The organism is uncultured Microbulbifer sp. (assembly GCF_947504145.1).
Taxonomy (GTDB): Bacteria; Pseudomonadota; Gammaproteobacteria; order Pseudomonadales; family Cellvibrionaceae; genus Microbulbifer.
The window spans coordinates 57227-114897 of record NZ_CANNGQ010000004.1 but is presented as its reverse complement, the minus strand read 5'-3'; the positions used below and the strand labels follow the sequence as shown (position 1 = coordinate 114897).

The following is a 57671-nucleotide window of genomic DNA, read 5'->3' as shown; positions in this document are numbered from 1 at the left end:
ACTCGCCGTCTTTTTCCCGGATGATTTCCGGGCCTTCGCCGTGGCGGCTGTAAGACGGTGACACCATTAACCCCGCATAATCGAAATGCAGTTTCAGCGCGGGTAATTTGTAGTGGTCGAAGTCGCAACCCACCAGGGAAATATGCGGCGTGAATTCGCTGGTGTGAGTAAGTTTGGGTTCTACAGGCAGAGGTAACTGGGAGGCGGGAATCTGCTGACGCAGTTGCACGGACATCAGACCAACATCGTTATCGGGCACCGGCGGCATTTCCAGCAGATGGGTCAACTGGTCGGTGGGCAGTGGCGTGTCGATATCTCCGATAGCGATATTTTCGGTATCCAAATAGCAGGGCGGGCTTACCGGAATCAATTGCCAGCGGCTGGCACTGTCCATGTCATCAAGGACCGCCGTTAGTTGCTGGTTGCCGTTGTCGTCAGGCTCCCATCGCCATTGCAATTCGCGCGCAGGTGCACGTTGAATCAGCGTGTCATCAAAATAGAAGCGGTTACTTTCAAGAAGGTAAGTCAGTGCGCGCCGCCCCCGTTCGCCCATCAGTCCGAGGCGGCCAGAAGCATTGACCTGCGGGAGCAGTTCCAGAATGGTGACGTCTTCGTCCAGCAGGTGGCTGGGACGGTTCCAGCTCAGGTATTTGGTGTCCTGGTGAAAATTCCGGATCTGGCTCCAGTTACCATCTTTCTTCAGGTATCCCTTTTTGGTGGATAACTTCAGGCGACTTTGCGCGTCTTCTTCCAGCACATACAGCAGATAGTGATTACCGTATTCCAGTGGACCAGAACCTTCGCGGGGGGCATGTGGTAAACCCTGTAGCCATTCGAGCCACCGAGGATTGCCGGGCGTTGGCTGCTGTGCGCTCGATGGCGTGTCGGCGGTAGGTGCCGGTTCGCCTATTTCCCGATCCAGGATTTTTAGTGCCACTGCCACCGCGTGTTTGCAATTCAGCGATACCGGGCAGGAGCAGAGGCCCACCAGGCGCGACCGCTCAACGTCCAGTTCCACCCGATACACATAGCGCCCAGAGCCCTTGACCCGGCCGCGATACACCTCGGCATCGTCATCCCAATAAGCTTCCTCTACCCGGCCGCGCAGGAAGTAATCCTCACCCCGGGCAAAACTGCGCTCGTTGGCCATTTGCTGGATATTTTTGAGGGCAAAAGGAATCAAGTGAAAGCTCCGGCGTAGGCAGTATTCTGGCGGGTCACTGTGGTCAAACCGTTCACTTTAACACGTTAAAGGCGCTTGCGAGCGCGCGCACGGCTACTTATGCTCGTGCAGTCCTCCGCCCTCAAACCCTTATGGAGAATGTATGTCGTTCACCTCATTGTCACTTCAATCACGCTCTCATTGGATGCTGCCACTGGCCCTGCTTTTGGTGTTCGGTTTGGCAGGCTGTGGGCCGAAAAAGAATGGGGCGCCCGCAGCGCTTGATTCCCAGGTGGAAACCCTGGAATTGCGTCCGCCAGGCTGTAATTCACCGGATGCGTGTGCGTCGGTCATGATTCGACGTGAAGTGTTTGCGGATCGCCCCGCGCTCAACGATGCGATTTATGCGCAAATGCTCCAGCAGTTGCAGGGCAATGACGATGCATCGTCGGCGCCACTGAACGCCCTCGACAAGGTCGCGCAGAAATTTCTCGACGATGCTGCCGCGGTCACAGTGACCTCCGCTGCTCAGTGGCAGCTGAACGGTGATGCCAAACAATTGGCGCGCTACGGCAATCTGCTGACCATTGTAGTCAATAGTTATCTCTATACCGGCGGTGCCCACGGCATGCCGGTCAGTCGCTGGTTGAACTGGGATCTCGCCGATGATCAGCAGGTAACTTTGGCCGATGTCATCGAGCCAGGGCAGGAAAAAGCCTTCTGGGCACTCGCAGCAGACGCGCATCGTCAGTGGTTGGCAACCCAGCAGGTTGATAGCGACTTTGGCAAAAACTGGCCCTTCACCAAAAGCGAAGATTTCCGTTTGACGGACACGGGTTTGGTGCTGCTGTACGGCGTGTATACTCTCGGCCCCTATTCAATGGGGGAGGTCGAGTTCACATTGCCGCGGGAAAAACTGACGGGTGTGGTTCGCGCTACCTATCTCAATACCACAGAGAGTTCTTGTGATGGAAGCTAGTCTGCAGGGCGAAGCCCCCCTAACGCTCAGCGAGCGTAAACAGCGCAGTAACGTCTGGCGCCTGGCTATTGCCCAAGCACTGGCGGGGGCCAACTCCGTAGTGGTGTATGCCACCGGCGCTATTGTGGGCAATGCACTGGCGCCGTCGCCGGTACTGGCGACATTGCCCCTGTCGATTTTTGTTGTCGGCATGGCGTTGTGTATTCTGCCGATGGGTACCATTGCCGGTCGCCACGGCCGCAGGGCAGCATTCATGACTGGTACCGGGGCGGGTGTGTTGTCAGGCCTGCTGGCCATGTGCGCGACTTATGTCAGCGGAGTGAATGGCTTCTGGCTGTTGTGTCTGTCGACGTTTTTTGGCGGCGCCTACGCCGCTGTGGTGCTGAGTTTTCGCTTTGCTGCCGCCGATGGCGTGGCCCCTGCGCGCAAAGCCCAGGCGCTTTCCATGGTCATGGCTGGTGGCGTTGCCGCCGGTGTGGTGGGCCCGCAGCTGGTGACCTGGACCATGGACCTGTGGCCAAAGTACCTGTTTATCGTCACTTTTTTTGCGCAGGCCGCGGTGGCGGTGGTCGCCGCGTTTATTTTAATGGGCGTGCACCTGCCCAAGCCGACGCTGGCCCAAGTCCGTGGTGGTCGGCCGATCGGCGCAATCGCTCGGCAACCGCGCTTTATCGTGGCGGCAACTTGCGGCGCCATTTCCTACACGCTGATGAACTTCCTGATGACCGCAGCACCACTTGCCATGCATATGCATGGGCATTCCACCGAGTCGTCCAACCTCGGCCTGCAGTGGCATGTTATCGCCATGTTCGGTCCCAGCTTTTTTACCGGCAAATTCATCCAGCGCTTTGGTGCCGAGCGGGTGATGATGGTGGGGCTGTTGTTGATCGGTATTTCCGCGGCGGTTGGTCTTGGTGGTATGGACGTAGGGCATTTCTGGTGGACGCTGATACTGCTGGGAGTGGGTTGGAACTTCGGCTTTCTCGGCGCCTCAGCGCTGGTGCTGGAGTGCCATACGGAAGTAGAAAAAACGCGAGTACAGTCGGTGAATGACTTTATTGTTTTTGGGCTGATGGCCCTGGGCTCGTTTGCCTCCGGTGGCATCCTCAGTGCCTACGGCTGGAATACCGTATTGTGGGCCTCCTTTCCGCCGCTGGCGATTACCGTGATTGCCCTGGCCGTACTGCAGTTTCGGGCCAAACCATAAAACTCCGTTTATAAAATTCACTAAACAGAAGCCAAACCTTCACTTCTTTGCTTTTGAATAGATTGCGATAGCTGCCAAAGATCGGCTGTTCCGCAAAAATTCCATAAGCAACTGTAAACAAAGTGGGGGTAGTAATGTTTGTTAATAAACCTGTGTGGCAGCCACTGATTGTGGCGCTCGTATTCTGCTGCGCATTGGCCGGCTGTGAATCCGAAAACGGAAATACCAATAATCTCGATGTTCCAGACGAGGTTTCTGAACAGCCGGATAATGAACAGGAGCCAGACGAAGAGGAAGAGCCGGTAGAAGAAGGCGAGGAGGCGACAGAGGAGGCGGCAACCGTGGATTCTGTTTTCCGAATTGGTCTGCTACCGGACACCCAGGGTGGCACCGACAGCGAGGGCCAGGCCCACGTTTCCCTGCATCCCATGCGCGAAGTGCTGAAGCATCAGCAAGCAGCCGGGGTGAACATGGTGATCGCCCTCGGTGACCTCACCGATCACGGTTCCGCAGTGGAATTTGCTGAATGGCGCTCGGTGGCCGATGGATACGCAGAGCAGGGCATCGAGTTTCTGCCAGTTATGGGCAACCACGAAACCAGTTATGCCTACACCGTGGAGTGGATCGATAATATGCGTGATTTCATTCCCAAGGATGCCGTGCATATGCCCGGATACGAGTGGGTGAATTATTACGTGGTGCGTGAAAATGTGCTGGTGATCGGTCTCGCTTATTACAACCTGCCAGTCGCCTTCGAATGGATCAAGCAGGTGGTCTATGAGCAGCGGGAAAATGTGGATCATATCGTGGTTGCCAGCCACGACGGCCTGATCGGCGCCAAGTACGGACAGACCCGAGAGCAGATTGTAGAGGGCACCAAAGACGACCATTGGGTTTACCAGGTACAGCCACAAATTCGTGAATTCTTCGCCGATCACGATGTCATTTATGTGCAGGGCCACGAGCATCAGTATCAGCGCTCGCTGATCTCCGCAAAAACTGCCTTAACCACGTTGCCCTCCAGCTCCACCCCCGCCGGCGGTAACTACCGTATGGATGTGTATACCCAGATCATGGCGGGCAACGCGTCCTACAAGGGCTATGAGTTTCGTTACGGTGAGCGGGATCTGGTGCAGATGATCGTGGCGCAGAAAAATGCCACTTACTCCAGTGGCTCCGAAGCGTACGACGTAAACTCCTCAGTGCTAACGTTTCAGGGGCCACGAGTGGATTACGTTTCCTACTTTGCGCCACATACCGCAAAAAGTAACGACACGTCCTACGCGTTTGTCGCAGAGTGGAAATTGGCTGACCGCTTCTCCCGAACCACCAACCGCTGTGAAACCGTCATCTACCCGGATGCGATTCCCGAGGGCACCCGCTCGGCGCTGGTGTTGCAGCCGGAATACCGCAGCAACGAATGTCTGGCACCTCAGGGCGGCTACGCCCGGTTGATCGGCGGCCGCAATAAAACCTTCAACCGCACCGATACCCGTACCCGGGATATGGGCGTCACCCCCGGCTTCTCCCGCGCGGAAACTCTGAACGACCTGATGCGTCTCGCCTATCAGTGGTTGTACCAGTACCACGAAAGCTGGACGCCCAACCTCAACAGTCCGTTGCGCGCGGCGCCCGACTACGAGAGCGACGAGCTGATCATTCCCGAAACCACCATCGACCTGAAAGAACACGTTACCCTGAGCTGGTTGGCAGCCACGGAAGAAACGGTGTCCGATATTCTGGTGGTGAGTGGTACCCAGAATCAGACGGGCATTTATCAAGACGATTACGGCGTGCTGAAAGATATTGAAGTGGACTCCGGTCTCGCCATGAGCACACCGGACGGCGGCGCCAAGCCTCCGGTGGTATTGCCGGAAACGGCTACCCGGTCATGGGATATCAGCACGGCGGTGGCCGACCGCTACGCGCTGGCCTTTACCGGCCCGGATGGCGCCGATGAAAGCCTGATCCTGGCCGTTCAGTCGGGCGGTCAGTGGCAGCCTCTGGCCGAGGAGGGCTGTGTACTGGAAGTATCCTGGCAGGACAGCTTTCTGAGCAGCGCACCGGAGCGCGCCGCCGGTTGTGATGGGCAACCGCTGGTGGGCTTTGATTCGGCTGAGCCCAATCAGTGGTGGGCGGTAATGCAGCGGGATGCAGAGTTGGCACTGGTGGCGCGCGCCAGCGTGAACTGAGTCGAACCTGTGAATTGACTGAATCTTGAATCCGGGACTACTCAAATCCCGCGCCAGTTTACTGGCGCGGGATTTTTTTATGGCGTTTCCCCTGGCCGGCTCGCCAGCCAGCATGCCCGGATAGTGAGTCTCATCCATCAGCGGATCTTCCACCGCTTCAACCCTGCCCATATGGGCACAACACGTCCCCGTCCGCCGGTGTTTAACAGAGTTAGTCTCGGGGCTGGAGATGTATGGGGAAAACGTTCTAATCAGCCGATAAATGGGCAGCTATCACTATCAGCCATCATACCAATGAGCATTGCCTGTAAGACCAATTGTGGTAGACTCGGGGGTAAGTATTCGGGCCTTTTGGGCTATAAAAATACCACGTTGATGATGACTCTTATGAAAACCGAATTTGTTGGAAATGGCCGCCGAATCTATCAGCAGGTGGTTGAGAAAATGCTGACCCTTCTGGACAGCGGCGAGTATCCGCCGGGCGTACGCCTTCCCTCTGAGCGCGAGCTGTCGGAGATGTTCGATGTCAGCCGCCCCAGTATCCGCGAAGCCATTATTGCCCTCGAGGTCATGGGGCGCGTTTCTGTGCGTACTGGCTCCGGCGTATATGTGATTGAGCCGGTCAGCGTATTTACCGACAGCAAGGAATTCAGCCCCTTTGAGCTCACCGAAGCCCGCGTGCTGGTGGAAGGTGAGGCCGCTGCGCTGGCTGCCACCATGATCACCGAGGAGCAGCTGGAAGATTTGCGCGGCGCCTACCGGGACATGGTGCGCGAAAACGAAGAGGGCAACCTCACCTCTGAGCGCGCTGACCGCAAGTTCCATGAAGTGATTTCCCGTGCGACCCATAACCGGGTGATGATCAGTACCATCAACAAGCTGTGGGATATCCAGGAGCACTCGCCGGATATCCAGTCGGTACATAAATCGGTGTGTAAGAAGGATGGGCAGAAGCGCCTTGCCGAGCACAAAGCGATTCTACAGGCCCTGGAAAATAGCGATGCCTGTGCCGCACGCAAGGCTATGCGCCTGCACTTCAGCCGCTCCCTGAACGCGCTACATGATGCCTCCGAGGCAAAAGCGGTAGAGGTGGTACGGCGGGAAGTATCCGAGCGTCGCAAACGCTTCTCTATCGACCGCCTGGGCGAGACTGCCGGCTTCTGATCCACCGACTGTTTTCATAAGGCCATATGACCTCGCGGTTGTATGGCCTTTTTTATTACCTGCGTTTCACGGGGAATAACTTACAGGCACAAAAAAGCCCGCACGAGGCGGGCGAATAAATTCCGACAGGCGGCACCTAGTCGGATGGAGAAGAGACAACCAATCAAACAAACCGAAGAACCTGTAACCCATTCCGAGGGTCTGAGCTACAGGCTCCTCTATGCCCAAACATCGGGCCTAGGGATAGCGCTTAGAACTTGGCTTTCAGGCCAAGGAATACGCGCGGTCCGTAGCTGTTTACTTCACCCAGGTTATCGCGGGTGAAGAAGTACTGCTCTTTCGGCGCATCAAACAGGTTGATGGCTTCCAGGCTCAGTTTCACGGCATCGGTGAGCTGGTAGGAGGCTTTCATCTCCCACACGCCCACGTCACCAACGTAGCGCAGACGGGTTCCGTTACCGGTGTACGGCTGGAAGTACTCGCTGCGGTACTTGTAGATCAGGCTCGTGTCGAGATCACCGATCTGGTAGTACAGCTGACCGGAGAATACGTTCTCAGAGAAGCCTGGCAGGCTGCCCGGGGCGATGATGCCCGCTTTCTGGGAAGTAATGTTTCCAGCGTCGTCCAGTACAACAGAGTCACCGTACAGGCTGTCTTCGAACTCGAAGTCAGTGTCGGCGTAGTTGTAGCTCGCTTTCACACCCAGACCGCTGAAGTAACCCGGCAGGTAGGAGAAGCGGTGGGTACCGGTGATCTCGATGCCGTTCAGGGTGCTGGTGTCATCGGTAGTGCGAGAAATGTCGAAAGACGCCGGAATCTGTTGGCCATCCACTTCAAGCATTTCTGTCACGTGCGCAGTTTCAAAGCCACCCTGGAAGCGTTTGTGGTAAACGCCGAACGCCAGCATGGTGTCGTCGTTCGGATACCATTCCAGAGCGGTATCGAAGCTCCAGGACATCAGCGGTTCCATGTTCGGGTTACCGTCGCCATTCACGTCCTGCAGCAGGTCGGCCACGTCCATGATTTCGTCGGAACCGTTGGTCTCGAAAGTGCGCGAGTAGCCAAGGTTGGACGGATCCGGACGGGACATGCCGCGGTATACCGCACCACGCAGCATCAGGTCTTCACGAATGTCTGCAATCACGTTCAGGCTTGGCAGAACGGAGGTGTAGTCGCCACCCGCGCTTACGCGCTCGAGTTCCGCACCTTCAACATCGTCAATAGACAGAGTGCCATCATCGTTTGTGGTGATGCTGTAAGCACTGCGGTAGCCCACAGACTCGACTTCAGTCTGTACTACGCGAACACCAACGTTACCGCGAATCGGCAGATCAGACACGGAGGTGTCAAAATCGGCCATTACGTAGGCCGCAGTAGTGGTTTCCGTTACATCGGTAGTGCCGCCGCTCCTCTGCTCCAGTTCCGGGTAGGCAAAATCTTCACCCAGGTGGGAGAGCAGCATGTCTGCGACACAGTGGGTATCGAAGGTTGCCCAGGAGTTGGTGCCACCGGTGACATTGCCGTCTGCATCAACATTGGTGATCAGGTCACCACTGCGCTCGGATTCGAGGAATCCACTTTCAGGGAAGGCGATCGCACAGGCTTCGTTGATCTCGGCAATTTTTTCCTGGTCACTACCCAGGCTGATGCTGAACTCATCGCGCGCCGTGCCCAGATCCACATACTGCAGCTCGGAGAAGCGCAATCCACCTTTAACACCGGTGATGAAGCCGCTGTCCAGCGTCAGGTCGAAGTCGGTACGGAAGGCTTCGTTGCTGTTGCGACGATCTACATCGTTGTCCACACGGATACGGTAGGAATCGGAGAACAGGCTGTGGTCAGTTACGTCAAAATCAGTGACGGTGTACTGACGAATTCCGGAATCGAAGTCCCAGGAAACCAATGGGCGATAGCGGCCATCAACATCATTGCCGTAAATATCTACGTCATCGGATTGGGTGCGCAGCAGGATCTGTGTCTCTGTACGAGTAGTCTCAGAGAAAGAGTAATCTGCCGAAACGGTCAGGTTGTCGGTGAACTGATAGGCAACGTTCAGGCCGTAGCCCAGATAGTCTTCCGCGCGCTCGTAGGTTTCGCTGTTGGATTCGATGGCTGTTTCACCAGCCCAGCTTGTGACGGCACCGGTGTCTGTTACGACCAGATTTTCTGCAGTCACACCCGGAGTCGCACGCTTCATGTTGGCGAAGTTCAGGTCGTGACGCAGCTCGGACTGAACGCGCTCGGACTGCTGCAGGTCAAAGTTGATGTCGGTCTTGTCATTGGGCTGGAACTGCAGCGCAACGAATACAGCATCGCGATTGTCAACGGTGTCGTTCTGGCGGTAGCCGTTAGAGCTACCTACGAATGCGTAAGGAGTACCGTCGCTGATCGCTTTGCCGGTTTCCGGGTCTACGTTGGTGTTGTAACCCTGGTTGCTGGAGCCATCCATCTGGTCTTCACAGTCACCAGCCTCACCACGGTAGAAACCTTCATTGGTGTTGCTCGGGTCGTTCAGGCACGCCCACAGAGAAGTACCACTTGGGCTGGAGGAGCGCATCTCGGATTCTGGCTGAGAAATTTCACTTTTCTCGAGACCGAGAGAAACACCGAACGCCATGCCATTGTCGAACTCAAACTGGTCAACATAGCTCGCGCTACCGCGGAAGCCCATGTCGCCAGACATTGAGTCTTCAACGTTGAACTGGTTCGGGTTGATATTTGCTTTTGCATCGATCTGGATACGCTGCTGCCCGTACTCCAGCGGCTTCAGAGTTTCCAGCGCGATCAGACCAGCTACACCACCTTCAACGAGGCTGGCATCCTGAGTCTTGTAAATCGCAACTTTGTTCATCAGTTCAGATGGGAACTGAGAGAAGTTTACCGAGCGGTCACCACTGCCATTGGAGGCGGTACGGCCATTGATGGTAGTTGCGCTCAGGTAGGGGCCCATACCACGGATAGAGATCTCGGTGGCACCGCCATTCTCACGGTGGGAAGAAGCACCGGTTACGTTTTCCAGTGCTTCACCGATGGACAGCGCAGGCAGGTCACCAATCTCGTTGGCGGACATGCCGTCTACGATGGTAGTGGAGTTACGCTTGATATCGATTGTGGTCTGGATGGTGGCGCGGGTGCCGGTTACGACAACCTCTTCCAGCGCCTGTTCGGCTTCAACAGGGGCCGCTTCTTGTGCATGGGCCATACCCATATAGGAAGCTGCAGCTACTGCGGAAACCAGGAGTGATTTTTTGAAGCTTTTTCCGGAAAAGCTTTCGTTTTTAGAGTTAGTAGTGTTTATCTCGATCGCCATTACATCTGCGCCTTTATTATTATCACGCATTGTTACCCCCAAGGAAGTCTGCGTTTGTGGATGTTAACAAGGGACGCCGTATGGCGCCTTATCTCTCTTATGGAAAAGCGGACTTTTTTTAATCGCCTGTAAACCAATTTTGGCTACTTTGAACGTTTGTTCGCTCTCTCGCCTGCACAAATTCTCACCCGCTCACAAGTCAGTCAACCAATTTTCAGAAATATTTCACATTTTGGACTGACCCCTGATCACTTATCGTGCAATATAACCAAATGTTTTCCGAAATGCACGGTTTCGGAGCATTTTCCGCTAAAAAACTGGTTAGCCAAATTGGTTGACAATAATTTTTGACCAATTTACGCTGGGCAACATAATAAATCCTTGGCAATCGGCAGTAATCGCGCACTATTTTGGGGCGCAAGGAATGAGGCGCCAGGGCAACAAACCCAAAAAACTATTCAGGTGATCATGAGAGCTTCAGGAATCCATCGTTTACTGGCTGCCACCCTGCTGACCTGCGGGCAAGCTTCCCTTTTCTGTGTTCAGGCCTCCGCTGAGGAGTATCTGGTGAAAAACCAGAAGGAATACAGCAAGGTGGCGAAAGACCTTGAGGCTGGCGACAGCGTTGTGCTGGCCAATGGGGTATGGCGTGATTTTGAGATCCTGTTCACCGGTGAGGGTAAAAAAGGAAACCCGATCACGCTGACAGCGCAAGATAAAGGAAAAGTGATCCTGAGCGGCCAGTCCAACCTGCGTATGGCCGGCGAGCATCTCGTGGTCTCCGGGCTGGTGTTCAAAGACGGCTATACGCCGAGCAGCGAAGTGATCGCCTTCCGCCGCAACAAAGAGCACCTGGCAAATAACTCCCGCGTGACCGAAGTGGTCATCGAAGATTTCAGCAAGCCGGAGCGCATGGACTCAGACTACTGGGTTGGCATCTACGGCAAAAACAATCGCTTTGACCACAGCCATCTTGCCGGTAAGCGCAACAAGGGCGTGACCATGGCGGTGCGCCTGAATAGCGAAGCGAGCCAGGAAAATCATCACCGTATCGACCACAACTATTTTGGTCCGCGCCCGGTGTTGGGCTCAAATGGCGGTGAAACCCTGCGTATCGGTACCAGCCACTACTCCCTGACTGACTCCTTCACTGTGGTCGAGAGTAATGTATTCGACCGTCGCGACGGCGAAGTGGAAATCATCTCGGTCAAATCCGGAAAAAACATTCTGCGCAACAATACCTTCATCGAATCCCGCGGCACGCTGACTCTGCGTCACGGCAACGGCAACCTGATAGAAGGCAACGTATTCCTGGGTAATGGCGTGCCGCACACCGGCGGTATCCGCGTGATCAACGCCGACCAGACTGTGCGCAACAATTATCTCGAGGGTCTCACAGGCTATCGATTTGGGAGTGGGTTCACCGTGATGAACGGTGTTCCCAACTCTCCCATCAATCGCTATCACCAGGTAGCGAACGCAAAGGTGGAGAACAACAGTTTTATCAACGTTGAACATATCCACCTGGCAGCGGGCAGTGATCAGGAGCGCAGTGCAGTGCCGGTTGACTCCTCGGTCACCGATAATATTTTCTACACCGAAAGCGGTAAATCCCCGTTCTCAGTGTTTGACGACATTTCCGGCATCACTTTTGCCAACAATATTTCTAACGGCTTTGTGGATCAGAAGATTCACGAAGGTATCGACAAAGGCGTTGGCAAGCTCAAGCGTGCGAAAAACGGCTTGCTCTATCCAGTGGACAAAGCGGCAGCAGCAAAAGGTGCTAGCAAAGACCTGGTTGTCACCACCAAGGAAATGACGGGTCCTTCCTGGTATCCCAAGTCCGAACCGGTTACGCCGTTCGATAGTGGTAAAAAAATCACCGTGCGCCCGGGCGAAGATGCCCTGTTTGATGCCATCGCCAGCGCCTCAGACGGCGATACCCTGGTGCTGGAACGTGGCAACTACACCGCCGGCAAGCGCCTGGACATCAATAAAACACTCACTATCAAGGCGAAGAAGCCGGGCAAGGTCACCCTGGCCAGCTCCCGACCGGTGATGTTTGAAATTCAGGACGGCGGCAGCCTGTCCCTGGACGGCCTGGTGATTTCCGGCGCTAACAGCCCGGATAACGCCGGCAATATCCTGATCCGCACCGCGGTGTGGGGCATGCTCGAAAACTACCGTTTCTCCATGACCAACAGCCGTGTGGAAGACCTGGATATCAACCACTCCTTCCACTTCTTTGATTCCGGCCTGCGAGCGTTTGCTGACAATATCACCCTGGTAAACAACCACTTTGAAAACATTACCGGCGACTTGCTCAAACTGAACAAAGAGACTGACGACTTGGGTGTTTACAACGCAGAGTATGTCACCGTAACCGGCAACACCTTCAAGAATGTGCAGGGCGCACTGGTGGATCTGTACCGCGGTGGCACTGACGAAAGCACTTTTGGTCCGCACCTGGATTTCAGTGAAAACACGGTCGCGAATTCCGGTAAAGGAAAACGCAACAAAGCCCAGGCGCTGATCAAGTTGCACGGTGTGCAAGTGACCAGCATTCACGACAACCGCATCGAAGACAGTGCGGGCATTGATGTCGAGCACACCGTGGGCGAACCGGTTACCCGCATTGCCAACAATCAGCTCTTCAAATCACCACTTCCCGAAGTGAAGGAACTGGTCGCGGAAGGTCCGCACACTGCGGTTCTGGCCAACAACGAAGTCAAAGACTGATTAATAAGAACAGATAAAGAAGAACTATCATGTTTGGCAATCCAGTATTCACTAAGCGCAAAGCGCTGGTCGCCGGTGTCGCACTGGCGGCCGGTGTTGCCGCCGCAGTCCTCACGGTAAATCCGCAAGCTGCCTTTGCTGCCGACCACCCCAATCTGGTGATCAGCGCCGCCGATATCGATGCGATGCAGGGCGCGGTAGAAAAACCGGGCCGCTTCCGCAGCGCGTTTGAGGCGAGTAAATCTGCTGTCGACCGTACGCTACAAACGCCCATAGCGGTACCGGTACCCGCCGATGCCGGCGGTGGCTACACCCACGAGCAGCACAAGAAAAACTACCAGTTGATGTACAACGCTGGTGTGTTGTACCAGATTACTGAGGATCCCAAATACGCCGAGCGCGTGCGTGACATGCTGCTGGCCTATGCCGATATGTACCCGGAGCTACCGCTGCACCCGAAGCGTCGCCCCGGTGCGGAAAACCCCGGAAAGTTGTTCTGGCAAAGCCTGAATGAAGCGGTGTGGCTGGTGTACACCATCCAGGCATACGACCTCATTCGCCCGTCACTGAGTGACGCAGAAGCGGAAAAAATCGAGCAGGGCGCACTGCGGCCGGTGGCCAAGTTCCTTTCTGTGGATTCTCCGAAAACCTTTAACAAGGTACACAACCACGGCACCTGGCTCACCGCTGGCGTGGGTATGGCCGGCTATGTGCTGGACGAACCGGAGTGGGTGGAGCAGGCACTGCTGGATTTGGATAAGTCCGGCAAGGGCGGTTTCCTCCGTCAGCTGAGCACGCTGTTTTCTCCGGATGGCTATTACAACGAAGGCCCTTACTATCAGCGCTACGCGCTGATGCCGTTTGTCACCTTCGCAAAAGCGATCGAGAACAACGAGCCAGAGCGCGGTATTTTTGATTACCGCGACGGCATCGTGATGAAAGCGATCGATACCACCATCCAGCTTAGCTACAACAACCTGTTCTTCCCGATCAACGATGCCATCAAGAGCAAGGGTATCGATACCGCGGAACTGGTGCTGGGTGTGACCATCGCTTATGGCGAGTCTGGCGATCCACAATTTCTGGATATCGCTGCCAAGCAGGATCAGATTCTACTGTCCGGGGATGGCCTGAAGGTGGCCCAGGCGCTGGATGCTGGTGGCCAGCAGCCTTACGAATTCAAGTCCTTCGCTTTCCGCGACGGTAAAGACGGCGACGAAGGTGCGCTGGTGGTCATGCGCCAGCAGACCGATGGCGACCAGGCGCTGCTGTTCAAGCCTGCCGCTCAGGGTATGGGGCACGGCCACTACGACAAGCTCACCTGGCAATTTTACGACCGTGGTGAGGAAATCGTTTCCGACTACGGCGCTGCGCGCTTCCTGAACGTGGAAGCGAAAAATGGCGGCCGATACCTGGACGAAAACGAAACCTGGGCCAAGCAGACGGTAGCCCACAACACCTTGGTTGTGGACGAAACCTCCCATTTCGATTTCAACCTGAAAGTCGCCAATCAGAATCACCCCGAGTTGCTGTTCTTCCACGCGGATGACCAGGTCAAGATCAGTGCCGCGGAAATCGATTCCGCTTACCCGGGTGTCACACTGAAGCGCACCCTGGCTCTGGTAAACAATCCCGATAGCGGTAGCACCTTTGCTATTGATGTATTCGATGTGGAGTCCAGTAAGAAGCACCAGCTGGATTTGCCCGTGCATTACAGTGGCCAGCTGGTGGATACCAGCTTTAATCTGCAGGGATACACCAATAATCTGCAGGCGCTCGGGTCCGATAACGGCTACCAGCACTTGTGGCTGAAAGCCCGCGGTAAACCTGAAGCCGGCCTGGCCCAGGTCACCTGGCTGAACGACAACGGGCGCTTTTACACCCAGTCGAGCCTGGTGGACGGGGATACCGAATTGCTGTTTACAGAACTCGGCGCAACCGATCCCAACTTCAACTTGCGTTCAGAGAAAGGCTTTATCGCCCGTCGCGACAACGCGAGTGCGCATACCTTTGTTAGCGTGCTGGAGCCCCACGGTGAGTACAACCCATCCAAGGAGTTCACTCTTAAGGCAGAGAGCCAGGTCAATGCGCTGGCCCACCAGCGCTCCGGTGATCTCGAGCTGATCAGCATCGGTACCAAGAGCGGCGCCACCCAATTGCTGGCTTTCAACCGCAACAGCAAAGCGACAGCAGATGTGCAGAACACCTTTGAATTCGGCGGCAATGAATACAGTTTCAGCGGCCGCGCCAAACTTTTTCACATTACCAATTAAGCAACGCGGAGGAAGTAATGCCCGCTACTGATGCATTTGTTCAAGCGCAGGATGTTGAAGTCGAGGATCTCGGCGACGGCATCAAGCGGCAGATCCTCGGCCACGACGACAATCTGATGATTGTACGTGTGTGGTTTGAGGAGGGCAGTATCGGCTATGTACACAAGCACCCGCACACACAAGTGAGCTACGTGGAGAGCGGTGAATTTGAAGTGCAGGTTGATGGCCGCAAAAAACTGCTGAAAGCAGGAGATAGTTTCTACATAGCGCCACATCTGGAACACGGTGCCGTGTGTAAAAAGGCCGGAGTGCTACTCGACACCTTCAGTCCCTACCGGGAAGACTTTCTGGAAAATCAATCAGGACAATAATAATGAAGAATTTACGCTGGACCATTGTGTCCCTGGTGGCCCTGGCCACCATCATCAACTACATCGACCGAACCGCGCTGTCGGTGATGTGGCCAGGTATTGCCGACGATCTCGGCATGGACAGTCACGACTACGCAAACATCATGAGTGTGTTTCTCGTCGCGTATGCCATCGGTCAGGCCGTTTTCGGTCGAGTGTTTGATGCCATCGGTACCCGCCTCGGCTTTATGTTGTCGATTGTGGTGTGGTCGGTTTCTATTGCCCTGCATGCGCTGGCAACTTCTGTAGCCAGCTTCAGCATCTTCCGCGTGTTGCTCGGTTTCGGTGAGGCGGGCAACTGGCCTGGCGCCACCAAGGCCAACGCCGAGTGGTTCCCGGCTAAAGAGCGAGCACTGGCTCAGGGTATCTTTGGTGCGGGCGCTTCTGCGGGCAGCATTATTGCTCCGCCACTGGTTGCTTTCCTGTACGCCTTTCTCGGCTGGCAGGCCACCTTTGTGGTCGTCGCTCTGCTCGGTTTCATCTGGCTGGTGCCCTGGGCGATTATCTACAAAAGCGGTCCTGATGCGCACCCGTGGATTTCCGCTGAAGAGCGTGAGCTGATCCTTTCCGGTCAGATTGCCCCGGAGAAAGAAGAAGACGAGTATGTTCCCACCCTGCGCGAGCTGCTGTCTCACCGTCAGAGCTGGAGCGTGATCTCCGCGCGATTCTTCATCGAGCCGATCTGGTGGTTGTTTGTGGCCTGGTTGCCGCTCTACCTGAACGATAAATTCGGTTTTGACGTGAAGGCGATCGGTGCATCTGCGTGGATTCCGTACTGTGGCGCCGCAGCCGGTGCGCTGTTTGGCGGCTGGCTGTCTGGCAAGCTGATGAGTGTTGGCTGGAGCGTAAACAAGTCTCGCAAGTTTGCCGTACTGTTTGGCGGTTGCTGCATGCTGCCGGCTTTGCTTGCAACCACCGTCGCGGCGACGCCTGCTATTGCACTGGGATTGATCACCGTTATCCTGTTCGGCTTTCAGGCCGCCATCAACAATATCCAGACGCTGCCTAGTGATTACTTCTCAGGCAAAAGCGTGGCCAGCCTCGCCGGTATCAGCGGTGCGGTTGGTGTAATCAGTGTAATTACTGCCATCCAGATGGTTCCGATCATCACCAACGACGGCACTTATTACCCACCCTTCTTCATTCTCGGTGCTTCTCTGGTGCCGCTGATGTTGATCTCCGTCCTGTTTGTTGGGGGACGCATCGCACCTGTGCGTAGTAAACAGGAAAAGAAGCAACTCGCTGCAGAAGCGAACTAAATCAAACTTGAAAATTTCTTCGATAAGTTATCGGACTAAAGAAATACAGTTAGGAGTAGATATGAAACTTCAAGGTAAAGTAGCCATCGTCAGCGGTGGGGCACGTGACATTGGTAAAGCCGTTTCCCTGAAACTGGCCGCCGAAGGTGCAAAAGTCGTGGTGAATTACTTCAGTAATGCACAGACTGCTGAAGAAACCCTCGCGGAAATCAAAGCGGCTGGTGGCGAAGCCATCATCGCCAAAGGCGACATGACCAAAAAAGCAGACGTGGACAGCGTTGTTGCTGCGGCCCAGGAAGCTTACGGTCAGTCCATCGATATTCTGGTGAACGTTGCCGGCGGCCTGGTTGAGCGCAAAACGCTCGCGGAAATGGACGAAGATTTCTTCAACAAAGTCATCGCCCTGAACCTGAACAGCACCTTCCTGCTGACCAAAGCGGTTGTTCCGCACATGGACGGTGGCGCCATTGTGAACCTGGCTTCCCAGGCTGGTCGTGATGGTGGTGGCCCCGGTGCTTCTGCATACGCTACCTCCAAAGGTGCTGTTATCACCTTTACCCGTTCTATGGCGAAAGAGCTTGGCCCGCAAAATATCCGCGTCAACTCCCTGTGCCCGGGCATGATCAGCACCACCTTCCACGACACTTTCACCAAAGATGCGGTGCGTGAAAACGTGGCCAACGCCACACCGCTGAAGCGTGAAGGTAAGGCGCCGGAAGTGGCTGATGCGGTTGCCTACCTGGCCTCCGACGAAGCGTCTTTCATTACCGGTACCAACATCGATATCAACGGCGGTCTGTTCTTCACCTGATCGAACGAATATCGGCGTAGTAACTGAGGTAATAAGGCGGATCACCATGCACAAGCGCATCGCAATCATCGGCGAATGTATGCTGGAAATGAACCTGGGCAGCGATTGTCGCAGTCCCGACAGCGACGCCCGCCTGGACGCGGGCCTGTCGTTTGGCGGTGACACGTTGAACACTGCGCTCTACATGTCCCGGTTGGGCTCCAGCGTCGAGTATGTCACCGCGTTGGGTGACGACCACCTGAGTGACTGGATGATCCGGCAATGGCAGGCGGAAGGCATCGGCTGTGATCTGGTGAAGCGCGAGGCAAACGCAACGCCCGGGCTTTACCTGATCGAAACCGACAGTAGCGGTGAACGCACCTTCCATTACTGGCGGGACCGCGCACCTGCGCGGCGTCTGCTGGAAAACCCTGCTGCCTCACGTCAGCTGTTCGACCAGTTGAAAGCGTTTGACGCGGTTTACCTGTCCGGAATTTCACTCGCCATTCTTTCGCCTTATGGGCGCGAATGTCTGTTTGATTTTCTGGCGGAGTTTCGCCAGAACGGTGGCCAGGTTATTTACGATGGAAATTACCGGCCGCGGCTCTGGGGGAGCGAAACCCTGACGCGTAAAGCCTATGAGCAGATGTATCGCCTTACCGACGTCGCTCTGCCGACGCTGGAAGACGAGCAGGCTCTGTTTGCAGACCCCGACGGCGACGCTGCACTGGCCCGGATTCAAAATCTGGGTGTGGGTGAAGTGGTGCTGAAAATGGGGGCTGAAGGCTGCATTGTTGCGTCCACTAATCGTGAGCCGCAACGGGTGGCGGCACAGCGTGTAACTCCGGTCGATACTACAGCGGCCGGGGACTCGTTTAATGCCGGTTACCTGGCTTGCCGCCTGGCAGGTGGAAGTGCGGAAGAAGCGGCCCTGGCAGGGCACAGATTGGCCTCCACGGTGATCCAACACCGGGGTGCCATCATAGCGCGCAGCGCCATGCCAGAAGGCTGCGAAGCCGCCTCCGTCTGACATTGTCCGGGCAATAAAAAAGCGACCACAGCGGTCGCTTTTTTATTGCCCGGAAAAACTGAACTCGCGCCAGGTTTCCCTCTGGTGACCACAAGCCATCATACCAATGTGTATTACCCCTTGGTTGTGGCTAGTGGTGAATCACATCCCGTAAAATAAATTGAAAATATCTCACGCCAGAGTTTTCACTAAAATAATAAGAAAAAACAACAGGTTATCCCTGAAATCCCTTGATCCATCTTACCAATACGGTTGACCAATGTTGTTGACAGGTTTTCTGTAATTGGTTTAACTCACGATGCTGCGAGCTAATAAAAATAAATCGTTCTTACAATGAGAGGAAATTGATACATGGATAACTATAAGAAGTTCAAGAAGTTCGATAAGCAGAGCGCACTGAGGGACCTCAGCGTGCTGATGCTATCCGCCTCCGCTATGGCATTCGCCCCCATGACTTTCGCACAGGCCGACGACTCCGCCGCACTGGAAGAAGTTTCAGTGACGGGTATCCGCGCCAGTCTGGAAGCTGCCGCTGATGCCAAGCGCGATGACGGCCGTATTGTCGACGCCGTCGTAGCGGAAGATATTGGTAAACTACCCGACAACAACATCGCCGAAGCACTGCAGCGTGTTACTGGTGTTTCCATTAACCGTGATTTTGGTGTGGGTTCCGGTGTATCTATTCGAGGTCTCACACAAAACCGCGTGGAAGTAAACGGCCGCTCCGTCCTCGGCGACAGCCGTAGCGGTATCGACTTCCAGGACTTCCCCGCTGCCTTCCTGCAGAAAGTGGAAGTTATCAAATCCCCGACTGCGGAAATGACCGAAGGCGCACTCGGCGGTACCATCAGTCTGAAAATGGCGCGTCCGCTGGATCTGAATGCGCCGCTGGCAGCCGTATCTGTACAGGGTGAGTATGCCGATAAGGCAGAAAACTGGGCGCCGATCATCAGTTCCGGTGTTGGCAACAACTGGGATCTTGGCGATGCCGGTACCTTTGGTGTGATCGCCTCGCTGGCGTATCAGGATCGTACCCTGCGTCGTGATGAATCTCTGGTTCAGCTGCAGGTGGGTCCGGTTGAGGGCATGGGGCCTGCGCAGAATACACCGAGCGGCAACTATGTGTATGCCCGTGAGCATACTTACAATCCGCGTACCGAAGATCGCGAACGCACCGCGATCAACCTGGCATTCCAGTGGGCACCAGCGTCCGAACAGGGCCAGTTCTACCTGGACCTGAATTCCGTTGAGCGCTCCGGCGGCCAGGAAACATTCTCCTTGCTGCACATCCTCGATGATCCCACCGTGATCCCGGGTGAAACCTACGAAGACGGCAACGGTCAGCTGCAGAACTTCACGTACGACGAAGTTCAGCCTTTGCTGACAACCGGCTCCAGCTTCCGTCACAGTGACTCTTTCAGTCACGCCTTTGGTGGTGAATGGAACTTCACCGAGCAGCTGAGCGTCAGCGGTGAATACTCTACCGCCAGCGCTGACAGCTACACTCCCTTCTCCGAATTCCGCTTCCGTGGTATCGACCGCTCACTCGAGGGGCAGGGAGCCGAGGGTGAAAACAAATGGCTGGTCCCGGTAACCTATAAAGGTAATGACAGCGGCGCACCGGTGGTCGATTTTGCCGATGGTTATGTATTTACCGATCAGCAAAACCAGGCGTTCCGTCGCTACGAAGACACCCGCACTTACATCAAGAACAACGAAGACGCTTTCCGCTTTGATGTGGAATATACCGAGCCCTTCGGTCTGGGCTGGGTATCTGCGGTTAAATCCGGTGTGCGTGTCACCACCCGTGACTTTGAGCAGAGCCGTGAACAATTCCGTATTACCAACATCTTCCAAGATCTGACCGATGCGGACGGAAATCCGGACATCATCTGGATGGAAGACATTGTCGGCCAATACCCGCAGGCCATGACCAATTACGACTTCAGTGGCGATGCCTTTGAGCACTCCGGTCGCGCTGGCGCCTATGACCTGGCGAAATTCACTGCTTACGATGCCAAACTGCTGCAGAACCAATCGGCAACCTTCGATATCGTCAAGCAACTGCTCGCCGGTAGTAACATGGCAATCAATGGCAGCCTCGCGGACAACCTGGAATATCAGGAAGGCGGTTACTCCGAGGTCAACGAAGACACCTCCGCAGCCTACCTGCAGGCCGAGCTGAACTTCGGTGATGTGCGCGCGATTGTCGGCGGCCGTTATGTGGCTACCGATATCAGCTCCAGCGCTTATCAGGAAGGCGAGATCGTTTCTGACAGCAGCAGCTACGACGACTTCCTGCCAAGCCTGAACGTGACCTGGGGTCTGACCGATGATACCCAGCTGCGTTTTGCTGCGGCCAAGGTCATGCGTCGTGCAGACTTTAACGAGTTGAGCCCGGCATACGCCTATCGTGATGCGTATATCGCCGCCAGCCGCGGTAACCCGGACCTCGAGCCCTACCGTGCAACCCAGTACGATATCGCGGCTGAGCACTACTGGGACAACAACATGGTTTCCGCTACCTTGTTCTTCAAGGACGTGGAATCTTTCCTGACGCGCACCTACGAGTGTGAAAACCAGCCAGATGTTGTCAGCACTCAAACCAACGTCTCTGACTACGACAAAATCTGTCTGTGGCAAGCGAACGGTATCCAGTACGCCAACGAAAACACCCCGATCTCCGAGATGGGTATTCTGACCGACTTCATCACCAACGGTGAAAACGGCAAAATCCAGGGTCTGGAACTGGGTTACCAGCAGGCGTTCGATTTCCTGCCGGGCCGCTGGTCTGGTCTGGGTATCAGTGCTAACTACACCTACGCGGACAGCGAAAACCCCGATGGTACGCCGCTGGAAGATATCTCCAAAAATACCTTCAACACTCAGCTGTACTACGAGTACGAAGGCCTTGGTATCCGCCTGGCATACACCTTCCGCGACCGTTTCCTCGACAACGAAGAAACCAAGCGCGTACTGCCACTGGGTGAACTGGTACTGGCGGGAGCCTCGCAAGAGGAAGACCCAACTCTGGGTAACGACTACCGCGAAGACCTGGCACAACTGGATCTCTCGGCCAGCTATGAGGTCACCGACAACATTACTGTTATCGGTAACGTCACTAACCTGACCGGCGAACCGACCATCAACACCGGTACTAACGGCTCTGCATTCCAGATCATGGAAAATGACCGCCGCTTCGTATTGGGTGTGCGCGCGAAGTTCTGATCCTACCCTGAAGGCCGGCGGCACAATGCCGCCGGCCTTCTGCTCATTTTCGAGCAGATCTTTTTCTTGAAACTTGTTAAGAAGTTGGGATGCCGTCAGGTAGTTCCCGCGGCTTCGCCATGGGCGATGCATTCGAGAGAAACGGCACACTGTATTTGCAGTGCCCTATAAAACCCTACAAAAAAATAAAGAGGGTCTAATGAAACCTAAAACAAAAACAACAGGTAAAACATCTTTAGCGATGAAGATAAGCTGCGCAGCAGCAATGTCGATGTGTATGGCCAGTGCCAGCGCATCCATACAAAACCCCGGTTTCGAAAGCGACTGGGATAGCTGGGAGGATACCGATCCGTCAGCGATTTCCGGCGTCGCCGAAAGCGGCAGCAAAGCTGCAAAAATTTCAGGTAGTGGCGGTAAGATGGAACAGCAGGTTTCCGTCAGCGCCAATACCAATTACCGCCTCACCGCCCATGTGGACGGCGCCGGCACCATTGGTGCCGTGGTTAATGGAAGTACCTTCGATACCAGCGTCAGCGACGGTGACTGGGATCAGTTGCAGGTAGAATTTAACTCAGGTAGCGCCAGCAGTATTACAGTTTTCGGCGCCTACAATGGCGACGAAGGCCGTTTTGATTCTTTCAACCTGCAGGACCTGGGGGCTGGTTCGGGCAGTTCCGGTGGATCGTCCAGTAGTTCGTCCAGTAGTTCGTCCAGCAGTTCTTCCAGTTCAGGAGGCGGCGTCTGTAATTCTGGCAGCAATCTGTCAATTGCGTCCGCGTCGGATGACGGCAGCAACGACGGTCACGGCCCAGGTAATGTCCTCGATGGCAGCCTGGCCGATGATTCCCGCTGGTCCTCCCAAGGTATCAAGTGGATCACTCTGGACCTGGGCAGTGAACAAACCGTTGAAGGTGTGGACATTGCCTGGTTTAAGGGCGATCAGCGCGCGAGCTTTTTCAGCGTTGAGACATCCACCGATAACAGCAATTGGACCGTCGTGCTGAGTGGTGGGCAGTCCAGCGGCGCCAGTGCCGATCTGGAAAGCTACGATGTGGCTGATACCAGCGCGCGCTACGTACGCATTACCGGTAGTGGCAACAGCGCCAATAACTGGAACAGCATTGTGGAAGCCGATGTGATCGGTTGCAGCAATGGTGGTAGCGGCTCGAGCTCCGGTGGGTCGTCCAGCTCAAGCAGTAGCTCCAGCAGCAGTTCCGGTGGCTCCGGCAGCGGCTCCAGCGGTGGTTCATCCAGCTCCGGTGGCAACCTGGATCCGTATCTGCCACCTTCTAGCAACTTCGACCTGAGCGCCTGGTACCTGAGCGTTCCGAGCGACAACAATGGCGACGGCAAGGCCGATTCCATTAAAGAAGACGAACTGAATAGCGGCTATCAGAACAGCAGCTATTTCTATACTGGCGACGACGGCGGCATGGTGTTCCGCTGCCCTATCGAAGGCTATAAGACCTCGTCTGGCACTTCCTATACCCGCACCGAGCTGCGCGAAATGCTGCGTCGCGGTGATACCAGTGTCGCTACTCAGGGAGTAAATGAAAACAACTGGGTGTTTGGCTCTGCACCGTCCTCCGCACGGGACGCCGCAGGCGGCGTTGACGGTGTGCTGCGTGCGACACTCGCGGTAAACCATGTTACGACCACCGGTGATAGCGGCCAGGTTGGGCGGGTAATCGTAGGCCAGATCCACGCCAATGATGATGAGCCCCTGCGCCTGTACTACCGGAAACTGCCGGGTAACAGTAAAGGCTCCATCTACATTGCCCACGAGCCCAACGGTGGCAGCGACACCTGGTATGAAATGATCGGCAGCCGCTCCAGCAGTGCCTCCAATCCCTCTGACGGCATTGCGCTGGATGAAATCTGGAGCTACGAAGTCAAGGTTGTGGGCAACACCCTCACCGTCACCATCATGCGCGATGGCAAGGACGATGTGGTGGAGGAAGTGGACATGTCCAATAGTGGCTACGACGATGCTGACCAGTACCAGTACTTCAAAGCCGGTGTTTACAACCAGAACAATACCGGTAGTGGTAGCGACTACGTAGAAGTCACCTTCTATGCACTGGAGCAATCCCACGACTAAAACTCTCGCCAGCGCGTGATGCGGGTGACCCAACCCCCAAGAAGTCGTTTTGAAGGGTCGCCCAGCGGAAGCTTCCCGGAGCGGTGTCAGTACAATTTTCTGCCGCTCCGGGTTTTTTGTTTTTAAATCAATGAGGTATTTCAAGCATGGTATTTGGGAAACTTCTCGAATTTTCGAAGCCCTTCCTTTGCGCAGTTACTTTCAGCTTGGCTATCTCCGGCTGCAGCGATGAATCTGACCGCAGCCCCGAGCCAGATGCAGGCAGCAGCTCATCATCGAGTTCCTCGTCCTCGTCCTCGTCCTCGTCCTCGTCGAGCTCTTCCAGCTCAAGTTCAAGCTCCAGTAGCTCTGGGGGAGGTTCCACTGGCTCCAGCAGCAGCTCGAGTTCTGGCAGCAGCTCAGGCTCTGGCAGCGAGCTCGATCCACACCTGCCTCCGTCCAGTAATTTTGATCTGGCCGACTGGTACCTGAGTGTACCCAGTGACGACGACGGAAATGGCAAAGCCGATTCCATCAAAGAGGATGAACTGAACAGCGGCTATGGCAACAGTAATTATTTCTATACCGGCGAAGACGGCGGCATGGTTTTCCGTTGCCCTATCGGCGGTTACAAAACCTCTACCAACACCTCCTATACCCGTACCGAGTTGCGAGAAATGTTGCGCCGCGGTGATACCGATATCGACACCCAGGGCGTCAACAAAAACAACTGGGTATTTGGCTCTGCCCCAGAATCTGCACAGGAAGCCGCCGGCGGTGTAGACGGTGTACTGCGGGCAACACTTGCGGTCAATCACGTGACCACCACGGGCGACAGCGGCCAGGTCGGCCGGGTCATCGTGGGACAGATTCACGCCAACGACGACGAGCCTCTGCGTCTCTACTACCGAAAACTACCCGAAAATAATAAAGGTTCCATCTACATTGCCCATGAGGTCCTCGACGGCGATGACATCTGGTTCGAAATGATCGGCAGCCGCTCCAGCAGCGCCTCTAATCCAGCGGATGGCATCGCCCTGAACGAGATCTTCAGCTACGAGATCAAAGTGGAAGGCGACACTCTCACCGTTACCATCGCCCGCGATGGCAAAGACGATGTGGTACAGGTGGTGGACATGAGTGAGAGTGGTTACGACGATCCCGATCAGTACCAGTACTTCAAAGCCGGAGTGTATAACCAGAACAACACCGGCGACGAAAGCGACTACGTACAGGCAACCTTTTATACGCTGGAAAACAGCCACGACGGATACGACGATTAATTCGTATCTGTATGGATCTGTGTGTCCGGTTTTTTGCAGAGCAGGAAAGCAGGGAAGTGCAGGAAAAATGGTGGGCCCGCCCAGACTTGAACTGGGGACCTGCCGATTATGAGTCGGATGCTCTAACCAACTGAGCTACGGGCCCTGCACTGGCGCTCGCAGGGACCTGCGAGCGGGTTGGGAAAGTACTCGATTTTCTCCGCTAAATCAACGCTTTGCACATCGCCCAGCGGCGTCTACCACGCCCAGTTAAAGCCCAGGCTGGCGTTGCCGCCCGACCAGTCGAGGTTGTCGAGGGAGCGCTGGTAGCCCAGATTAAAAAACGCGCTGCCTAATTTGCTCTCCAGCAGCACAACACCACCGCCAAATTCTCCCCAGGTTGCTTCCCGTTCCAGGTTGGTCTGCAGGTTCAGGTCGAACAGCAGCTGGTCGTTCCCGCTTAGCGTGTGCCAGACGTTGCCGAACAGGTAGAGGCGCAGGTTGCCATTTAACCACTGGCTGTCCGTATTGTAGGCGCGCAGACCGGCGCGGAAGTTGGCTTCCGGGGTCATATCGGGTTCTACCCAGGAGATCTCGTCGTGGTAGGCGCTGAGATTGCTGTAATTAACCACCGCCTGTAACTGCGGCTCGACGTTGATCTGTTCCGAGGCCTGCCAGGTGAAGCCTTTTTCCACGGAGATGGTGAGCTGTGGGCCGGTAATGGTGTCGCCGATACCGCGGGAAGATTCGCTCTCCAGCTCCAGGTAGGCCACTTTGGCGGTGATATCGAAGTAGCCCATGTCGGGGCGGTAGTCATTAAAGTAGTAGCCCAGATGGTAGCTGCTGAGCTGGTTGTGTCCGGCGTCGTAGTCGCGAAAGCCCCGGGCGAAACCGGTGACGTCGCCGCTGGCGCGGGTGCTGCCGACAAAGATACCGTGCTCCCGCGCGCCGCCGGTGCAGGTGGGGCCGGACCAGAGATTGGTGCCCACCTGGAAGCCGCTGATGCTGCCGTCGAAGCGGTTACTGATGTCGCCGCTCCAGTTGTAATCGGCGCTCATGTGATGCACGCGCATCCAGTCCTTATTGGTGCCATCGAACCAGCTGCGCTGCTCTCCTCTGCGTTTGTGATAGCTGCCGATTTCCTGCAGGGAGGCGAGGCGGGCGAGGGATTTTGCCTGGGCGTAGAGGGGGACCTCGGGCCGGTAAATTGGCAGCGGTACGCTGCCGGTTGGTGGCGCCGCGGCGAGGAGCCCTCCGGGTGTCGTAAGGTTTGCGTCTTGTGCCTCGGTGGCAGTCAGAGGGCCGGCGCTCACGAGGCCCGATGATGTACCGAAGGCCGCGATGTTGTCGTTGTCCATTCTGCGCATGTCGGCCATAGGGCTGGTGGCGGGCGTGTCACCGGCTTGCAGGGTCGAGCGCAGATACCAGTTGTCGTCGTTCTGCAGATCGCCGTTGCCGCGAAACAGGTAGTACTCGTAGGGGCCGGCGGAAACGGACTGGGGCATGTAGAAGGCCCCGGCCGATGTGCTGCCGCCGTTGCGGGCTTCTACGACGAGTATGCCGCCCACGGTATTGGCGCCGCTGCCGGCGAGCCGGTTGAAGGTCAGCTGGGTGCTGCCACTGGCGTGGCCGCCGTCGATGATCACGCGGTCGGAGAGGCTGTCGTCGCCGCCGGCCACCAGGTCCATGCGGATGGTGCTGCTGCTACCGCCGAAATAGTCGCCCTGGATCAGGAGGCGGTTGGCAGTTTTGCCGCGCATGTCGATCAGCCCGCGGTTCATCACACTCAGGGGCTGACCGCCGCTGGTGACCAACCCCGCGCTGTAGTAGGGGAGTAGCAGGGTGCTGTCGGTGCTGATTTCAACGTGGCTGGCGCGACGATCCTCGTCGCCCAGCACCAGGTTGGTATCCAGTATCAGCTGTGTGCCCTGTTCCAGCGAAATGGTTTCCCAGTGTCGCAGCCGCGCCGGATTACTCAGGCTGACTCCCTGGATCGTCAGGGTGTCGTGGCCGCTGCCACCGTCGAACGTCGTATTGAGCGCGCCATTGAGGCTGCGGCGCGCGAGGCTGGTGTGGTTGAGCGTGTAGTGATCATCGCCACTACTCAGCACCACCTGGGCGCTGGTGCTGGCGGGTGCCAGCGATGTCAGAATTACTGGCAGAGCCAGTGAGAAAAGCCTTGAGGCGCCGGCGTCAAACGCACGACCCGCGCGGGGATACCACATGATTCCGTCCCTGGTACGTTTCTTTTTGATGATTCGTAGTGACGACAGGGCGCGGTGGCGCGACAGGTCGTTTGCACGCAGATCCTTGCGTGCACCAGTTGGTACGCTAGTGGGGGAATTTTAGTAGAGCGGTAGGGGGTTACCGGGCTCTGCGCCCGGCGGTCACAAATTTTGTCGGGGAAACCCGCACGGTCACCGGCTGGTCATATGGAGTGCTCAGCCGATCCAGCGCGGTAGCAGGATGCAGGCCCAGGTCGAAGCCCACAGCAATAGTGAAATGGAGACCGCGGCAGAGCCGGTGTCTTTAGCGATTTTGGACAGTGGATGCTTCTCTGGGCCGACCCGGTCGACCACGGCTTCCACCGCGCTGTTGAGCAGCTCGACGATCATCACCAGCATGGTCACACCGATGAGGAGCGCGCGCTCAACACCAGATTCTCCCAGCCAGATGGCGGTGGGGATCAGGAGAATCGCCAGGGATACTTCCTGGCGGAACGCGGCCTCGTTGCGCCAGGTGGCGATCAATCCCTGACGGGAGTATTCGGTGGCATCGATCAGGCGGGAGATACCGGTTTTTCCGGGTTTATTCACAAACTGCTCTTCCATTGCTCTCTGTAAAACTCCGCGGTTGGTTCTATGTGAAATCTGTTTGAAATGATTTCGCAATCCACAAAAAAGCCCGGCAGGCCGGGCTTTTCAATATGAATATTTCCAGTATAGGAAATTATTCGTCCAGGAAGCTGCGCAGGTGTTCGGAGCGCGAAGGGTGGCGCAGTTTGCGCAACGCTTTGGCTTCGATCTGGCGGATACGCTCGCGGGTAACGTCGAACTGCTTGCCCACTTCCTCAAGGGTGTGGTCGGTGTTCATGTCGATACCGAAGCGCATGCGCAGTACCTTGGCTTCCCGTGCCGTCAGTCCGCCGAGTACAGAGCGGGTGGCATCGTGCAGGCCGGTGGACGTGGCGGTGTCGATCGGCGAAGACTGGTTCTGGTCTTCGATAAAGTCGCCCAGATGGGAGTCTTCATCGTCACCGATCGGCGTTTCCATGGAGATCGGCTCTTTGGCGATCTTCAGGACTTTACGCACCTTGTCTTCCGGCATTTCCATGCGCTCGCCCAGCTCTTCGGGGGTGGGTTCGCGGCCCATCTCCTGCAGCATCTGGCGGCTGATGCGATTGAGTTTGTTGATGGTCTCAATCATGTGCACCGGAATACGGATAGTGCGCGCCTGGTCTGCAATAGAGCGGGTAATCGCCTGGCGAATCCACCAGGTGGCGTAGGTGGAGAACTTGTAACCGCGACGGTATTCGAACTTGTCCACCGCCTTCATCAGACCGATATTGCCTTCCTGGATCAGGTCCAGGAACTGTAGGCCGCGGTTGGTGTACTTCTTGGCGATAGAAATAACCAGACGCAGGTTGGCCTCGACCATTTCTTTCTTGGCGCGGCGTGAGCGGGCTTCACCGATGGACATGCGACGGTTGATCTCTTTGATCTGGCCGACGTCCAGCTGGGCTTTGTCCTGAGCCTGCTGCAATTTGCGCTGGGCGCGCTGAATCTCTTCGGCGACCTGGCGCAGGGCGTCGGAGTAATCGCGCTTTTTCTTGATGATCGCGGGGATCCACTCAACGTTGGTCTCGTTGCCGGGGAACTCCTTGATGAAGGTCTTGCGCGGCATGCGGGCACGCTTGATGCACAGGTTCATCACCAGGCGCTCTTGCGCACGCACGTCATCGAGAATATCGCGGACCTGGTTGTACAGCGGCTCGAACTGGCGCGGCGCCAGCTTGAAGAAGCGGAATACATCGCCCACAGCTTCCAGTGCTACGCCCGCTTCTTTGGAGTCGCGGCCGTGCTTTTTGATCGCGGCGTCGGCTTTCTTCTGCGCGGCGATCAACTTGTTCATGCGCTCGGCAAGTTCTTCCGGGTCGATACCGCCGACGTTTTCTTCCTCTTCCTCATCGTCAGAGTCGTCATCGTCGTCTTTATCTTCTTCTTTCTTCTTGGCGGCTTCTGCCGCCTGACCGGCCTGGGCGCCCGGGGGCACTTCATCGGCGGGGTCGAGCCAGCCTGCGATCACGTCGGGAACGCGGCGCTCTTCCTTCTCGATCAGCGCGTATTCGTCGATGACGTGCTGTACGGCACCCGGCCAGTAGGCGAGGGCGGCCATCAGCTCGCGCAGGCCTTCTTCGATGCGCTTGGCGATGGCGATCTCGCCTTCGCGGGTGAGCAGCTCCACGGTGCCCATTTCGCGCATGTACATGCGCACGGGGTCGGTGGTGCGGCCTACATCGGATTCTACGGCGGCGAGGGCGGCAGCGGCTTCGGCCGCGGCGATCTCATCGGCGGAGCTGTCGCCTTCAGCCATCAACAGTTCTTCGGCGTCCGGCGCCTGTTCGAACACCTTGATGCCCATGTCGTTGATCATGCCGATGATGTCTTCGACCTGATCGGGATCGGAGATGTCTTCGGGCAGGTGATCGTTCACTTCCGCATAGGTGAGATAGCCCTGCTCTTTACCGCGGGCGATCAGCTCTCTGATACGGGAGGTGGTCTTTTGCTGCTGGGTTTTGTCGGTCATGCACAACCCTGAATTCTGGGGATTGATAGTCGGGAGTTTTGTCTGGGCTTTTCGTCGGACAAAGACGCGGGATTATAGCGTATTTGCGATAGCAATAACCACTGTGACTGTCAAGGCAGAAGGCGTGGTTCAGGGCGTTCGAGCGCGCTTGTCTTTGGGTGCCCGCCGGCTTTGGTCGGCGGGCCAGTGTATATGGTGCTGCTGTTGGGGAATTCAAGGGGTGGGGGCGTGAAAAGCCTGGGTGCCCGGCCGCAGCGCCTTCGCGACTGGCTTTAGTCCTGCTTGCGGCGGAATTGCGCCAGCAGTGCCAGCTGTTCGGCGCTTAGCTGGTTGCTGCTGCCATTGCTCTTCAGCTGGTCCACCAGGTCGCGCTTGCGCTGGCGTTCGGCGGCGATGTCCAGGGTGCGCAGGCAGTCGCTGAACTCGGTTTGCGGGTCGTACTCGAGGCTTTGCCCGGCGGCGCCAACGATGGGGTGGCTCATGGCGAGACGGGGGAGCAGTTCGCGAGCTTCTTTGCTCTCGAGGTTCAGCAGGCGGCCGAACAGCTGGTTGCTGTTGAGGCCGGGGTTTTTGTGCAAAACCTGCAGAACTTCGCCGAAAAGCTGTAAGTCGGCATCGTTGCTGTCGCGAAAGCGTGCGCTGTCATCGATCAGATCGGCCAGTTTCGGGTGGTGCAGCAGCAGGGCAATCAGCATTCGTTCCGCGGGCAGGCGGTACTGGCCGCTGCGCCGGCGCGGGCTCTCGCGATATTGCCCGGGCTCGCCGCTGTCAGATTCGTCGTATCCGGGGCCATCGGGATAGTCCGGTGGTGCTTCACCGAAGCCGTAATCCGGAGGTGAGCCGTCAAATTCTGGCATCTGGCCGGTGTGTGGGTGCTCACTCGCGGGCGGGGGTTGGCGTGTGCTTGCAGTGGCCGCGGGGTTCGCTGCCGGTCTGGGTTTTGCTGAGCTGGATTCCGGAGGAGCCGGCGGGCGAGACTGCCGCGCGAGCTCGGTGCTGCGGGCTTTTTCCGCGGCGATGATTTCTTCGAGCATGTCCTGCTCGAGACCGGTGCGGCGGGCCAGTTGCTGGAACATCAGCTGGCGGTAGACGCCAGCGGGCAGCAGGTCGAGCAGGGGGGCGGCGGCTTTGGATAGGCGCGCGCGGCCGTCCATGGTCTGGATGTTGATACCTTCGCCCAGCAGGTCGAACAGGAAGTCTTCCAGCGGGCGGCCCTGTTCGTCGATCAGCTGGTCGAAGCGCTCGCCGCCGATCTGGCGCACCAGGGTGTCCGGGTCTTCCCCTTCCGGCAGCAGCAGGAAGCGCAGGCTGCGGCCGTCCTGCATGTGCGGTAGTGCGGATTCCAGGGCGCGGCGGGCGGCGGTGCGGCCGGCTTTGTCGCCATCGAAACAGAACACCAGTTCGCCGGTATGGCGGAAGGCAAGCTGGATGTGGTCTTCGCCGCAGGCTGTACCCAGGGTGGCGACGGCACAGCGAATGTCGAACTGGGCCAGGGCGACCACGTCCATATACCCCTCCACCACAATCAGCCGTTTCAGCTCGCGATTGGCCTGGCGGGCTTCCCACAGACCGTAGAGTTCACGGCCTTTGTGGAAGATCGGGGTTTCCGGGGAGTTCAGGTATTTGGGCTTGTCGTCCCCCAGCACCCGGCCACCAAATGCAATGGTGCGCCCGCGCTGGTCGCGGATCGGGAACATGATGCGGTTGCGGAAGCGGTCGTAGTGGTGGCGTTTGCCGGGTTCCACTTTGCCTTGGTTGCCGTCACTGTCCTGGCGGCGGATAGCGAGGCCCGCCAGTTCCAGCTGCTCGGCTTTTTCCGAACTGGTGCCCAGCTGGTTGAGCAGGTTGTCCCATCCCGGCGGCGCCAGGCCGATGCCAAACTCCTTGCACACCTGGCCGGACAGACCGCGGTTTTTCAGGTAGGTAATGGCGGGGGTGGAGATCTTGTGGTCTTTCAGCTTTTCCCGGTAGAAATCTGCGGCTTTCTCGGTGAGCTGATAGAGCGACTGGCTTTCCTGCTGCCGTTTGATCTGCGCCGGGGCCAGTTGCTCGCGGGGCACTTCAAGGCTGAGGCTGGCGGCGAGCTTTTCTACCGCCTCAGGGAAGGGCAGGCGGTCGTATTCCATCAGGAAGCCGACAGCATTGCCGCTGGCGCCACAGCCGAAGCAGTAGTAGAACTGCTTGTCTGGGCTTACCGTGAAAGATGGGGTTTTTTCGTCGTGAAAAGGGCAGCAGGCGGAATAATTTTTCCCGGTCTTGCGCAGTTTGACCCGGCTATCGACGACCGGGACTATGTCGGCGCGGGCCAACAGGTCGTCGATAAAATACTGCGGGATCTTTCCTGCCATAGAGGAGCCTTCAGCCTGCTAATCGCGCGCCCTGGTTCAGAAGGACGATTTCACGAATTTGGACACCGCGCCCATGTCTGCACGGCCCTGCACCTGCGGTTTTACCAGGGCCATCACTTTGCCCATGTCGGCCATGCTACTGGCGCCGGTCTCTTTAACGGCGGCGGCAACGATTTCCTGGATCTCGGATTCGGACAGCTGTTCCGGCAGGAACTCCTGAATTACGTCGATTTCCTGCTGCTCCACCGCCGCCAGCTCCGGGCGCCCGGCCTTTTCGTACTGGGTAATGGAGTCGCGGCGCTGCTTGGTCATCTTGTCCAGCAGGGCCAGGATGCGCGCGTCATCCAGCTCGATGCGCTCATCTACCTCTACCCGCTTGATCTCGGCATTGATCAGTCGCAGGGTCGCCAGGCGCGCTTTCTCGCGGGCCTTCATGGCGTCTTTGGTGGCGGTGGCGAGGGTTTCCTTGAGAGTGCTCATTAGGGTAGTACCGGATTCTTTGGATTATCGGGGGACTGCTTATGGATGCCCAATATTGAGGGAAAGAGGCCCGAATTCAACTAATAACTGCAAGGCTTGCCCGGTTATTTATCGCCATAGTTGGCGGCGATAATCCGCGGCAACGGGAAAAGAGGCGGGCAATAAAAAACGGCGCTCGAGTAAACTCGGGCGCCGTTTTGGCCGCGAACCGCGTTCGCGTCAGCGTGCTGTGAGCGAGAGAGAAGACTCGGTGTGAGTCTAGAACTCAGTAGAGACGCTGGAACTTGCGGTTTTCGCGCTGCATTTTCTTGGCGTGACGCTTAACAGCGGCAGCAGCCTTGCGCTTGCGAACGGCAGTCGGCTTTTCGTAAAACTCACGGCGACGTACTTCGGAGAGTACACCGGCTTTTTCGCAGGAGCGCTTGAAGCGGCGCAGTGCGATGTCAAATGGTTCGTTGTCTTTGATGCGTACTGAGGGCATTAGATTACCTGTAAAATTCGTTTCTCTCGGCCAGATGTATCGCTTTTGATCATCTGGATCCTGGCGGCCTTTCCGGCAAATTGCTCATCTCGCAGATGCAATCCGGAGGCCGGTTCACAGCGAGGGCGCAAATTCTATACAGATGATCTGGCCTTCGCAAGCCTGCCAGCGCATTCCTTTCCATATACATGGTGCTATTGGCGGGCCGAAACCGGGCTTATAACTATAGTCGCCACTGAGGCCGTTATTACAGCCGCCGCCCGGCACTGGTCTGGGGCGATTTCCACTTCGTGGGAGTAGCCCCCAGAGAGTATGATAGCGCCCCCGAAACCCGGTCGGCAGCGGTCATTTGTCCGTTTTATTGGTCCGCCGGACGATTATGTTGAGGATTGTTGGAAGCCCGTGCGAGTACTCGGAATAGAAACCTCCTGTGACGAAACCGGTGTTGCCCTCTACGACAGTGAGCAGGGCCTGCTGGGCCATACCCTGTACAGCCAGGTAAAACTGCACGCAGACTACGGTGGTGTGGTGCCGGAACTGGCCAGTCGCGACCATGTGCGCAAGCTGTTGCCACTGATTCGTGAAGTAATGGCCCAGAGCAATACGCAGCCCGCCGATATTGATGGTGTTGCTTACACCGCCGGCCCCGGCCTGATCGGCGCCCTGATGGTGGGCGCCTGCGCCGGCCGCGCCATTGCCTATGGCTGGGATGTGCCCGCCATCGGTGTGCACCATATGGAAGGGCATCTGCTTGCGCCGATGCTGGAAGAAAAGCCGCCGGCGTTTCCGTTTGTGGCGCTGCTGGTTTCCGGCGGCCATACCCAGCTGGTGGATGTGCAGGGCCTCGGCCGGTATGAGTTGCTGGGTGAATCCCTGGACGACGCCGCTGGCGAGGCCTTCGACAAGGCCGCCAAAATGCTGGATCTCGATTACCCCGGCGGCCCGCGCCTCGCCGCGCTCGCAGAGCAGGGCGACCCCCTGCGGTTTACCTTCCCGCGCCCGATGACCGACCGCCCGGGTCTCGATTTCAGCTTTTCCGGCTTGAAGACCTTCACCCTGACCACGGTGCAGAAGCACGCCCTGGAAGACGGTCTGCCGGACGAGCAGACCTGTGCGGATATCGCTGCGGCTTTCCAGGAAGCAGTGGTGGACACCCTGGTGATCAAATGTCGCCGCGCCCTCAAGCAGGCCAGGCGCAAAACCCTGGTGATTGCCGGTGGCGTGTCAGCGAATAAACTGCTGCGCCAGCGCCTGGAAACGCGCCTCGCCGAAGACGGCTGCAGCGTGTATTACCCGCGCCAGGAATTCTGTACCGACAACGGCGCAATGATTGCCTATGCCGGTTGCCTGCGATTGAAGGCGGGTCAGCGAGCAGGCCTGGATATAGACGTGCGCCCCCGCTGGCCCCTGACGGAGCTTTAACAAGCTACTGCGCTTCTCAAAGCTCCGCACACTGACTGGGATTGAAAGAGAACTTTGATGGACATTGTTTATATTCGCGACCTCAAGGTCGACACCATAATTGGTATCTACGACTGGGAGCGGGAAGTCCGCCAGACCGTAAGCCTGGATATCGAAATGGCCTTTGATATTCGCGAGGCCGCGCGCACCGACAATATCGAGCACACCCTCAACTACAAAGCCGTGGCCAAGCGCCTGATTGCGTTTATCGAGGGCGCGGAGTTTTTGCTGGTGGAAACCATGGCCGAGCAGGCTGCGGACATCGTGCGCAAAGAGTTCAATGTGAGCTGGCTGCGGTTGCGCCTGTCCAAGCCCGGTGCGGTGCGCGGCGCCCGCGATGTGGGTGTCATCATTGAGCGTGGCGCCCGCAATTCAGAACAGAGCGCGGAGGCCTGAACCATGGCGACCGTCTACCTGAGCCTCGGCAGTAACATCAATCGCGAACAACACCTGAGCGCCGGTCTGGACGCACTGGTGGCCGCGTTCGGTGACCTGAGAATGTCACAAGTGTATGAAAGCGAAGCCGTGGGCTTCGATGGCGACAACTTCTACAACCTGGTCGCCGCCATCGAAACCGATCTGTCCGTTGGCGGGCTGGCCCTGCAGCTGCGCAATATCGAAGATGCTAACGGCCGCGTGCGCAGCGGCCCCAAGTTCAGTGCACGCACCCTGGATATCGATATCCTGACCTACGACGACCTCAGCGGTGAGGTTGACGGGGTCAAACTGCCGCGAGGCGAAATCCTTAAAAATGCCTTTGTGCTGCTGCCGCTCTCCGAGCTGGCTCCGGATGCGATACATCCGGTACTGGGCAAAACCTACCAACAGTTGTGGGAGTCCTACGATCAGGCGTCCCAGAAACTCTGGCCAGTAGCCTTACGCTGGCCGTAAATCCGGCCACGCAATTCAAGTCCCCCACACTAGACTGCGACCTACCTACGCATAAACCGCCGCAAACCATTGCTTGCAGGCTGTATTTTCAGGTTACGGGAGCACGTCATGCCCAAGCACTTTTTTGTCCTCGGGCTCGATCCTTTGCGTCAGTCTTACCTCGAGCGGCTGCCGGATGCCAGCGACTACCGCTTTCACCCGCTGTTCACGCTGGAGGAAGTCGTCAACCCGGCGACATTTGACTATGACGCCATGTTGGAAAAAGCGCGTCGCACACTAGAAGCCTTCCCCGAGCCCATTACCGGAATTATCGCTCACTGGGACTTTCCCAGCAGTGTGTTACTGGCACACCTGAGCGCAATGTTCGGCTTGCGCGCCGCTTCTCTCGAGTCCGTACTCAAGTGCGAGCACAAATACTGGAGCCGGCTCGAGCAGCAAAAATTGATGCCGGAGTGGACTCCGGGGTTCTGTGCGGTGGATCCGTTTGCGGAGAAACCGCTTCAGCAGCTCACTATTGATTTTCCGTTCTGGCTCAAACCGATCAAAGCACACTCGTCCTATCTCGGATTCCGCATCGACAATGCGGAGCAGTTCGACGATGCCTTGAAAAAAATCCGCGGCGCCGTGCACAGTTGCGGCGATCCATTCAATCAGGCGCTTGCACACATCTCGGTGCCCAACGAGGTGGAGGCTGTGGATGGTAACTGGTGTATTGCCGAGCAGATTCTCACCGGCAAGCAGTGTGGTATCGAGGGTTCATTGCTGGACGGCGAGTACCGGGTGCACGGTATCGTCGATACGGTAAAAGACAGCAAGAACCTCAGTTTCACCCGCTACGAATACCCTTCTGTTTGGCCGCAGTACGCGCAGGAAAAAATTTGCGAGGCCGGGGAAAAACTGCTGCGACATATGGGGTTCGACAACTCTCCATTCGGGATCGAATTCTTCTGGGACGAGCGCTGCGACAGTTTTCGTATTCTTGAAATCAACACCCGTATTTCCCAGTCTCACTGCGACCAGTTCATCAAGGTACACGGGGTCTCCAACCACCGGGTGCCCATCGACCTGGCCTTGGGGCGTGTGCCGGACTTGAGTCAGTATCATGGCGACTATCAAACTGCTGCCAAATTTATGCTGCGCCGCTACCGCGACACGGTGCTGGAAAGCGTACCGAAACAGGCGCAGATCGAGAGTGTCGAGCGGGATTTTCCCGACAGCAAAATCGTGATTAGCGCCGACGAGGGGTGCCGCCTGTCGGAGCAATCCATGCCCGACAGCTACAGCTTCGAGATCGCCAATATCTGGCTCGGCGCACAGGATCAGCAGCAGTTGCTCGACACATATCACCAGCTGGCAGATGCACTGGCGTTTCGCTTCGCCGACGGTGGCGAGCCCGAGGCGTTCCAGTTCAAGTGCGTGCGCTACTGATGGATGGGCTGCTGATGGATAGCCGCGCATGAAAATCGTCACCGAGTTCCCGTATACGGTGAGAACACTCGAGCATGTGGAAATCCCCATGCCCGACGGCTGTAAACTGGCCGCACGCATCTGGCTGCCAGAAAACGCCGAGCGCAACCCGGTGCCGGCAATTTTCGAATATATCCCTTACCGCAAGCGGGATATGACACGCCTGCGGGATTCCGTATTACACCCCTATCTGGCCGGGTACGGTTACGCCTGTGTGCGGGTGGACTTGCGCGGTAGTGGGGATTCGGAAGGCCTGATGCTGGACCAGTACCGGCAGGCGGAACTGGATGACGGCGTCGCGGTGATTGCCTGGCTGGCCGCGCAACCCTGGTGCGACGGCAATGTGGGGATGATGGGTATTTCCTGGGGTGGCTTTAATGGGCTTCAGGTTGCCTCGCTGGCACCCCCCGCGCTGAAAGCGGTGATCTCGGCCTGCTCCACCGACGATCTGTACCTCGACAACATGCACTATATGGGCGGCTGCCTGCTTACCGACAACCTGTCTGAAGCTACCACCATGTTTACCGCTAACAGCAGCCCGCCGGACCCGGCGCTGGTGGGGGAGCGCTGGCGGGAAATGTGGATGCAGCGCCTGAAAGGCAGTGGCCTGTGGCTGGATACCTGGCTGCGCCACCAGTACCGAGATGAATACTGGAAGCACGGCTCCGTCAGTGAACACTACGATGCGATCCAGTGCCCGGTAATGCTGGTGGGCGGTTGGGCCGACGGCTATACCAATGCCATTTTCCGTCTGCTGGAACACCTGCAGGTACCGCGCCTGGGGCTGATCGGCCCCTGGGGACACAAGTACCCCCATCAGGGGGTACCCGGTCCGGCCATCGGCTTTTTACAGGAGGCATTGCGCTGGTGGGACCTGTGGCTGAAGGGGCGCGACACCGGCGTGATGGACGAACCCATGCTGCGTGCCTGGATGCAGGACAGTGTCCCGCCCACGACGTATTACCAGCAGCGCCCGGGGCGCTGGGTGGGCGAGGAAGTCTGGCCGGCACCGGGTATTGCCGAGGTAGCCTACGACCTGGATAGCCATCGAATACTGGTCCCCGGCGACGAACCCTGTCCGGCGGATGAAACCGTGCATGTGCAGTCGCCGCTGTCGGTGGGATTGATGGCCGGCAAGTGGTGCTCCTATACCTACGCTCCGGACCTGCCCCACGATCAACGCCAGGAAGACGGCGGCGCACTGGTGTTCGAAAGCGCACCACTGCAGCGGGATATGGAGATTCTCGGTGCGCCGGTGGCGGAGCTGGCGCTCTCCTGTAATCGGCCCGTGGCAATGGTGGCCGCGCGCCTGTCCGACGTGGCGCCGGACGGCAAAGCCACCCGCGTCACCTACGGCCTGTTCAATCTCACTCATTACCGCAGCCATGCCGAGCCGGAAAAACTGGTGCCGGGAAAAGTCTACCGGGTGCGCGTGCCGATGAATTTTATCGGCCAGAAATTTCCCGCCGGCCATCGCATACGGCTCAGCCTGTCCACCTCCTACTGGGCCCTGGCCTGGCCACCCCCGGAGCCCGTGGGCATGACCGTCTACCCGGCGGAAAGCCGTCTGCTACTGCCGGAGCGCGAGCCGCGACCGGAAGACTCCGAAATCTGTTTTGAAGAAGTGGAAGGCGCTGCACCCATATCAATCCAGATCCTGGAGCCGCCGGAGCAAAACTGGCTGGTACATGTGGACCTGGCTCTGGACCGCTCCGTGCTTGAGGTTATTAAGGACGAAGGGCTGAAACACATCGACGAGATAGACACTACCGTCGCCAACCGTATCTGGAACTGGTACAGCTTCCACGGCGACGACTTCGACAGCCTGCGCGGCGAGACCCGCACCGAACGGATCTTCCGCCGCGGCGACTGGTCCGTACGTACCACCACCCGCACGGTGCTCACCGCGGACAGCCAGTTTTTTTATATCCACGCGGAGCTGGATGCGTGGGAGGGGGATTGTCGGGTGTATACGGAAAACTGGCAGCGCAAGATCAGGCGAGACTTTTTATAACGAACGGAACCTTTTCTGCGGCCAGTTGGGATCCTGCCATTGCGGATTTGGCGGTTGCCAGTAGCCTTACGATATCCACTGCTTTCGCTAGTTCGCCTCGCATCACCGCCACAATTCCGTGCATGGCCAAAAGGCGCCGGTCGACTACTTCCTTTCCTTTTGCGGATGCATGTATAAATTGCAGCAATGTTTCTTTCGCCTCTGCATGCCCTTCCTTTTCCAGAATGAGCAGAATTTCTACGGTTCTTTCGGTACCTGTCACCTGGCGCGGCGAGGATTCGTACCCCAGGGCTTTGACCATGGATTCTGTGACTTCCCAGGACGACCAGGGGTTTTGTCCGGTGATGATTCGGTTGTCCACGCTCACCTGATTCAGGTAGAGCGGGCCCTCCTCGAAGATGGCGCCGTTGCTGCGCAGACGGTCTTCGAGCAAAAAGGGGAATATTTTCTCTGCATCGGGTATCAGGAAGAGTTCTTCTGCATTGGTGAAGCCGCTGATACGGTGTCCTTGAATAAATGGCTCGCCAGACTCCAGCGTGATGTCGGCCAGTGCTGCCGGCCCATGGCAGACGGCGCCGATCACCCCGCCGTTGTTATGCAGCGCAACGATCAGGTCCTGTATCGCCGGATTTCTCGGGAAATCAAACATCGCGCCCTTGCCGCCAACAAAGAAAATACCGCGATAGTCACCGGCATTAACCTGCGTCAGGGGTAAGCTGTTTCGAAGTGTCTCCATCGCCTCGGTATCGTTAAGGAACGCGTACTCGAAGTTTCCCATATCATCCTTGTCCATCACCGCCGGCGGTTCTCCGCCCTGGGGGCTGGCGATGTCCACGCTAAAGCCATTCGCTTTGAAGACGTAGTACGGACGCACGAGCTCGGTGAATTCATAGCCCGTGTCCTTTCCTGTATTCCCCAGTCTGGAAACACTGGTAACCACAAGCAGGATTTTTCCGCGGCTCTCTGTTTCGGAGGCCTGGTGGAGGTAGGGAATGTCGGTTACCTGTGTGCGGGCCAGTGCCTGGTGGTCTGGCGCGGGAGGAATCAGGCTTTTTAGCCAGAATCCGATGCCAAACAATGTTGCTGTGGTGCACAGGATAGTGACGAATATTTTCTTGAGCATGAGTAATGTCCCTGTCTGATAAAAGGAGCATTCTCAACTCAGGGGGGTGAAACTCGGGTGAAAATCTGCCGGCCGTGTTTTGGTTGGGTGTGGAAGGAAATGTGGATGGGAGTGTGGGTTTATTGACTGTCGGCAGGTGCAGTGGTGATGCGTATTGAAAAGGTGTGATCAGCGCAGCGAACCGTATGGCTCCAGTGTTGGGCCGCCAGTATTCTGCCTGCGAGGTAAAGGCCTTGGCCTATCCCTGTACTATTTTCCCCGCGAGTGCCTGCGTCAAATAACGCTTCGGTAGGCAATGTGGTCCGCACGGCATTTTCAAGCACCAGGGTGTCGTCGACCTGATAAATGCTCAAGCGTGGCTGCGAGGCGTGTTGCATCGCATTATCCAGCAGAATATCCAGAAGTATCCCCGTCAGTGACGGGTTGCCAAAGGCGGAAAGCTTATCCGGCAATGCCAGGTGAAGGTCAAAGTCATCCTTCATTGATATTTCTGGACGAGCCAGGAGCCGATCTTCCAGCAGGGCGCGCAGGTCAAACGCTTCGAGCTCGAAGGACTCGGACCTGGCGAGTGCCAGCAGCGTGCTTACGGTCCGGTTCATATTCGCCAGTATGCCGCGCAGCTCTCGTGTCTCCGCTGCGCCGAGGCCACGGTCCCCAGACAGGGTCAGGGCATTTGATACTACCGCAAGATTGGTGCGGAGCTCGTGACTGACATCTCGGGTAAATTCCGCTTCTCTTTCACGGGCGTGCTGCAATTCTCGGACATTGCGTTCCAGGGTGCGGGCGAGAAAGCCGATTTCGTCATTGCGCGTGCTGGTGCTCAATGCCAGTGCAGGCACACCGGTTGCCTGTGCTTCCACCTCCTGGGCAAGAGAAAGCACTGGTCGGATAGTCGCGGTGATCAGGCGGTGTGCAAGCCAGAGTGCAATTGCCGTTGTGCAGACAAATGCAAAAAGAACCATCCAGATCAGCCGTTCCGATTGCCTGGTGACCGTGATCAGGTCGCCAACCTCCGCGGAGAGGATGGCACCGGACTCCGGCGAGAGTTTGCGCAGGTGGTAGTGAGGATTGCCGCTGGCAAAATACTCGGCTTTACGTCGATCACCCGCCAGTGCTGAGGTGAACGCCTTCGGCGTATTTTCCGGTGAGGTGTGAAGTGTAAATTGTGGAAGCCTGGGGGGCGGCAGTTCACCGTACCGTTTGAAATATTGCTCTAGGTACGCGATTTCGTCGTCGATCAGATTGTCGATTAACTGGTCTTCGACCACATAGGCAGTCATCAGGCCAATTCCCGAATAAATTAGGCAAAGCAGCAGCGTGAAGCCGCCAAACCAAGCGAACACTTTGCGTTTCAGGTTTCCCTGTGGGCTTTCAGTCTTCACCGGGCTGCTCAAGTTTGAAACCGATATTACTGATGGTTTTCAGCATGGGCCGTGGGAATGGTTTGTCGAGCTGCCGCCGCAGGCTGTAAATATGCGATTTTAACGCGTCGCTATCCGGTGGGGCATCGCCCCAGATCCTATGGCTGATTTCACTGCGGCTGAGGGGTTCCGGGTAGGCGCAGGCCAGTTCCCATAAAATATTAAATGTAATTGTGGTGAGCTTTAACGGTTGCCCGTTTCTTGCGGCCTCGCGGCGGCGTGCGGATATACACAGGGTGCCAATAGTAACCTCATCATTTCTGTGCAACTCGCGCCGCCTTGCCAGTGCGCTACAGCGCAGGGCCAGCTCGCGCGGGTCGAAGGGTTTACAGAGGTAGTCGTCGGCACCAGAGTGGAAGCCCTGCGCTTTGTCGGCAAACGCGTCCCGGGCGGTAAGCATCAGGATCGGCGTGGCAACGGGGGCTTGCTGGCGCAGCGCGCGGCAGACTTCGAGGCCATCCATATCGGGCAAATTCAGATCCAGTAAAATCAGGTCGTAGATCTGCTGTAGTGCCAGTTGCAGGCCGAGTTGCCCATTGCTGGCGAAGTCCACATGCCAGCCATGTCCCTCAAGGAACTCGCCGGTCTGGCGGGCGAGTGTGGGATTGTCTTCAATCAGTAGAATCTTGAGGCTGTTCACCGGAGACGCCTGTCCGCATTATCGTGCATGCGCACATTGTGACAATCTGCCGGTGAAATTGAAGTGAAATTTTGCCGCGACCGGGTTCCGGTCGCGAAGCGGATTAACTCAGGCTCGCCAGTGCCTCTTTGGTAAACGGCACAATCTCTTCCTCACGCCCCTGCTTCACCTTCAGCAGCCAGTTCGGATCCTGCAGCAGTGCACGGCCCACGGCGATCATGTCGAATTCGTTGTTGTCCATGCGGCGCGCGAGCTCGTCGAGGCCAGTGGGGTTGGCGGTGCCGCCCATGCCCTGGTTGTTGCCGCCGATAAAGTCGTCGTCGAGGCCGACACTGCCTACGGAGATGACGGGCTTGCCGGTGAGCTCTTTGGTCCAGCCCGCCAGGTTCATGTCCGAGCCTTCAAATTCCGGCACCCAGAAGCGCCTTGTGGATGCGTGGAAGATATCCACACCGGCGTCGACCAGCGGTGTGAGGAAGCGCTGAAGCTCATCTGGTGTCTGTGCCAGGCGCGCGTCGTAATCCTGCTGCTTCCACTGGGAGTAGCGCAGCACGATGGCGAAGTCTTCGCCCACGGCATTGCGCACGGCTTCCACGATCTCCACTGCGAAGCGGGTGCGGTTTTCCAGGGAGCCGCCGTACTCGTCGTCCCGTTGATTGGTGCCTTCCCAGAAAAACTGGTCCACCAGGTAACCGTGGGCGCCGTGGATCTCTACACCGTCGAAGCCCGCTTGTTTGGCGGCAAGAGCGGAGTCGGCAAAGGCTTTTACCGTATCGTCGATGTCCTGTTTGGTCATCGCCTGCCCGTTGGGCTTGCCCGGTTTGAACAGGCCGGAGGGGGAGTGGGCGGGGTGGGATTTGTCCGGGCCGATGCCTTCCTTGCGCACGGCGCCAACATGCCACAGTTGCGGAATAATCTGGCCGCCGGCGGTGTGCACCTCGTCTACCACTTTTTTCCAGCCGGCCATGGCATCGTCGCCATAAATGGCCGGTACGTTTTCGTAGCCGTTGGCGGCGGGGTGGCCGACGAAGGTGCCCTCGGTGATGATCAGGCCCACTTCGCCCTCGGCGCGGCGGCGGTAGTAGCCGGCTACCTGGTCGTTGGGCACATAGCCGGGGGAGGCGGTGCGGGTCATGGGGGCCATGGCGACGCGATTGCGCAGCTTGAGGGATTTATGCTCGAAGGGGCGCAGCAGGCTGTCGAGGGAGTGGCTCATGAGTGGCTCCGGTTGCTTGAATACAAGCGGAGCACTTTAACCTGTACCAGAGAGTCAGGGGATTATCTTAGGCGTAAAGCAACTTGATATTTTCGATACACCCTCGGCTGCTCAGTCGCCATTTTTCAACTTGCGCAGCAGAGCCTCGTGTTTGCGCAGTTCCGGTTTGTTTTCCAGAATTTCCGCTTCGCTCAGCCCGGTCAGCTCGTGGGGGAACACCAGCCACTGATCGGTTTCGTGCAGGTAGTAATCCGGCTGCATATCCGTCTGGTTGCGGCTGGGCTTGAAGTAGGGGCAGGCCACGCGGATTTCCGGCGTGTTCTTTTTACAGGCCTTGCGCATATCGCTGATGGCCTGCTGAATACTCAGTCCGGTATCGAATACATCGTCCACGATCAGCATTTTTTCATGGGACTCCACCTGTTTGATCAGGTAGGTCAGCCCGTGCACCTTCACGTCCTTCTTGCGCTGGTCGACACCGTAGTAGGAGGAGGTGCGGATGGCGATGTGGTCGGCGTGGAAGCCGAGGAAGTCGAACATCTCCTGTACCGCAATGCCGATAGGCGCGCCGCCGCGCCACACGCCGACGATATAGTCCGGGCGGAAGCCGCTTTCCACCACCTTCAGGGCCAGGGTGTAGGAGTCGTCCAGCAGGGACTGGGCGGAAATAAACAGTTTTTCGCTCACAGCGTTACCTCGAGCTTGGATTGGGCGTTTGTCGTCAAATGTTCAGGCTGCGGCCGCCGTCTACGGCAATGATCTGGCCGGTGATATAGGGGGCGTCGGCGGCAAGAAAGCGCACGGTGCGGGCGATGTCTTTCGGGTCACCGCTGCGCTGCATGGGGATGCGCGCCAGTATCTGCTCCTTGTTATAGCCTTGGCTCTCCTGTTCCGGCCACAGAATCGCACCGGGGGCCACCCCATTGACCCGTACCTGTGGTGCCAGCTCTCGCGCCAGGCTCTTGGTCATCATCACCAGCCCCGCCTTGGCCGCGCTGTAAATGGTGTGGTTGGGCATGGGTTTGTCTGCGTGAATATCGGCGAGGTTGACGATGCAGCCATTGGATTCGGCGAGTGTGGGCGCCAGCGCCTGGCTGAGAAAAAAGGGCGCCTTGAGGTTGCTGCCCATCAGCTCTTCCCACTGGTGTTCATCGGCAGTGCCGATGGGGGTGGGGTAGAAGGCGGAGGCGTTGTTGACCAGTACGTCGATTTCCCCGAAACAGGCCCGCGCGGCGTCGGCCAGTTGCTGGCAGGCCTCGAGTCCATCGAGATTGCTCTGTACGGCGGCGGCGGAGCCGGCACGGCGCTGGTTCAGGGTTTCTACCAATGCCAGTGCCGCTTCCGCTGAGTGTCGGTAGTGGATGACTACCCGGTGTTCGCGGTGCAATTCTTCGGCAATCGCGCGCCCCAGGCGGGCGGCGGCGCCGGTGATCAGAGCTGTGGCCATGGTGGTGTTCCGGTCAGGGTGGTTGAGTTGGGACTTTATCGAGTGGCTCAGCACGGCAGCCTGTGCTGTGGGCGGTTCGGGGTCAACCCGGTGCGCCGTAGGTCTTTTTCAGCTCGGTGACGGCCTGTAGCCGCGCCCGCTCCAGTGCCTTGCCCAGCGCCGCGCCCTCAAATCCCTGAGTGATCAGGGCTTGCGGGTCCACATTCGCGGCGGCGGCGCGTGCTGCACGCAGGTAGTCCACTTGCGGATATTCCCGATCTTCCAGTCCCAGGCGGCCGCGGGCATCCGCTTCACAGCTCAGCAGGAATTGCTCAAACCGCTCCGGCCTGCGCAGCGCATCCAGCGCGCGCAGCATTTTCAGTATGGTCTGCGGGCGCAGCTCGAAAGCTTTGTGGCAATGCAGGTGGTACTCGCACACACCCAGCGACAGGGCAGTAATAGGGTTGGGTACGCGCAATCGCTGACAGACTTCCTTTACCAGCGGCAGGCCGGCGGCCTCGTGACCGCGGTGGCTGGGCAGCACATCATCGGGGGTGATCCCCTTGCCGAGGTCGTGCATCAGGACCGCGAAGCGTACCGGCAGCGCATCGGGTGCCTGACAGAGCGCGCGCAGTACGTGGTCGCCGGTATCGATTTCGGGGTGGTGTAGTGCGGGCTGGGGCACGCCGAACAGCCGGTCCACTTCTGGCAGCAGTACTTTGAGCGCGCCGCAATCCCGCAGTACGCGAATAAAAACGTCCGGGCGTGGCTCGGTCAGTGCCCGGCTCACCTCCTTCCATACGCGTTCGGGCACCAGATGTTCCACTTCCCCTGCATCCACCATGCCCTGCATCAGCGTCATGGTTTCATTGGCGACAGAAAATCCCAGCGGTGCGTAGCGGGCGGCAAAACGCGCGACCCGAAGAATGCGCAGGGGATCTTCGCTGAATGCGGGAGAAACGTGGCGGAGTATGCGAGCTTGCAGATCGGCGCGGCCGCCGTAAGGGTCGACAATATCGCCGCCTTCGGTTTCCGCCATGGCATTGACGGTGAGGTCGCGGCGCTGCAGGTCCTGTTCGAGGGTGACATCCGGGCTGGCGTAGACCGTAAAGCCGCCGTAGCCGTGGCCGCTTTTGCGCTCGGTGCGGGCGAGGGCGTACTCCTCGCCGGTATCCGGGTGCAGGAATACCGGGAAGTCCTTGCCGACCGGGCGGAAGCCCTGAGCCTGCATTTCTTCTGCGGTGGCGCCCACCACAACCCAGTCGCGCTCGTGCACCGGGCGCTGAAGTAACCGGTCGCGTACAGCACCGCCCACGAGATAGCTTTTCACTGTGTGACTCCACGGTTAAACCGGGTCATAGTAGCGAAAATTAAGGAGGCGGGTGTGGCCATAAATGCTGCTGAACCTGAGCGAGACATCGGTAAAACCGGGTTTGGTCAGGTAAATAGTAGGAAATTGGGGTGGCGGGAAGATAAAAAAAAGGCCCCGAAAATACAAGGGGGCCCAGGGTCTTAGGGTATTCGTGAAGAGAGAATCCCAACAAGCTCGTTTGCGCCTGGTGCCCCGATATGTCCGTAGATACGTACAAAAGCCTACAGAGTCAGGGCCGTTAGCGCTTGTTGCAGGTCGTAAAATGACCTGATGCAACATGCTGTCCATTCTATGTAACCTGCCTTACCTGTCAACCATGGCAATCAAACTTTTATTGAGGGATATGTCCGTTGGTTCGTTAAACATATATAGGCATAGAATTAACGCCTGATAATTTGGTTTAATTCAGCATAATTAATAACTAAATGCGCGATTCGTGGGGGATAGTAATAAGATGAGCGAAGTGCATGTGCTCACTACCGGGGAAGCCGCCCGGTACTGTGGAGTGAATTTTCGTACCGTAATCCGATGGATTGAACGCGGTCAGCTGAAGGCGTACAAGCTTCCCGGGCGCGGTGATCACCGTATCTGTGTGGAAGACTTTGTCGGTTTCCTGCGCGACAACGCCATGCCGGTGCCTGCGGAGCTGGGCAGCGCCACCCGCAAGGTACTGCTGGCGACGGCGGCACCGGAACTGGCCGCAAGCCGCCCGCTGCTACAGCAAGGTGGTGTGGAAGTGGAGATTGCCGGTGACAGTTTCAGCGCGGGGGCGATGCTGGTTACCAGTAAGCCGGCGATGCTGGTGCTGGATGCCAACCTGGAAGGGGCCAACGGTTTTCAGATTCTGGATACCCTGCGCTCGCGCAGCGAGTTTTCTTCACTGAGTGTTCTGGTGATCGCACCAAATGGTGAGGTCAATCAGCAGCGGTGGCTGGATGCGGGTGCCGATGCAGTGGTCTCAGCCAGTTGTGATCGCAATGAGCTGATCGGCCGTATCAATCTGCTGCTGGATGCCTGACCGGCCGACAAGCCGACAGGGCAAGATTGCCGGGTGGTGCCACGAGCCGATTTCAGATCGGCTTCGGCACCAGCATGGATTCTTCTTCTTCCGATCGATCCCTGCCCAGCTCCGGGCAGTGGAAGCTTGCGGTGATTTCGTCACCATTCAGGCTGTGCAGATGCACATCAAACCCCCAAAGGCGGTGCAGGTGCCGCAGTACCTCTGAGGTGTCTTTGCCCAGCGGTCTGCGCTGATGCTGGGTATGGTGCAGGGTGATGGAGCGATCGCCTCGGGTCGCAACCGAGTAGACCTGAATATTCGGCTCGCGGTTGCCCAGGTTGTATTGCCCGGCCAGTTTCGCGCGCAACTCTCTATAGCCATCCTCATTGTGGATGGCGCCTACCTCGATTTCTTTCTCCCGATCGTCATCGGAAATGCAGAAGAGTTTCATATCCCGCATTACCTTGGGAGACAGGAACTGCAGAATGAAACTCTCATCTTTGAAATCCCGCATGGCGAATTGCAGGGTCTCTTTCCAGTTGCTGCCGGCGATATCCGGAAACCAGGCCCGGTCTTCTTCTGTCGGATTCTCACAGATCCGGCGAAGGTCCGTGAAAATACTGAAGCCCAGCGCGTAGGGATTAATTCCGTTGTAATAGGGGCTGTCGTAGGACGGCTGATAAATCACACTGGTGTGGCTGGTGAGGAACTCCATCATGAAGCCATCGGTCACCTTGCCGCGGGCGTGCAGCTCGTTCAGCAGGGTGTAGTGCCAGAAGGTGGCCCATCCTTCGTTCATCACCTGGGTCTGGCGCTGTGGATAAAAGTACTGCGCCAGCTTGCGCACGATACGCACCAGTTCCCGCTGCCAGTTCTCCAGTAGCGGAGCATTTTTCTCGATAAAGTAGAGAATGTTTTCCTGCGGCTCTTCCGGGAACCGGTGGGGCTCAGCGTGCTCTTCCGCTCCGCCCATGTTGGGAATGGTGCGCCACAGGTCGTTCAACTGGCGCTGGCGATACTCTTCGCGCTCTTTCTGGCGACGCTCTTCCTCGTGTGCGGAGATCGGGTAGGGCCGTTTGTAGCGGTCCACGCCGTAATTCATCAGCGCGTGACAGCTGTCCAGCAGCGCCTCCACTTCATCCACACCGTGGCGCTCTTCACAGCGAGCGATATAGTTTTTTGCGAACAGCAGGTAGTCGATGATACTGCTGGCATCGGTCCAGGTGCGGAACAGGTAATTGCCTTTGAAAAAAGAGTTGTGCCCATAACTGGCGTGCGCGATGACCAGCGCCTGCATGGTCATGGTGTTTTCTTCCATCAGATAGGCGATGCACGGATTGGAGTTGATCACAATCTCGTAGGCCAGCCCCATGCGCCCGCGCTGGTAATTGTTTTCCACGCTGATGAACTGCTTGCCGAAGGACCAGTGGCTGTAGCCCACCGGCATCCCCACGGACGAGTAGGCGTCCATCATCTGTTCGGAGCTGATTACCTCAATCTGATTGGGGTAGGTGTCGAGGCCAAATTCCTTGGCCAGCAGCGCAATTTCCCGGTCGTACTCCTGAATGAGGTCGAAGGTCCACTCGGAAGTCGTGGAAATGGGCTGCTTGTTATTGATCGCTGTATCGAGCATCACGCGGCAACCTTCTGTGTGAATAATTGACGGAATACCGGGTAGATATCCCCCACATCAATAATTTGCTCCATCGCAAAATGGTCTGGAAATACCTGCTCTACGCTCCGATATTCGTCCCACAGGGCCTGGTGATCCCTGGGGGTGATTTCTACATAGGAGTAGTACTGCACGTGCGGCATGATGTCGTCGATCAGGATCTTGTGGCAGGTGCTGGAGTCGTCGTTCCAGTTGTCGCCATCGGAAGCCTGGGCGCCGTAAATATTCCATTCGCTGGCGGGGTAGCGGTCCTGCATGATGTCGCGCATCATTTTCAGTGCACTGGAAACGATGGTGCCGCCGGTTTCCCGGGAGTAGAAAAACTCCTGCTCGTCCACTTCTTTGGCACTGGTGTGATGGCGAATGAATACCACTTCGGTGTATTCGTAGCTGCGCTGCAAGAAGAGATACAGCAGCAGGAAGAACCGCTTGGCCATATCCTTGGTGGCCTGGTTCATCGAGCCGGACACATCCATCAGGCAGAACATTACCGCTTTAGAACTGGGGCGCGGCTGTTTCACCAGCAGGTTATATTTCAGATCGAAATCATCCAGAAACGGAATACGACTGATGCGACTTTTCAGGTCTTCAATTTGCAGGCGCAACTCATCTACCCGGCGCTGATCGCGCAACGCCGCGTCCTTGTTCTCCTCAATTTCCAGCTCCTGTTCCAGCAGCTTGATATTGCGGCGCTTGCCGCCGGAGAGTGCGATACGTCGCGCGTTGGCCGAGCGCATGGAACGCACCACGTTCAGGCGCCCGGGGGTGCCCTCGTTACTGATACCCGCGCGCACCACCTGGAAGGAATCGTTGCCGGCCAGTTTGCGCTTCACCATGTTTGGTAACTCCAGGCCCTCGAACATGAACTCTAGGAATTCATCCTGGGAAATCTGGAAGGCAAACTCGTCCATCCCTTCGCCGCTGTCACTGGCGCCACTGCCACCACTGCCTTGACCCTGGCCCTGCCCGGGACGGGGAATACGATCGCCGGTAACAAACTCCTTGTTACCCGGCAGCACCTGCTCCATGTGACCGCCGCGGCCATTGGAAAAAATCGGTTCATTGAGATCGCGGGTAGGGATACTGATCTTCTCGCCATTGCCCATATCGGTAATGGACCGGCTGTTCATGGCTTCGCCGACCGCTTTTTTGATGTGGGACTTGTAGCGCCGCAAGAAACGCTGGCGATTGACGGTGCTTTTCTTTTTGCCATTCAGGCGACGGTCGATGATGTAACTCATAGTACTGCCTTATATTGCTTTGGCTGTGCCGCTCGCTATTTGCGGCGCGCCCAGCAACCTGTTCCAGCGGATGCATTTTTCGCGAAGCTGGATGGATTGACTGAAGGCCCTGGCGCCGGTGGAGCTCTTCGAGACTGTCCGTCGGAGGGACCCGACGGACAAGCCCCCAGGGATGGGTTCACGGCGTGTCTCGAAGAGCTCCACCGGTGGCAGGGCCGCCACCATAGGGCTTAAAGACACGAACCCTTTAGCAGTTACTGAGATTTCCGCACCCGCAGGTACCATTCGGAAAGCAGTCGTACCTGCTTTTCGGTGTAGCCGCGCTCCACCATGCGATCCACGAAATCGGCGTGTTTTTTCTGATCGTCTGCGGACGCCTTGGTGTTGAAGGAAATCACCGGCAGTAGATCCTCGGTATTGGAGAACATTTTTTTCTCGATGACCGAGCGCAGTTTTTCGTAAGATCTCCAGTCCGGGTTCTTACCCTGGTTCCCCGCACGGGCGCGCAGAACAAAATTGACGATCTCGTTGCGGAAATCTTTCGGATTAGAGATCCCTGCGGGTTTCTCTGTTTTTTCCAGCTCCTCGTTCAGCGCCGCGCGGTCGAGAATCTCACCGGTTTCCGGATCGCGATATTCCTGATCTTGAATCCAGAAATCCGCGTAGGTCACATAGCGGTCGAACAAGTTCTGGCCGTATTCCGCATAGGATTCCAGATAGGCGGTCTGGATTTCCTTGCCGATAAATTCTACATAGCGCGGTGCCAGGTACTCCTTGATAAATCCGAGATAGTTTTCCTGCTGCTCCGGCGGGAACTGTTGCTGTTCGATCTGCTGTTCCAGCACATACAACAGGTGCACCGGGTTGGCAGCCACCTCCGTGGCATCGAAGTTAAATACCTTGGACAGGATCTTGAACGCAAAGCGGGTAGACAGGCCGTTCATACCCTCATCCACACCCGCGTTGTCGCGGTATTCCTGAATGGTTTTGGCTTTCGGGTCGGTGTCTTTCAGGTTCTCACCGTCATACACCCGCATTTTGGAAAACACGCTGGAGTTTTCCGGATTCTTGACGCGGGACAGCACCGAGAACTGGGCCAGCATACGCAGCGTATCCGGCGCGCAGGGTGCTTTTGACAGAGAGCTGTGTTCCAGCAGCTTGTCGTAAATTTTGATTTCTTCTTTCACCCGCAGGCAGTAGGGCACCTTGACGATATAGATGCGGTCGAGGAAGGCCTCGTTGTTGCGGTTGTTGCGGAAAGACTGCCACTCAGATTCGTTGGAGTGGGCGAGGATGACCCCGTTGAACGGGATGGCGCCCAGCCCCTCGGTGCTGTTGTAGTTGCCTTCCTGGGTGGCGGTCAGCAGCGGGTGGAGCACCTTGATGGGCGCCTTGAACATCTCCACGAATTCCATCATGCCCTGGTTGGAGCGGCACAGACTGCCGGAAAAACTGTAGGCATCCGGATCGTTTTGCGGGAAATCTTCCAGCTTGCGGATGTCTACCTTGCCCACCAGCGCGGAAATATCCTGGTTGTTTTCGTCGCCTGGTTCGGTTTTGGCGATGCTGATCTGATCCAGAATCGACGGGCGGATTTTCACCACCTTGAACTTGCTGATGTCGCCCTTGTATTCGTGCAGGCGCTTGACCGCCCATGGAGACATGATGGTGTTTACGTAGCGGCGTGGAATGCCGTAATCCTCTTCCAGGATCTGACCGTCCTCGGATGGTGAGAACAGAGCCAGTGGAGACTCGAATACTGGCGAACCCTTGATCGCATAGATTGGGATCTGCTCCATCATTGCCTTGAGGCGCTCGGCCAGGGAGGATTTACCGCCGCCCACCGGGCCCAGCAAATACAGGATCTGTTTTTTCTCTTCCAGGCCCTGGGCCGCGTGGCGGAAGAAGGAAACGATCTGCTCGATGGCTTCCTCCATTCCGTAGAATTCATTGAACGCCTTGTAGCGCTTGATTACCTTGTTGGAAAAAATGCGCGAGAGTCGTGGGTCACGGGAGGTGTCGATCAGCTCGGCTTCGCCAATCGCCATCAGCATGCGCTCCGCCGGAGACGCGTAGGCGCTGCGGTCGTTTTTGCACAGTTCCAGGTACTCCTGGATGGTGAGTTCTTCCTCCTGAATCGACTCGTAGCGTTCCAGGTAGTGATTGAATATCGACATGGTTTACGACTCCCTGTAGCGTACCGCGTCAGTGTCCGGCCTCCTGCCGTGGAGTACCTACTGCGCTGCAGCGTGTGATGACCGCGAATACATCTCGCAACGAATGCTGAAGAGCGCTGACGCGCGAGAACGCTATCTTTATTACCTATTGATTGCGCGACGATGCTGCTGTCGCAACAGGGGTCCTGCTATCAGGTCCCGCACTTTCAGGATAGTCAGCGCTGTGGGCTTCAATGGAAGATCGGCACAAGATGGGTTGAAAAAGGTGTCAGTTTTGCGAAGCGCGTTTCCGGCGTAAAATACGCTTCACCATGTTATGGCAGAGTCTGTGCGTGATGATCGCTGCGCCGGACCACGAGATCGCAACCGTATATCCAACAAATAAGGAAGATCATGAAAGTTCTGGTAACCGGGGGCGCCGGCTATATTGGCAGCCACACTTGTGTCGAGCTGCTGGCGGCGGGGTTCGAACCCGTGGTGGTGGACAACCTCTGCAACAGCAGCGAGGAAGCGCTGCGCCGGGTCGAGGCGATTACCGGCAAGTCGGTGCCTTTCCACCAGGTGGATATTCAGGACGGGGATGCGCTGCGGGACATTTTTCGGCAATACCCGGTTTCTGCGGTAATACATTTCGCCGGACTCAAGGCCGTGGGCGAATCCGTATCCATTCCTCTGCGTTATTACCAGAACAATGTTGCCGGCTCCCTGACTCTTTGTGAGGTGATGGCAGAGTTCGGTGTGCATCAGCTGATCTTCAGTTCGTCTGCCACTGTGTATGGTGACCCGGAGACGGTACCCATTCGAGAAAACTTCCCCACCGGTGCCACCAACCCCTACGGTGCCAGCAAGCTGATCGTGGAAGACATGCTGCGCGACCTGTGCAAGGCCCCCGCAAGCGAGTGGAAAGTGAGCCTGCTGCGTTACTTCAATCCCATCGGCGCCCATGAGAGCGGTACCATCGGCGAAGATCCAGCGGGAATCCCCAACAACCTGTTGCCCTACGTGGCCCAGGTGGCGGTGGGACGCCTGCCACACCTGCAGGTGTTCGGCGACGACTACGCCACCCCCGATGGCACCGGTGTGCGCGATTACATTCACGTGGTCGACCTGGCCCGCGGTCATCTGGCAGCGCTCAACAAGCTGCAGAAGCCGGATACCGAGGCCGGCTGTTACACCTACAACCTGGGTACTGGCCGCGGAAGCTCCGTACTGGAAATCGTGCGCGCTTTTGCCGAGGCGGCGGACAGGGAGGTTCCCTACCAGGTTGTTCCCCGTCGCCCCGGTGATATTGCCGAATGCTACGCCGACCCGGCTTACGCCGAACAGGAGCTGGGTTGGAAAACCGAGCTGGATCTACAGCGGATGGTGGAAGACACCTGGCGCTGGCAGTCGCAGAATCCGCAGGGCTACAAACAGCAGTAAATAAAAAACCCGGCAGCGCCGGGTTTTTTATTGTCAGTGGAAAGGGCGGAGATCAGAAGCGGCGGCGACGCAGCAGGGCGGCAATCAGCAGGCCGAACAGGGCGATGCCTGCGGCGCCGCCACTGGAACCGTTGTTGTCCTGCGGTTGCTCCTCTTCTTGCACCTCCTCTTCTTCCTCAACCGGAATTGAGGTGTCGTCGGTACGCGCCAGGGTGAAGACCGCAGTGGTGCGCGCCGGTACGGTGAAGACGCCGGCTTCTACGAACGCGTTCTCAAGCGCAGTATCTGCGGACGCCTGTTGTACCGGGTGCAGGGCGAACGGCAGTTCAGCCGCCGACTCGAGAGTGAATTCCTGAGTCTCCGCGCCACCGTTGAACAGGACCAGAATCTGAGAGGTTTCCGCGTCAAAATCCCCCGCAGCATCGTTCAGGTGCATGGCGATGAGGCCGGGAATCTGTTCGGGGCCAGTGTTGGCAAAGGAAACCACAGACTGCACTGCTTCTCCTGTTGGCAAGCGAAATAGCCCACTGCTGGCACGGATCTGTAACCAATCCTTGAATACGGTCAGCGCAAACTCGCGGTCCGTCTGCTGTGGAGCAATATCCGGGTTGGCTAGTAGCGGTGCCATTAACCCCCAGTTGTCCTCGTTCTTGTCCGCAATCGGCAGGCCGGCGCCCCAGTTGTCGGTGGCGAGGGAGAAGTCGATGGCGTTGAACCAGTCACCGGAGTTGTAGCTGTCGCGGTCCATGGATTTGGAGCGCAGGATTTCCTGGCCGGCGTGGATGAAGGGAACCCCCTGAGCCAGCAGGACCAGCGAGGTGCTGAAGTTCTGCAGGCGCACCCGATCGGCCACACTGGTGGTGCTGTTCGCCTTGATCTGGATGCCGTCAAACAGGGTTTCGTTATCGTGGGCGGCTACATAGTTGATCGATTCCTGCGGGTCGGCGGTGTAGCCGGTGGGCTGGCCGTTGTAGATCAGCTCGGCGCCGCTCAACTCGGTGCCGTCGGAGGTTTCCAGTACATAGTCTGCGAGGTTGCCTGCCAAAGTGATACGTACTTTATCGGCGAGCGTCAGCAGGGTAGCGCGCTCGTCGTCACCGCCGAACTTGCCGTTGCTGTCGGTAAACAGGCCGGTACCAAAACCCTGCTCCTCGAAACCGCCGAACGGATTGCCACCGCGCACCGAATCGCGGATACGATCGTTAAAGGTGCCGACGCCGGTGCCTGCCATATTGCCCTGGCGTGCCTGCACGAAGCGCGCATCGTCAACCACTTCACCAAAGTTCCAGCCCTCCCCGTACAGATACATCGAAGAACCATCGACGCCGTCGGTCTCCAGGGTGAGTGCCTGCAGATCGCTGGCCACATTCAGAATGTTTTCCTTGCTGTGGTGGCCCATCAGGTCAAAGCGGAAGCTGTCCACCTTGTAGGCAGTAGCCCAGGTTTTCATGGAATCGCGCATCAGCTTTTCCATCATGGTGTGCTCGCTGGCGGTGTTTGCGCAGCAGCTGCTCATTTCCACAAAACCTTCGCCGTTGCGGCGGTGGTAATAGCCGGGCACGATTTTGTCGAGAATGGAATTGTCGTACTGGGCGAAGGAGCTGGTGTGGTTGTATACCACATCCATGACCACCCGCAGGCCCATGTCACTCAGGGATTGCACCATCTCGCGGAATTCGACGATGCGCTGTACGCCGTTCGGGTCGGTAGAGTAACTGCCCTCGGGCACGGTGAAATGTAGCGGATCGTATCCCCAGTTAAATCCGTCCTGATCGCGAATAGCGTTGACCGCGGCCTGCTGCTCCGTACTGTCTGCGGCGTAAACACTCAAGTCTTCGGTAACCGCCTGCGCGGATTTCTCTTCGTTGACGGTAGCGAAGTCGAATGCCGGCAGCAGGTGCACATGAGACAGTCCCGCGGCCGCCAGTTCAGCCAGGTGCAGGCTGCCACGGCCATTCTCGGTGAAGGCGGCAAAGGTACCGCGAGCCCCTTCGCTGACCATATCGTCCGCAATACTGAAATCGCGCACATGCAGCTCGTAAATGGAAATATCTTCCGCCGCAGACAGTGATGGTTTCATCACTGAATCCCAGCCTTCCGGTTTCAGGTCTTCGTCGTTCAGATTGACGATCTGGCTTTTGTGGGAGTTGGTGGACAGGCTTAGCGAATAAGGGTCCGTCACCCAGTTGTTTTCAATGGCGCGGGTTGCGTAGGAATAAACTTCCACTTCGTACATATAGAACTTGCGGTCCCAGTCGATACTGGTGGATGCGCTCCATACGCCGTTATCTGCGGTCATCTCTATGTATGCGGTGGGCTCAAGCTGCCCGGCATTGTCGAACAGGTGCACCTTGACGGATTTCGCGGTCGGCGCCCAAAGCGCGAATTCGATCGCGTCTTCGCCAACGGTGGAGCCGAGTGCGCCGTCGTAGGCAAAGGCGGCATCCAGTACGCCCGGTGTCTGAATACCGGTGGTATCTACGATGTTTCCTTCCGCGTCGAATAGCGCCACGGCAAGTTGGCCTCGAACCAATGCTTCGATATCGGTATCGGCCGGCAGAGTGAACGCCGTGGCATTTGTCAGGTGTGGAAATTTAGCGCTGGCAGATTCGCTCATACCATCTGCGCTGTGTGCCATGGCAATTTCGATATCGCCGCTAACGCCGTCCGGGCCCAGGGTCAGTGCTGCGCTGTCGCTGGCTACCAGCATGGCGCTGCCACCTTCTGGCAGGGTAACCGGCCATACGATGGTGTTGGCGTCCACCCAGTGCGCCTTGTCGGTGGTCAGGTCACCGCGCGGTACGCCGTCCGTGCTGACAACGACATTGTTTGTATTGCTGTCGAAAGCAAAATAAATTTCCTTACCTTCCTCGGCAGTAAACGCAATATTGTTGCCACTGCTGTCACCGTAGCTTTCTTCCCAGCCCTCATTGAGTGCGGCTTTCATCTGGTAATCACCGGCGGGGAGTACATCGGTGATAAAGGTGTAGATACCGTCACCATCTACGTCCTGTAACCAGGTCTGAAGGCACTCGGGCTGCCAGTCGCCGGGGCAGCCCAGCTCACTCTGAAAATCGCCGGCTGCGGCAACAATGGTGTGTCTTACGTTGTCCGCTATCCAGTTGGATTCGTGGTCATAGAAAAAGTTAACTTCTTGCTCGGTGGCGATACTCAAAGGAATATTGCCGCCGTTTGCGTCGGCATTACCCCCATAGTTTTCATCCCAACTGCCGTTGATGGCGACTTTGTATTCGTAGTCCCCCGCTGGCAAGGTGTAAGTACCCCGCCAGAGATCATCATTGGCATCGTAGGTCAGTTGCGACACTTCGCAGGCGGCATCCCAGTCGGCCGCACACCCGATGGGAGTCTGGATGGAACCGGGAATATTGACCATGGAGAGTTCAGAGTTTGCCGTCTGGGCGTTGCTGTGCGCCGAGGCGGCAATAGCGATAGCCAGCAGTGAGGCGGCGTGAATATGGCGCGCGCGAGGGGTGCGCCCGCTTGCGCGAGAAGAAGCTTGCATGCTCTTTGACCTTATTGTTTCTATTATTGATTTTTTGCCAGCCTGCGCGTTATTTGCTCCGCGCAAGCGGGCTCACCATCGCTACATGCGCCCCCTCAAACCGACGGGTGGCCGAGTGCACGTACAAAAACGGAGACTTGATTAGAGGGCAGGTGCTGGCAAAGGGCATCCCACCCGGTGGGGGGGGAGGAAAAAATGATCGGGGGGGATGGTAGGCGTGTGTTGGATACTGTGTGCCGCTATTCTTAGCGGACTCGATACTGTCCTGGCCGCTGCAATGCGTACAGTCATTCTGGCGTTTTTTAAACAAAAAAAAAGCGGCCGGGGCCGGCCGCGGGGAATGCCCTGCAATACAGGGCGGGGGTAGGAGCTTTGTCGGGGCCATTGCTGGCCCCCTTCGTTTGC

General features: G+C 57.3%; 39 protein-coding genes and 1 tRNA gene (1 of these 40 cut by a window edge). 20 read left to right on the top strand and 20 right to left on the bottom strand.

Annotated features, from left to right (window positions below; all coding sequences use genetic code 11):
• Positions 1 to 1183, bottom strand: the start of a protein-coding gene (locus tag Q1A74_RS13850; protein WP_299597271.1) for a DEAD/DEAH box helicase. Its footprint begins 2036 nt before the window's first position; only the first 1183 of its 3219 coding nucleotides appear in the window; it begins with the start codon at positions 1181 to 1183; the stop codon falls past the left edge of the window.
• Between the two features lie 331 nt (positions 1184 to 1514).
• On the opposite strand from Q1A74_RS13850, the gene Q1A74_RS13845 reads away from it, so the two are divergent.
• The 4 genes from Q1A74_RS13845 to Q1A74_RS13830 all read left to right on the top strand — a co-directional run bounded on the left by Q1A74_RS13845 (position 1515) and on the right by Q1A74_RS13830 (position 6704).
• The gene (locus Q1A74_RS13845) at positions 1515 to 2141 is read left to right on the top strand and encodes a DUF3298 and DUF4163 domain-containing protein (RefSeq protein WP_299597268.1); all 627 of its coding nucleotides are present in this window, start codon (positions 1515 to 1517) and stop codon (positions 2139 to 2141) included.
• Positions 2131 to 3348, top strand: coding sequence for an MFS transporter (locus Q1A74_RS13840; RefSeq protein ID WP_299597266.1), 1218 nt, complete (start codon positions 2131 to 2133; stop codon positions 3346 to 3348). Before Q1A74_RS13845 ends, Q1A74_RS13840 begins: the two co-directional genes overlap by 11 nt.
• A 134-nt stretch (positions 3349 to 3482) precedes the next feature.
• Complete coding sequence (locus Q1A74_RS13835; protein WP_299597263.1) at positions 3483 to 5540, top strand: metallophosphoesterase; 2058 nt, start codon at positions 3483 to 3485, stop codon at positions 5538 to 5540.
• 387 nt (positions 5541 to 5927) lie between these two features.
• Positions 5928 to 6704: a FadR/GntR family transcriptional regulator gene (locus Q1A74_RS13830; protein ID WP_299597260.1), complete on the top strand. Its 777-nt coding sequence runs from the start codon at positions 5928 to 5930 to the stop codon at positions 6702 to 6704.
• A gap of 250 nt (positions 6705 to 6954) precedes the next feature.
• Here Q1A74_RS13830 and Q1A74_RS13825 read toward each other — a convergent pair whose 3' ends face one another.
• Positions 6955 to 10044, bottom strand: coding sequence for a TonB-dependent receptor (locus Q1A74_RS13825; protein ID WP_299597257.1), 3090 nt, complete (start codon positions 10042 to 10044; stop codon positions 6955 to 6957).
• Positions 10045 to 10581: 537 nt separating this feature from the next.
• Between Q1A74_RS13825 and Q1A74_RS13820 the strand changes: the two genes are divergently transcribed.
• The 9 genes from Q1A74_RS13820 (at position 10582) to Q1A74_RS13780 (ending at position 25106) form a co-directional block, all read left to right on the top strand.
• Positions 10582 to 12753: a chondroitinase-B domain-containing protein gene (locus Q1A74_RS13820; RefSeq protein ID WP_299597254.1), complete on the top strand. Its 2172-nt coding sequence runs from the start codon at positions 10582 to 10584 to the stop codon at positions 12751 to 12753.
• A gap of 29 nt (positions 12754 to 12782) precedes the next feature.
• Entirely contained in the window at positions 12783 to 15026 is a 2244-nt protein-coding gene (locus Q1A74_RS13815) for an alginate lyase family protein (RefSeq protein WP_299597251.1), read from the top strand.
• A gap of 17 nt (positions 15027 to 15043) precedes the next feature.
• Positions 15044 to 15397, top strand: a complete 354-nt coding sequence (locus Q1A74_RS13810; RefSeq protein WP_299597248.1) for a cupin domain-containing protein — start codon at positions 15044 to 15046, stop codon at positions 15395 to 15397.
• A gap of 2 nt (positions 15398 to 15399) precedes the next feature.
• The gene (locus tag Q1A74_RS13805; RefSeq protein ID WP_299597246.1) at positions 15400 to 16695 is read left to right on the top strand and encodes an MFS transporter; all 1296 of its coding nucleotides are present in this window, start codon (positions 15400 to 15402) and stop codon (positions 16693 to 16695) included.
• A 61-nt stretch (positions 16696 to 16756) separates the two neighbouring features.
• A complete protein-coding gene (locus tag Q1A74_RS13800; RefSeq protein ID WP_299597243.1) occupies positions 16757 to 17506 on the top strand; it encodes an SDR family NAD(P)-dependent oxidoreductase in 750 nt (249 codons plus the stop codon).
• A gap of 46 nt (positions 17507 to 17552) precedes the next feature.
• A complete protein-coding gene (locus Q1A74_RS13795) occupies positions 17553 to 18515 on the top strand; it encodes a sugar kinase (protein ID WP_299597240.1) in 963 nt (320 codons plus the stop codon).
• A gap of 351 nt (positions 18516 to 18866) precedes the next feature.
• On the top strand, positions 18867 to 21743 hold the full coding sequence (locus tag Q1A74_RS13790; RefSeq protein ID WP_299597237.1) for a TonB-dependent receptor: 2877 nt from the start codon (positions 18867 to 18869) through the stop codon (positions 21741 to 21743).
• Positions 21744 to 22008: 265 nt separating this feature from the next.
• On the top strand, positions 22009 to 23844 hold the full coding sequence (locus tag Q1A74_RS13785; protein WP_299597235.1) for a polysaccharide lyase family 7 protein: 1836 nt from the start codon (positions 22009 to 22011) through the stop codon (positions 23842 to 23844).
• 146 nt (positions 23845 to 23990) lie between these two features.
• On the top strand, positions 23991 to 25106 hold the full coding sequence (locus Q1A74_RS13780; RefSeq protein ID WP_299597231.1) for a polysaccharide lyase family 7 protein: 1116 nt from the start codon (positions 23991 to 23993) through the stop codon (positions 25104 to 25106).
• Positions 25107 to 25174: 68 nt separating this feature from the next.
• Here the strand turns inward: Q1A74_RS13780 and Q1A74_RS13775 are convergent.
• From Q1A74_RS13775 to rpsU, 7 genes are all read right to left on the bottom strand, one after another.
• A tRNA-Ile gene (locus Q1A74_RS13775) sits at positions 25175 to 25251 on the bottom strand.
• Positions 25252 to 25342: 91 nt separating this feature from the next.
• Positions 25343 to 27310 (bottom strand): autotransporter domain-containing protein, encoded by a 1968-nt coding sequence (locus Q1A74_RS13770; protein ID WP_299597228.1) that lies wholly within the window; start codon positions 27308 to 27310, stop codon positions 25343 to 25345.
• Positions 27311 to 27526: 216 nt separating this feature from the next.
• Positions 27527 to 27916, bottom strand: a complete 390-nt coding sequence (locus Q1A74_RS13765) for a diacylglycerol kinase (protein ID WP_299597225.1) — start codon at positions 27914 to 27916, stop codon at positions 27527 to 27529.
• Positions 27917 to 28034: 118 nt separating this feature from the next.
• A complete protein-coding gene (gene rpoD / locus Q1A74_RS13760; RefSeq protein ID WP_299597221.1) occupies positions 28035 to 29891 on the bottom strand; it encodes an RNA polymerase sigma factor RpoD in 1857 nt (618 codons plus the stop codon).
• A 272-nt stretch (positions 29892 to 30163) separates the two neighbouring features.
• On the bottom strand, positions 30164 to 32239 hold the full coding sequence (gene dnaG, locus Q1A74_RS13755; protein WP_299597218.1) for a DNA primase: 2076 nt from the start codon (positions 32237 to 32239) through the stop codon (positions 30164 to 30166).
• A 36-nt stretch (positions 32240 to 32275) separates the two neighbouring features.
• A complete protein-coding gene (locus Q1A74_RS13750; protein WP_299597215.1) occupies positions 32276 to 32719 on the bottom strand; it encodes a GatB/YqeY domain-containing protein in 444 nt (147 codons plus the stop codon).
• 265 nt (positions 32720 to 32984) lie between these two features.
• Positions 32985 to 33200: a 30S ribosomal protein S21 gene (gene rpsU / locus Q1A74_RS13745; RefSeq protein ID WP_226704757.1), complete on the bottom strand. Its 216-nt coding sequence runs from the start codon at positions 33198 to 33200 to the stop codon at positions 32985 to 32987.
• Between the two features lie 402 nt (positions 33201 to 33602).
• On the opposite strand from rpsU, the gene tsaD reads away from it, so the two are divergent.
• The 5 genes from tsaD (at position 33603) to Q1A74_RS13720 (ending at position 39033) form a co-directional block, all read left to right on the top strand.
• The gene (gene tsaD, locus Q1A74_RS13740; protein WP_299597210.1) at positions 33603 to 34622 is read left to right on the top strand and encodes a tRNA (adenosine(37)-N6)-threonylcarbamoyltransferase complex transferase subunit TsaD; all 1020 of its coding nucleotides are present in this window, start codon (positions 33603 to 33605) and stop codon (positions 34620 to 34622) included.
• Between the two features lie 57 nt (positions 34623 to 34679).
• Positions 34680 to 35057 (top strand): dihydroneopterin aldolase, encoded by a 378-nt coding sequence (gene folB / locus Q1A74_RS13735; RefSeq protein ID WP_299597207.1) that lies wholly within the window; start codon positions 34680 to 34682, stop codon positions 35055 to 35057.
• A gap of 3 nt (positions 35058 to 35060) precedes the next feature.
• Positions 35061 to 35552 (top strand): 2-amino-4-hydroxy-6-hydroxymethyldihydropteridine diphosphokinase, encoded by a 492-nt coding sequence (gene folK, locus Q1A74_RS13730; RefSeq protein WP_299597204.1) that lies wholly within the window; start codon positions 35061 to 35063, stop codon positions 35550 to 35552.
• A gap of 108 nt (positions 35553 to 35660) precedes the next feature.
• Positions 35661 to 36980 (top strand): ATP-grasp domain-containing protein, encoded by a 1320-nt coding sequence (locus Q1A74_RS13725; protein WP_299597201.1) that lies wholly within the window; start codon positions 35661 to 35663, stop codon positions 36978 to 36980.
• A gap of 28 nt (positions 36981 to 37008) precedes the next feature.
• Positions 37009 to 39033, top strand: coding sequence for a CocE/NonD family hydrolase (locus Q1A74_RS13720; protein ID WP_299597198.1), 2025 nt, complete (start codon positions 37009 to 37011; stop codon positions 39031 to 39033).
• Here Q1A74_RS13720 and Q1A74_RS13715 read toward each other — a convergent pair.
• The 7 genes from Q1A74_RS13715 to Q1A74_RS13685 all read right to left on the bottom strand — a co-directional run bounded on the left by Q1A74_RS13715 (position 39014) and on the right by Q1A74_RS13685 (position 46189).
• Complete coding sequence (locus tag Q1A74_RS13715; protein WP_299597195.1) at positions 39014 to 40156, bottom strand: type 1 glutamine amidotransferase domain-containing protein; 1143 nt, start codon at positions 40154 to 40156, stop codon at positions 39014 to 39016. The genes Q1A74_RS13720 and Q1A74_RS13715 overlap by 20 nt on opposite strands.
• Before the next feature lie 119 nt (positions 40157 to 40275).
• The gene (locus tag Q1A74_RS13710) at positions 40276 to 41436 is read right to left on the bottom strand and encodes a HAMP domain-containing sensor histidine kinase (RefSeq protein ID WP_299597192.1); all 1161 of its coding nucleotides are present in this window, start codon (positions 41434 to 41436) and stop codon (positions 40276 to 40278) included.
• Between the two features lie 91 nt (positions 41437 to 41527).
• Positions 41528 to 42217: a response regulator transcription factor gene (locus tag Q1A74_RS13705; RefSeq protein WP_299597189.1), complete on the bottom strand. Its 690-nt coding sequence runs from the start codon at positions 42215 to 42217 to the stop codon at positions 41528 to 41530.
• A gap of 103 nt (positions 42218 to 42320) precedes the next feature.
• Entirely contained in the window at positions 42321 to 43433 is a 1113-nt protein-coding gene (locus Q1A74_RS13700) for an NADH:flavin oxidoreductase (RefSeq protein WP_299597185.1), read from the bottom strand.
• A gap of 111 nt (positions 43434 to 43544) precedes the next feature.
• Positions 43545 to 44120 carry a phosphoribosyltransferase gene (locus tag Q1A74_RS13695; RefSeq protein WP_299597182.1) on the bottom strand — a complete coding sequence of 192 codons (576 nt, stop codon included), beginning with the start codon at positions 44118 to 44120 and terminating at the stop codon, positions 43545 to 43547.
• Positions 44121 to 44154: 34 nt separating this feature from the next.
• Entirely contained in the window at positions 44155 to 44880 is a 726-nt protein-coding gene (locus tag Q1A74_RS13690; protein WP_299597180.1) for a pteridine reductase, read from the bottom strand.
• An 82-nt stretch (positions 44881 to 44962) separates the two neighbouring features.
• Positions 44963 to 46189: a multifunctional CCA addition/repair protein gene (locus Q1A74_RS13685; RefSeq protein WP_299597177.1), complete on the bottom strand. Its 1227-nt coding sequence runs from the start codon at positions 46187 to 46189 to the stop codon at positions 44963 to 44965.
• 496 nt (positions 46190 to 46685) lie between these two features.
• Here Q1A74_RS13685 and Q1A74_RS13680 point away from each other — a divergent pair, with 496 nt between their 5' ends.
• Positions 46686 to 47249, top strand: coding sequence for a helix-turn-helix domain-containing protein (locus Q1A74_RS13680; RefSeq protein ID WP_299597174.1), 564 nt, complete (start codon positions 46686 to 46688; stop codon positions 47247 to 47249).
• A gap of 52 nt (positions 47250 to 47301) precedes the next feature.
• Here the strand turns inward: Q1A74_RS13680 and Q1A74_RS13675 are convergent, their stop codons facing one another.
• From Q1A74_RS13675 to Q1A74_RS13665, 3 genes are all read right to left on the bottom strand, one after another.
• Entirely contained in the window at positions 47302 to 48864 is a 1563-nt protein-coding gene (locus Q1A74_RS13675; protein WP_299598377.1) for a SpoVR family protein, read from the bottom strand.
• Positions 48864 to 50144, bottom strand: a complete 1281-nt coding sequence (locus Q1A74_RS13670) for a YeaH/YhbH family protein (RefSeq protein WP_299597172.1) — start codon at positions 50142 to 50144, stop codon at positions 48864 to 48866. Before Q1A74_RS13670 ends, Q1A74_RS13675 begins: the two co-directional genes overlap by 1 nt.
• Before the next feature lie 254 nt (positions 50145 to 50398).
• Positions 50399 to 52321: a PrkA family serine protein kinase gene (locus tag Q1A74_RS13665; RefSeq protein ID WP_299597169.1), complete on the bottom strand. Its 1923-nt coding sequence runs from the start codon at positions 52319 to 52321 to the stop codon at positions 50399 to 50401.
• Between the two features lie 393 nt (positions 52322 to 52714).
• Between Q1A74_RS13665 and galE the strand changes: the two genes are divergently transcribed.
• Positions 52715 to 53743 (top strand): UDP-glucose 4-epimerase GalE, encoded by a 1029-nt coding sequence (galE, locus tag Q1A74_RS13660; protein ID WP_299597166.1) that lies wholly within the window; start codon positions 52715 to 52717, stop codon positions 53741 to 53743.
• 52 nt (positions 53744 to 53795) lie between these two features.
• Here the strand turns inward: galE and pulA are convergent, their stop codons facing one another.
• Positions 53796 to 57266 (bottom strand): pullulanase-type alpha-1,6-glucosidase, encoded by a 3471-nt coding sequence (pulA, locus tag Q1A74_RS13655; protein ID WP_299597163.1) that lies wholly within the window; start codon positions 57264 to 57266, stop codon positions 53796 to 53798.
• Between the last annotated feature and the right edge of the window lie 405 nt (positions 57267 to 57671).

Excerpts from the sequence above, each read along its gene's own strand:
- rpoD (WP_299597221.1), bottom strand. The coding sequence starts at position 29,891 with ATGACCGACAAAACCCAGCAGCAAAAGACCACCTCCCGTATCAGAGAG.
- Q1A74_RS13830 (WP_299597260.1), top strand. The coding sequence starts at position 5,928 with ATGAAAACCGAATTTGTTGGAAATGGCCGCCGAATCTATCAGCAGGTG.
- rpsU (WP_226704757.1), bottom strand. The coding sequence starts at position 33,200 with ATGCCCTCAGTACGCATCAAAGACAACGAACCATTTGACATCGCACTG.
- folB (WP_299597207.1), top strand. The coding sequence starts at position 34,680 with ATGGACATTGTTTATATTCGCGACCTCAAGGTCGACACCATAATTGGT.
- Q1A74_RS13750 (WP_299597215.1), bottom strand. The coding sequence starts at position 32,719 with ATGAGCACTCTCAAGGAAACCCTCGCCACCGCCACCAAAGACGCCATG.
- Q1A74_RS13780 (WP_299597231.1), top strand. The coding sequence starts at position 23,991 with ATGGTATTTGGGAAACTTCTCGAATTTTCGAAGCCCTTCCTTTGCGCA.
- Q1A74_RS13810 (WP_299597248.1), top strand. The coding sequence starts at position 15,044 with ATGCCCGCTACTGATGCATTTGTTCAAGCGCAGGATGTTGAAGTCGAG.
- Q1A74_RS13785 (WP_299597235.1), top strand. The coding sequence starts at position 22,009 with ATGTCGATGTGTATGGCCAGTGCCAGCGCATCCATACAAAACCCCGGT.
- Q1A74_RS13670 (WP_299597172.1), bottom strand. The coding sequence starts at position 50,144 with ATGAGTTACATCATCGACCGTCGCCTGAATGGCAAAAAGAAAAGCACC.
- Q1A74_RS13675 (WP_299598377.1), bottom strand. The coding sequence starts at position 48,864 with ATGCTCGATACAGCGATCAATAACAAGCAGCCCATTTCCACGACTTCC.
- Q1A74_RS13725 (WP_299597201.1), top strand. The coding sequence starts at position 35,661 with ATGCCCAAGCACTTTTTTGTCCTCGGGCTCGATCCTTTGCGTCAGTCT.
- Q1A74_RS13835 (WP_299597263.1), top strand. The coding sequence starts at position 3,483 with ATGTTTGTTAATAAACCTGTGTGGCAGCCACTGATTGTGGCGCTCGTA.
- Q1A74_RS13710 (WP_299597192.1), bottom strand. The coding sequence starts at position 41,436 with ATGACTGCCTATGTGGTCGAAGACCAGTTAATCGACAATCTGATCGAC.
- folK (WP_299597204.1), top strand. The coding sequence starts at position 35,061 with ATGGCGACCGTCTACCTGAGCCTCGGCAGTAACATCAATCGCGAACAA.
- Q1A74_RS13845 (WP_299597268.1), top strand. The coding sequence starts at position 1,515 with ATGATTCGACGTGAAGTGTTTGCGGATCGCCCCGCGCTCAACGATGCG.
- Q1A74_RS13665 (WP_299597169.1), bottom strand. The coding sequence starts at position 52,321 with ATGTCGATATTCAATCACTACCTGGAACGCTACGAGTCGATTCAGGAG.
- dnaG (WP_299597218.1), bottom strand. The coding sequence starts at position 32,239 with ATGGCAGGAAAGATCCCGCAGTATTTTATCGACGACCTGTTGGCCCGC.
- Q1A74_RS13840 (WP_299597266.1), top strand. The coding sequence starts at position 2,131 with ATGGAAGCTAGTCTGCAGGGCGAAGCCCCCCTAACGCTCAGCGAGCGT.
- pulA (WP_299597163.1), bottom strand. The coding sequence starts at position 57,266 with ATGCAAGCTTCTTCTCGCGCAAGCGGGCGCACCCCTCGCGCGCGCCAT.
- Q1A74_RS13770 (WP_299597228.1), bottom strand. The coding sequence starts at position 27,310 with ATGTGGTATCCCCGCGCGGGTCGTGCGTTTGACGCCGGCGCCTCAAGG.
- galE (WP_299597166.1), top strand. The coding sequence starts at position 52,715 with ATGAAAGTTCTGGTAACCGGGGGCGCCGGCTATATTGGCAGCCACACT.
- Q1A74_RS13690 (WP_299597180.1), bottom strand. The coding sequence starts at position 44,880 with ATGGCCACAGCTCTGATCACCGGCGCCGCCGCCCGCCTGGGGCGCGCG.
- Q1A74_RS13700 (WP_299597185.1), bottom strand. The coding sequence starts at position 43,433 with ATGAGCCACTCCCTCGACAGCCTGCTGCGCCCCTTCGAGCATAAATCC.
- Q1A74_RS13805 (WP_299597246.1), top strand. The coding sequence starts at position 15,400 with ATGAAGAATTTACGCTGGACCATTGTGTCCCTGGTGGCCCTGGCCACC.
- Q1A74_RS13800 (WP_299597243.1), top strand. The coding sequence starts at position 16,757 with ATGAAACTTCAAGGTAAAGTAGCCATCGTCAGCGGTGGGGCACGTGAC.
- Q1A74_RS13680 (WP_299597174.1), top strand. The coding sequence starts at position 46,686 with ATGAGCGAAGTGCATGTGCTCACTACCGGGGAAGCCGCCCGGTACTGT.
- Q1A74_RS13815 (WP_299597251.1), top strand. The coding sequence starts at position 12,783 with ATGTTTGGCAATCCAGTATTCACTAAGCGCAAAGCGCTGGTCGCCGGT.
- Q1A74_RS13715 (WP_299597195.1), bottom strand. The coding sequence starts at position 40,156 with ATGCTCAAGAAAATATTCGTCACTATCCTGTGCACCACAGCAACATTG.
- Q1A74_RS13790 (WP_299597237.1), top strand. The coding sequence starts at position 18,867 with ATGGATAACTATAAGAAGTTCAAGAAGTTCGATAAGCAGAGCGCACTG.
- Q1A74_RS13765 (WP_299597225.1), bottom strand. The coding sequence starts at position 27,916 with ATGGAAGAGCAGTTTGTGAATAAACCCGGAAAAACCGGTATCTCCCGC.
- Q1A74_RS13720 (WP_299597198.1), top strand. The coding sequence starts at position 37,009 with ATGAAAATCGTCACCGAGTTCCCGTATACGGTGAGAACACTCGAGCAT.
- Q1A74_RS13825 (WP_299597257.1), bottom strand. The coding sequence starts at position 10,044 with ATGCGTGATAATAATAAAGGCGCAGATGTAATGGCGATCGAGATAAAC.
- Q1A74_RS13795 (WP_299597240.1), top strand. The coding sequence starts at position 17,553 with ATGCACAAGCGCATCGCAATCATCGGCGAATGTATGCTGGAAATGAAC.